Raw genomic sequence first — 57,671 nt, 5'->3', positions numbered from 1 at the left:
TATACTTGTAAATCCTCTAAAGTTATTTGTTAAAATTACCCACTTAATTTAGAGGAGGATTCATTCTATATGATGGATTCGCTAAAATAAGAAAGAAATAGAAAAAGACGCCTCTCGGCGTCCCTGCACACGCTATTTCATACCTCACTCATTACGTTCATCCTTTGGGTTTTACAAACAAAGCAGCCAGAAAAGAGAAAATAATGGCTGCGGATATACCCGCGCTGGTTACCTTGAAAATCCCGGTAATGATGCCTATATAGCCATCCTTTTGGAGCTCCTCTAATGCGCCGTGAACAAGCGCGTTCCCGAAGCTTGTAATGGGCACCGTTGCACCTGCTCCAGCAAATTCAATTAGCGGTTCATATATATTACACCCATCAGCAATGGCACCAAGGACAACAAGCGTGCTCATCGTATGCGCTGGCGTTAATTTGCCAACGTCCATCATGAGCTGCCCGAGTACACAAATGGCACCTCCGACAACAAACGCCCAAAAAAAGCTCATACGTACAACCCTCCAGACTCTATGGAAACAGCATGTGCGATACATGGAATACTCTCTCCTTGTTGAAATGAAAGCGGTGAATGCAAGGCTCCTGTTGCAACAACGAGAATTCTCTTCAATTCCCCTTTGGCCATACGCTTCAGAAGATGCCCATAGGTTACTGTTGCTGAGCATCCACAACCGCTGCCTCCTGCCTGAACCGTTTGTGTTTCACGATCAAAGATCATCAATCCGCAATCGCTATAGGTTGTTTGTTCAATCGGGAAATTATGCTTCTGAAAAAGTTCACGCGCAATGCTCGACCCTACCGTCGCCAAATCACCGGTCACGATAAGGTCGTAATAAGAGGGGTCGCGATTCAATTCGCGGCAATGGGTTTGGATCGTATCGACGGCCGCAGGCGCCATAGCGGCACCCATATTGAACGGATCCGTGATCCCCATATCCACGATTCGACCGATCGTGGCGGACGTGACGACGGGGCCGTCACCCGTTTTACCAAGCACGGCCACACCCGCGCCTGTGACCGTGTACTGCGCCGTCGGCGGCTTCTGTGAACCGTATTCCGTTGGATAACGGAACTGCTTCTCCGCCGTGCAATTATGGCTGCAAGTACCGGCCATAACGTAGTTGGCCGCGCCTGAATCCAGCAGCTGCGCGGCTAGCGCCAGCCCTTCCATCGAAGTGGAGCAAGCGCCGAATATACCGAGATACGGTATATTTAGCGTGCGAGCAGAGAAGGTGTTGGAGATGATCTGATTCATCAAATCGCCTCCAATATAGAACTGGATTTGGCCGTCAGTCAGGCCTGCTTTGGCCAGCGCACGCTGCGCAGCCTCCTCCAGCAAGGCCTTTTCTGCTTTCTCCCACGTTTTTTGACCAAGTGTCAAATCACCGTGAACGATATCAAAATCTTCATTGAGCGGCCCTTTTCCTTCATCAGGGCCCACGACAGTCCCCGTTGAAAGAATCACAGGGCGATTTTCAAAAAGCCAGCTTTGATGTCCCTTCAGCATATTGTCAGCTCCCGCCCATGAAAATAAGATGTGCAATGCCTACGAAAAAGGCCGCAACTGTTCCGAAAACGATAACTGAACCTGCTAATTTGAACATATTGCCGCCAACACCTAGCACAAGACCTTCAGCTCGATGTTCAATCGCCGCTGAACAAAGTGAATTCGCGAATCCTGTAACGGGGACCGAGCTTCCTCCTCCAGCCCACTGTGCAATTTTGTCGTAGATACCAAAGCTGGTTAAGATAACCGAGATGATAATCATGACAGCAACCGTTGGATTACCTGCTGTTTTTTCCGTAAATCCAAACCATTTAATGAAAATATGCATAAAGCATTCACCAATCAGGCAAATTGTGCCTCCCACTAAAAAGGCTCTGCAGCAATTCAATACAACAGGTCTTTTGGGTTCTTGCTTCTTGGCTAATTTTTGGTACTCCTGCTGCGTCATTGTTAAGTTTTTCTTCTTGTTGTTAGCCATGTTGAACTCCTATTCTCTCAAAACCTAAGCTCTGAGAATCGTATGTACTTGCTGAATAATTCTGGTTAATTGAAGGGAGCAATTTTCATACATCTGTTTGGCTGCTGCATTTTGAGTCGTTAATGAGAACAGTTCCAGATCGGCTTCGCATTTTTTGAGTGTAGCTAGTACGGCAGGACGTTCGCTTGGTACTGGTACTTGTAAGTTGTCATCAAAGAGGTCTACGGTTAATTCCCCATTCGTGTCAACCTGGCCGAGGAATACATTTTCTTTGGCAACCCCCAGCTTTTCCAGTTCCGTTTGCAGCCATCCTCTACTTCTTCCAGCGGCAGCCAACGGCTCATTTTGAATGACACCATCCATCATGACAGCTTGCGTTGGCTTCTCAATGGCCAACTTCATCCCCATATGCTTAGGTGTTAGCGGCTGATGCTCGCTCTTCAACAGAACACTCAAATCACCGCTAGATTCCAGCATCGCGAACTCCACATCAGCTATCCGAAATATACCTTTCGTTCGCAGCTGTTCAAGTAATTCATCACCTGTATAGCGTTCCTTTTTCAAATTACCCTCAAGTATCTTGCCATCTTTTATGAGAATTCGACCATTCCCCTCAAACCAACCTCGAAGAGTCTTGCTCTTCAACGTCAATATTTCCAACACCAACGGTACAAAAACCCACACCAAAATCGCAATTACACCGTGATAGTAATTCGCCTCAACATCGGTCGAGATGTTCCCCGCCAGATCCCCTAGCGTAATCCCGATCACATATTCAAAAAAAGTAAGCTGAGATATTTGTTTTTTGCCTAGAATCCGTGTTAGGACAAACAGAAACATTAAGGTGCTTAAGGCTCTAATCGCAATAAGTAAACCGTCTGGCACATCCCTCACCCTCCTACTCTCAGCTTTCGTTACCTACATTATGTGCCATTTGGGCACTAACTATTATTGCTCTAAATTGGATTTATTTGTTTACATGATCGGCTAATTATGCGGGCATATTAACAACCGCAACCGGAGAGCGCATGTTGATTTAATTTGTTCTCATCCATAATCAAACTTGAGGAGTGTATACAACATGACAGTAGCAGCACAAGTTAAAACAACCCTAGCTTCCTTAAAAAGCGCCCAGGCCAGTCTTGAAACCTTTGCCCTCAGTACGCAGAATCAAGAGGCCAAGCAATTATTTGAGACTGCAGCCCAATCAACACAGCAAATCGTCGATCAAGTTTCCTCGCGCGTACAGCAATTAGAGAATGAAGAGCCGCAATACAAAGGATTCTAGATGAAAAAACAGCCGCTTGCGCGAAATCGCAAACGGCTGTTTTTTTCACCATAATAAACATAGAAACAAGATTAACAAAACATAAAGGATGAGAATAAGTAATCTTAACCGGTCCTTTGGCATGAGAGCCGCCCCTCGTTTCGTTGAAATTCCTACCCGTTTGTTCATTCTAATGGTTGTCCTGATGCCTTCCTCACTTCGTTAGCAAGACGGTTGAATTCCTTCCTCGCTTCCTCATCTTCGGTTGCAAAATAAGCTGCCGATAAAAAAGCTATAATTTTGTTTGCATCAACCACAGTTAACATCGCACAAGACCTCCTTATATATCCGGTTTTATTTGCCAGTCCAGTAATCAAAGGTCAATGTATTGTTTCTGAAAAAGGAATAGGGGATATAACAGTACCCTGCATCGCCCCAGCCAACTCCCCATGAGTTCCGAACAATAACGACACCTTGACCCTTTACCTTGCCATCCTTGTAGCCAACAGCCAGTAGAGCATGCCCCCCAAGGAGCTTTTCCTTTTTCCGATTTGGATATGGTATTTTGCCTGTTTTAGAGGCCGTCTTACTTTCAAAGGAAGAATAGATCCAAATACCGAAAACGACAGGAGATCCGTCCGCCAATGCAGACTTTATGCCTGCCAAATCATGAATGCGATGGTAACCCTCAATCCGATAATATCTAGCCATGGACTCTGCCTCATAATTAGGTGTATTACGGAAGTTTGCAATCTCATAGGGCCATATTTCCTCTGGGCAAACGCCCGTTTTCTGAAGAACTTTTAGCCCATCACGAATGGTAGCACCTGCATCACGCTCCACCGTATTCTCAAGTTCTCGTTCATGCCAATAGTGAAATAGTCGTGATAACCGTGTGGGATTCTGATTCTCGGATCTAAGCCAGAACTCTCGTAATCCGCTTACGATCGCATTCGAGGTACACGATCCTAGGGCTCCTTGGTTCACTACGGGAGATAGCTGATTGCGTAAATCGGTGTGACTCGGCAATTGGGATTCCCGAATGTAATTAACGCTCCTGTATGTGAAATCACGAAAATCGCGAGGGTCCTGTTTCACTGTATATTTCCGCATACCTGTACCTCCTAAGATGCTCCACCGCAGAGTACTCCAGTGTATTCACCCATGGGCAAGAGCGTGCAAAAAAGCCCTGACGTCAACAGATTGCTGAGGTCAGGGCTTTTGGATTCTAGTCGGAGACATGAAAAAAGGATGCTAGATTGGCTCCAGTCATCCTTCATCTCGTAGAAATCTGATAGATCCATTATTTCAGGTAAAAAACTTCACGCATCGGTTGAATCGGCACAGCTTCACGGAAATCGAATGAACCCACGACCATTTTGGAAGTAATGGCGTTCCAACGATTACAAGCTTCGCTCTCCGCTAGATAGGCAAAAGCCTTCTCTAAATCATCACACAAGAACACATAGAAGAATTGAGAACCATTTTGAAAAATAGAATAATCCCTAATCCCAGCTTTACTGTGCTCTTCCATGATCTCTGGCCAAGGAGCCAAATGCATCTGAACATATTCCTCCAGAACTTCTTCACGAATTGTCCATGTCCAAGCGAATTTTCCACTGTTTTGCAAGAGAATCATCCTTTCCTTATTGGAATGTGTGTTGCATATTTATTATTTGTATGAGGTCAGCCAACGTGCGCTGTTTAGAATGAGTTTTCGATATGTCTCCAATAGTCGATGCTCTTCAAGGGATCGAACATAGTCTTGCTGCTTAATCCCCATGCGATCATGGATACGATTGGTGTCATCGGAACCAATTCCACCCAGTATGTAGGCAGTGAGAAATGGTCGTTCACGATCTGCGTCATTCTGGTTTCTTGGATTTGGTTTTTTGGTTTATATGGGTGTGCATCTCGTGAATCTCTAATATAAAATGAGAAATATGGTGACAAGAACCTTCTTGCCACCTTTTTAAATAGTAACGCCTAGCGTTTCACCAAATCTTCACGAATGGGTGTGAACACGTCAAGGAGAGCAGAGTCTTCCAAAGCCGTAACCCCATGCTTGGCTCCACTAGGTATATAAACCGTTTGGCCTTGCTCAATTACGGTTACAACGCCATCGATTGTAAATTCAATTTTCCCCTTCAAGCAATAGGACATTTGCTCATGAACATGACTGTGCTGGTATCCGATGGCGCCTGGCTCGAAGTGAACCTCCATCATCATTAAACCAACCTCAGCTTTCAAAATGCAGCGCGTCACGCCTGGCTCGGCTGCTTCCCATACCCCAATATTAGACATCTGACTTTCCCCTCTCATCATTAAACACTTCCATGGTAAACGAAAAAAAGACCGCAAGCGGCCCTTCACTTACCCTCTAATTATATCTGAAAAGAACCCAAATGAACATACTTGAAAATAAACGAACCATCAGGCTGTTGTTGTTGCACGATCCTTGCCTTTGTCAGCTTCCCCTGCGTTCTTGTTTGCTGCTTCACGATCCTGCTGCATATCCGCTACCGTTTTCACCTTCACCCGCGCTGCACCTTCATATTCACGCGTAGGAAGCAGATTGCCAGCGGCAAGACGTTGTTTGGCTTCTGCAATAGCTGCACCATATTGCGGCAACCAAGCCTCTTGGGCAACCAACATTTCATCCACCATTTGCCAAATTTCTTTCGGATTGCAGACCGCTCCAACAAGCGGATCCATCATAAAGGCTTGGCGCAGCAGCTTATCATCCCCATGAACAGCGGCTTCTACAGCTAAGCGCTGAACAGAGATGCTCACGTTACAAACGGCTGCCGGTCCTAAAGGCAGATCACCCACATGCGGCATGGAGATCCCGTTTCGATCGACATAGCCTGGCGCTTCAATGATCGCATCATCCGGTAAATTTGAGATAATACCTTTGTTCACAAGGTTAAAATGTCCGCGATAGACACGACCTGTTTCCAGTCCTTCGATGATATAAGATCCGTGCTCTTCACTGCGCTTTTCGCTGTCATAAACGAATGCCGGATCCTTCATCCAGTTCGGGAAATCTGTTTCAAACCAACGGCGTCCCTCCGTGCACACACGTAAGTATCCACCCGTTTCACCATTAATCCAGGAGCCCATGTCAATCCAATCCTGAATTTCACTTGCCCGCTTCCGATACCAAGGTACATATTCACTCAGATGTCCATTGGACTCCGTGCTGTAGTAGCCAAAGCGGCGAAGCATATCGATCCGAACTTTCTCTGTTCGCGCATACTCGGCATGATTTTCGAAAGCCTCCAGCAGCCCTGCAGTCAAATCCTTACCCTCATGCGAAGCTTGAATATACCAAGTTTGATGATTAATGCCTGCGCAAATAATGTCCACGTCTTTCTTATCCAATCCGTAAACATCCGCAATTTGATGATGTCCATGCTGAACACCGTGACATAGGCCAATCGTTCGCACACCACCGTACTTATTACAAGCCCAAGTCAACATAGCCATTGGATTCGCATAATTCAACAGCGTAACATCAGGCGCAGCGACCTCGCGAATATCTTGGCAAATGCGAAGCATTTCAGAGATCCCACGTTGTCCATACATAATTCCGCCAGCACATAACGTATCACCAACACACTGATCAACACCGTATTTCAATGGAATATCGACATCCGTGGCAAAAGCCTCCAAACCACCCACACGAATCGTACATAGGACGTATTTCGCGCCTACTAAAGCTTCTCTTCGATTCGTCGTCGCTTGTATTTGTATGGATAACCCATTCTCACGAATATCTCGTTGGCAGAGCTCAGTTACCATATCAAGGTTGTGTTGATTGATGTCTGTAAAAGCTACTTGAATGTTATGAAACTCAGGAACAGCTAGTAAATCTCTTAGAAGTCCACGTGTGAAACCAATGCTTCCTGCGCCTATAAATACTACCTTAAATGCCATATTTATCGCCCTCTCTATCACTTCGTCTATGCTTCACATTGTACCAAGCAGATGAGAGAAAACGTTATCAAATTTCTAACTTAATCGCTTTCCATTTGTCAAAAATTCTAACTTCCTTCTGGATAGTCTAACTTATGTTTATTCATCGATTTCCGATAATCCATGGGAGTTAAATTCGTATGGGCTTTGAATAGCATGTGGAAATACTGCCTGCTGCCAATCCCGATATACTCCGAAATATCTGCAATAGGAATGTCGGTTTCGAGCAGCAGCATTTGTGCTTTTTCCATACGAATATCGGTAAGATAAGCCATCAGAGTTTGTCCTGTGATCGCTTTAAATACCCGTTGCAAATAACCAGGATGCAGATTTACCGCACCAGCAATATCCTTCACTTGAATCTCGCGATCGTAGTTTTGATGCAAGTAATCCATACTTTGCTTCGCATACCATTCACTTTGCACCAAAGAATTACTTACACTTTCACGACGCAAACGAGCAATACGCAACAGCAGCTGGGCGATGAGTAATTGAATCATCGTTTCACTCTTCTCAGCTACCTTATCTAATTCTAGCACCAAGCTTTTCATCACATGATAGACTTCGTCAGAATCACGCAGCACCAAATAAGAGGTCGGGGCCTCCAATAAGGAGGAAAGCTGCTTCTCATCCGCCGCAAGCTGTTGGATCGATGGCATCACACCTTGATGCGCCGCGAAGCGGAACTCCACATTAAGCATGCGACACGGCTCCTCGTCATCAACGATAAGCCGGTGGGCGATATTTGCATCCAAGAGGATGAATTCCCCTTTTTTCAATCTCATCCTCTCAGTTCGTGTGGGGGAGAGTTGGATCTCAACCTCGCAAAAACCTTGAATCGTATACATAATCTCAGTCGCATCATGACGATGAAAGGGCATCTGAAAGCCTTGCCATTGTTTAAAATAATACGCAACCACTTGAGGATGGCAGGGTTGATCCATCAATATAGCAGGAAATAGACGCATAATTTGAGGCATGTGGAGCTCCTTTCCATCCGTTCTTAAGGACATTGTACTCTTCAGTTGTTAAAAAGAAAATCCCTTCGCTCTGAAGGGATTTTGGTCGCTTTTATTCTTATGTAAACCGTAACCGCATAAATCTTTAGTCCCGATCTGTTGACTCATTGTCTGAAAATGGGTGACTTAACTTATCCATAATCTCTTCAACAGCCTCACTCAACATGTCGGTTGGGGTTGTATCTTCCTCATCAGGTTGGGTTGGAATTGTATCATTGCATACACGATCAAAATAGTGACTTTTGTCCATTGGAATACGCCTCCTAAAATCTAAATTTACTATTAAAACTTTGCTCGTTTGCTTGTTTTGTACACATTTCGCTATCTTTATTCACAACAACCAACTTTTCTCGCATAGTACACAAGATCTCCTTGCCTAAATCGAAGATATGAAGTAAATTAAACCTATATGAACGTATATCAACACAAATAAACCAACTCTAAGGAGAGATTATCCGATGGATATCCGCTATGCCTCACACCCGAATGAAGTTAAACAATTTGACACTGAACGCTTACAAGCTGAATTTCAAATTGAATCCTTATTTACACCGAACCAAGTGACCTTAGTTTACTCGCATGTTGACCGTTTTATTATTGGTGGTGTTCTGCCAACAACTGAAACGCTTCAATTACAAGCTGACCGCAAAGAAATGGCTGCTGATTATTTCTTAGAGCGCCGCGAAATCGGCATTATTAATGTTGGTGCAAGAGGTACAATCACCGTTGATGGAACTGAGTACACCATGGATTCCAAAGATTGCATTTACATCGGTCTTGGCTCCAAAGAAATTTCTTTCGCAAGCGATGATGCAGCAAACCCAGCTAAGTTCTACTTCAACTCCACACCAGCGCACACAACGTACCCAACGGTTAAAGTTGCCATCAGTGAAGCGACCCCAGCTCACCTAGGCAGCATCAATACGTCCAATGAGCGTACGATTTATAAATACATCCACTTAGACGGCATTCAAAGCTGTCAACTCGTCATGGGGATGACACTATTGAAACCAGGCAACATGTGGAACACCATGCCAACACATACGCACAACCGTCGTTCTGAGGTTTACTTCTATTTTGACATGCCAGAAGATGCTGTTGTCTTCCACATGATGGGTGAACCGCAACAAACTCGTCACATTGTAATGCGTAATGAACAAGCTGTCATTTCACCAAGCTGGTCCATTCACAGCGGTGTAGGCACGAACAACTATACATTCATTTGGGGCATGGCTGGCGAAAATCAAATGTTCAATGATATGGACGCCGTGGCCATGCAAGATTTAAAATAATCGGTAATCCCATTTAAAGAACGGATGAAACTAGGGTGAATCCTTTACGTAGATATGAAACGATTATGGAAGTTCTCTTAGCTCAGAAGGAAGTTACCGTGAACGAGTTGAGTGAACGTCTTGAAGTAACAGGTAAAACCATTCGCGAGGATTTAGCCAAGCTGGAGGAAAAAGGGTTGCTTATCCGCATTCATGGCGGTGCTATGCTTGCTCAAAGCGATCAACTAGGCATTCTTTCTGCGAAAGAACCGAATATCAAGCATACTGATAAAAAATCGGAGATTGCGTCCCTCGCACTCCGATACATACAGCCTCGCGATATCATCGCACTGGATGGCGGCTCTACAACACTTGAAATCGCTAGGCGGCTGGATAATCAGCCGCTTACCGTTGTAACTAACGATCTTTACATTATCTCTGAGCTTGTCCATAAGGATGAAATTCGTCTTGTCGTTCCAGGCGGCTATCGTTTGCGCAACATGCTTGCAGGCCCTGAAGCCGTCCACTATGTACGAGGTCTGAACATTCAGAAATCGTTCATTTCCGCTACAGGCGTGCATTTGCAGCATGGCTTTACAATTTATACGAATGATCTTGTCGAGTATAAGCGTGCTTTGATCGGCTCCAGTGCAACTGTCTATGGGGTTATCGATCATTTCAAATTCGGACAATGTGCCCTGCGTACATTCGCTTCGTTATCCGAGGTGAGCATGATTTTAACCGATAGCGGCTTGTCTGCAGAAACGGCTCAGCAATTCCGCGACAAAGGCATTCTGATTGAAACTCATTAGGTGGAAAGAGCAGCTACACAAATAAAACCTACAATCGCTTATTTTGAAAAGGAGTACGTTATGACACTTTTTAATCTTTCAGGTAAAACAGCATTCGTTACGGGTGCTTCCGGCGGTCTTGGTCAAGCTATGGCAATTGGACTAGCAGAAGCAGGCGCGAATGTCATCGCAGTCTCCTCGTCCGAAAGCGTACAAACGGTTGAAGCGATTCGCGCATTGGGCGGCAAAGCAGAACTTATCGCGGCTGATCTTAGTAATGAAGACATCCTCGAGGATGTTGTTACAAGAGCGATCGGCATTTATGGCAGCATTGATATTCTCGTGAATAATGCAGGTATTATTCGTCGGACACCAGCAGTTGATCACGCACGTCAAGATTGGCACGATGTGATTGATCTGAACCTCAACTCGGCTTTCTTCCTATGCCAATTGATCGGGCGCCATATGATTGAACGCGGAAGCGGCAAAATCGTTAATATCGCATCCATGCTGACGTATCAAGGCGGTATTAACGTCCCTGGCTACACAGCGAGTAAACATGCCATTGCAGGTGTAACGAAGGCATTAGCTAACGAGTGGGCTGGAAAAGGCATCCAAATCAATGCCATTGCCCCAGGTTATATGACGACAAATAACACAGCTCCAATTCTCAAGGATGAGAATCGTACCAAATCAATCACCGATCGTATTCCAGCAGGTCGTTGGGGTTCACCTGAGGACTTGAAAGGTCCTGTAGTGTTCTTGTCTTCGAACGCTTCCGACTATATGAACGGACACGTGCTTTGCGTGGACGGCGGATGGATGGCGAGATAGATGGGTATTGGGACGCTTGCTCATACGGTCGGACATCTACCACTTACGGAACTGACTGCCAAGCTTAGCGGTCGTGACATCGATTTCGTCCAGCTAGCACTTAGTAAAGCAATCAGCGATTATGATTTGTCTCTTGGAAAATTAAGCCCTGCACTCGCCAATCACATTGGCGAGCAGTTTCATCGCGCGGGCGTACGGATTGGCGTTCTTGGATGCTACATCAACCCTATTCATCCCGATCCGCAGCAGCGACGCTATGAAATCGATAGATTCAAGGAACATTTGCGATACGCCCGCGATTTCGGTACATCCATCGTGGCAACTGAAACGGGCGAACTAACGACGTATCTCTCGGAAGATGCTGATGGGTTTGAAGATAGAGGTTGGACCATCCTCCAGCTAACAGTTGAAGAATTAGCCGAAGAAGCCGAGCGTTGGGGCGTTCATATCGGATTAGAGCCTGTTTTCACTCATACGCTGTCCAGTATAGAGAAAATGGCAAGAATCCTTGAGATAGTTCCTTCTAGCACGTTAGGTGTTGTGTTTGATCCTGTGAATTTACTTCCACCGACGGCTGTTGAGCCCCGTGATCAGCTTGCTTTTTTGGACCATGCCTTTGAAACGTTCGGCAATCGCATTGTGCTTACTCACTTGAAGGATTATGTAGTGAAAAATGGTCAAAAGAATGAAATTGAGTCAGGCAAAGGAATATTCGAGACAGCCGCGTTTTTGAAAAAGCTTCACCATTACAAGCCAGGCGTTGATATTTCCTTGGAGCGTCTCGAAGATCATACGATCGAAGAAACGTTCAAGTATGTCAGGAGCTTGTTATAAGCCCACATAGCAAATGAAAACGCACCCCCGACTTCTCTCTAAAGTGAGAGGTGTCAGTGGTGCGTTTTCATTTTTTAATATCCGCATCGGTGAGAACCTCGTATTGTTCGCCCAAATAACGCTGCAGCGCCTTCAAGATTGCCACACCAACTGCAATATCCTCCTCGCCTGCCCCACCGCTAACGCCTACCCCGCCAATGACCTGACCGTTCACCACGATGGGAAATCCGCCTACGAAAATGGCAAACTTCCCCGGCATCATCGCATGAATCCCAAAGGCTTCGCCGTGGATCGTCGCCGACCCGCCAGGCTGATTGAACAGATGTGTCGAACGTCTATGCCCGCTTGCCGTAAAAGCCTTCGCCATCGCGAGCTCAGGACTCGTGTTGCGTGCCCCATTCATTCGTTCTAATGCCAGCAAATAGCCGCCATCGTCCACAATACAAATCGTCTCTGCTGCCTGAGCTTCCTCTGCAGCTTGGATACCCGCAGCAATCATCACCCTCGCTTCCTCAATTTCTAGCTTGATTACGGATCTCATGTTGAATATCCTCCTTTGTCGAAACCTTACACGCACATTTTCCATTTATATGGGGAAGATCGCGAAAAAAGTCATGGTAATCCGTGTCTACCACATGCAAAAAAAGCCTAACCCGTCCCCTTCAGAGAGACAAATTAGGCTTTTGACTTTTGGTTTCTTCTGGCTAAGTTACTTATTGGGCTGCTGTTCGCGTGCCGGTCTTGTAGGCCGCTCCACCCAATTCTCACGGCTCATGCGTTTCACCTGATTAATCGGATTTGAAAGATCAATGACTTCCGCTTTAAACGGTTGCTCCGCCGCAAGCTTCTCTTTATACCCTGTGCCAGGTGCAGGTCCGCCTCCACCATTTCGTTTTCCCTTGTTCCACACACGATTCTTGCTCATGACACCACTCCACCATTTTTGTTTAAGTGTAATGGCAGACGCTCAAAAACGCAAATATAGGTTTCATCGAAGGTGAGAATAGATGTTACATACCGTTACAGGCAGCGAATCCAACATAATATCGCGCTCTTAGCAGACGATGTCAACATTAACTGGAAAACATCCAGTTATTTGCAAATCGGGGCAGCATTACAACTCGAACGCCTTCGCCAACAATCGATAAGAATGCAGACGTGCCTCGATGTTGTGAATCGGCGAGACTACCATGATTTCATCGGCTTGATACGCCTCATTGAGCTTCAAAATCTGTTCTTTCACTTGCTTTGGCGTACCAACAATCCGTTTGTGGCGAGCACTTCGGATCATTGCGTAGTCATTCTCCGTATACGGATAATTGAGTGCTGTATTCACCGAAGGGAATGAAGGCAACAGCATGCCTCGACCTAATGAAAGGAAGAATAAGTCTGTGCTCAGCGCAAGCTGATTCGCCTCTTCTTCCGTATCTGCGCATATAACCAACACGGCGGCTAGCGAATGCGGTTTCTCATTCAAAATCGAAGGCGTGAAATGCTCACGATAAATGCGCAGCGCCTGCTCACAATCCGCGTTTCCAAAAAACTGCGCGAACCCGAAAGCGGCCCCCTGATCAGCAGCAATCCTTGCACTGTCATAGGAAGATCCGAGCAGCCAAATTTCTGGTGCCGTCGGAATAATCGGCGAAGCATGCAGCGCGGCGAACCGATGGTTAGCCGGCAATGAATCATATAAATAACCCGTCAAATCAGCAATCTGCTGCGGGTATTGATCAACACCTGTATATTTTCCCTCTTGCAGGGCGCGGGTGGATATCGGCATCCCACCAGGTGCACGACCAAGTCCAACGTCGATACGCCCCGGATGCAGTGCCTCCAGCAAGCGGAAGTTTTCTGCTACTTTATATGCGCTATAGTGAGGCATCATAATGCCTCCTGACCCAAGGCGGATGCGCTCAGTTTTTGCTGCTAAATGTGCAATCAGCACCTCAGGACTTGAGTGCGCTAGTGCTTGGGATGCATGATGCTCAGACACCCAGAATCGGCTATATCCAATTCGATCTGCTTCTTGTGCGAGTTCTGTTGTTTCAGCCAACGTCTGCGCGGCATTACGCCCTTCTCCAATTTGCGATTGATCCAAAATACTTAATTTCAACATATGCGATCACCTCCTCCTAACTGTAACATAAAAAAGCACAGAATAGCAAAAAACACGAATCATTCTCCTACTATCGTCCCCAATCCCTTTTTTAATATAATAATCACGCAAACATTCATTTTCTGACAGAATCTCTCAATTTACACCTCTACCAAACTTATCCAATTGATGATATTTTATTATATACATCCTAGTGAGGGAGAGATTGCCATGAAAACTATTTACGAGAATTACAGAGGATTCAAAATTAACAAAGATGACAGCACCTATAACGCTATTCACGCGGATCGCATTATGTTTGCTCAGACGCCGCTCAGTCAAGTTCTGGATTCGATCGACCATTATATCGACGTCACGGAAAGTTCCGATTCACCTGAAGATCTGTCCTCATTTCCGCAAAATTAACTAGCAACACCTTGGATATAAGAAAAAGCCCGCCAATCAGCGGGCTTTTCACGTTCTATATACATTCTATTTGCTTCCTACAAAATGTGAATTTCACCGGCGTCTGGGTGTTGCCGATCTTCATGATCGGCCCGTTCGCGGACTCCCCAACGCATGACATCAGCTTGAGCTTGCCATCGCCGGTCTGCGTTACGTTCAGCGTCGTGATGGCTCCCGTCTTCACCTTCGCCTCGACGGAGACCAACCGAGTATAACCCGATTCGTGGTTTCATGCTTGCTTTAATGGCCGGTTATAAGGACATAGATGCATCATCATTCATAAATAAAGGAGCGAGAGCCTTCCCAGTTCGCAAAGCGCTGTCCCTTCTCTTCCTTCTCCTTGAGCAGCTTCCGAACCAAATGAGATGCGGCGGCGTAATCGGCTTAACCAGATATTCCTTGGCTCCAAAACGGATCGCTTTCTGAGCATACTCAAACTCACCATGCGCCGACAATATCACGATCGGAATGGAAGAATCCTCTAAGAAAATGTTCTCGATCAGTTCGATCCCATTCATTTTCTCCATTTGCATATCCGTAAAAACGGTTAAAAAAGAGCCATCTTCATAATGAAGAGACTCCGTTTGGTTCCTAACACGATTTCGAAATCAATTTAAAGTCGTCATAATGGAAACCTGGCGCTACCACACAGGAAACCAAAACTGGGTCATCGCCAAGAGGCCTCGCCATCTGCCAAACATTTGCTGGCACAAGCGCCTGTGGATGCTGACCTTTCAGCACGTCTGGACCCAGAATAAATTCCTTTGCGGCTTGAGGTTGCTCACCGGTTCCACCTAACGTTAGCAATATTGGGCTGCCAGAATGCCACAGCCACAACTCATCAGACAAGACGGTGTGCCACTCTGAGAATTCATCGGGATGAAGTAAGAAATATATTGAAGTTGCTGCATAGCGTGAACCGGAATACGCTTCATGTAAAATCTCTTTCGGGATTTCGAATGAGGCCTTCCAGAGTTCCTTGTACCATCCGCCCTCTGGATGAGGCTTTAAATCCAACGTTTGAACCAGTGGTGAAAGTTGTTTAGTAATCATATGATTTCTCCCATTTCTCTCTCTAATTTTACTAGCTATCTCTATCTAATCTAGCAAGCCGAAACTTGCAAAGTATGTATTATACCATAGCTAGCTCACATTTTGTATGTGGATTTGACTGATTTCTGAAACCACCAACGCTTACCAACGTAATGAAAAAAGTAAATCTTCTAACAAATGCTGGAAAACGAGGGATTTCGATGGACTCATTACAGACTGGATTGTCCAAGGACGCATCAACAACTCTCAAAGCCAAACTCTTACAGCAATAAATAAAATTAGCCCTGTCGTTGCTCAGCTGCAAAAAGAGGTTTCTGTAGCGGAAATGTCACTTTCTGTCATGATGACAAAGCGATTAAATTGGATCGAAGAATCTAGCTTAGATACCTAATAAAACAACAAACACCCACTCCAAGAACCCAATTGAGAGTGGGTGTTTCCATACAGACAGACTCTACTTCATCTGTTGCAACAAATTCACACGATAGCTTCGCACAGGTTCTTGCCTGTTGTCACGAGCCCGTGGTTGTGGAGCAGAATCGAGCTGTATCGACCCGCTTTCTCTGCCACGAGTTTAGCCAGCTTATCGGTTGTCGGCACGACATACGGGACGAAAGCAACATCGCCAACCAACTCAAATAGAAATGAAAATCACAACGAAACACCCAAGAAGCCACGTGTTAATTGGAAATCAACATTACCCTGCTGGTAGAGACGAGGTGTATAGGTATGCTCAATGATTTGCTTGACGCGCTCGAGAATCCTGTTCGTCCAAGCATTCGGATCTCCAATGAGCAGCAAATCCAGATCATTGTCATAGTTTTGCAGCATACCCGGTTCCGATGCTATTTGCAGCATAGGAACGAACGGATGCGTCTGCATCGGACGATTACCGACTAGCGCGATGATTAACTCTACACCCGTGGCAGCTAAGCCCGTAACCGTCTCCACCCAATGCTCGGTCGGAGTCTCCATAATGTGGAAACCATTGCGGCGGACATGCTCACCATAGGCAATTGACGGCAGGACATTGGATGAAGTAAATATATTTTGGCTATAAGAAGCAGTGGAAAGTAGACCGCTGTTCTCAGGAACAACCACTAAGCCGCCTGCGCCCACAACCATTTTGGTCAGCTTCATCAGCTGCTCTCCTTCATCGTCCGAGATGGAACCATCGCTTACGATGCCAATACGCAGTCCTGCCAGACCGACTGTCTCCTTCTCAGCTGCTCCAGCTGCTGCCAATTGATCGGCAAACCATGCTTCTACCTTCTGCGTCACCTTCGTAATTCCGCCGTCAAGCTGAATGCTGGCAAAACCAAGATGGCTCGTTTCAACACCCATCTCTTCCATCAGATGGCGCATATAGTCGTTGTGGGTTTTCTCGCAGCCATGCTCCAGCAGCAGACAATGTTTTACCATCGGATGTGTGATGTAACCTATCATCGTTCGGGCATACAACTGTTCTGCTTGGCCCCCCGAATTACCGCAGCCTTCCGTATGCGCCAAAGCCACAAAACGTGAGAGCTCGGGTTGCCCAGCCTCCTGTTTATTCAGCTGCTGCGTAATCAAATTTGCTACCTGTCCAGCACAGAGACTGGTCGGCAGGATCAAGCCGATGTTATCGCTGGCCCGGCGGTTTTGATGACGTGTGAAGGAGAATTGGATCGGGCTAGCTATCGCTTCTGCATCCTCTAGAATTTCAATAGGCTCTCCTGTTGGCGTATAGGGATGGAGCAATAGCTCCAGCTGACTTGCATCATTTTGCTGCCAATTGCGCCAGATCTGCACCTGGGCATGGCCCGCCTTCTCACCAACACTGCGCTGACCGGAAGCAGTTTGGATTGTCAGTTCGAAGGCCTCTTTGCCGAGCTCATCCATAGTCGTTCCTTCCAAAAATTTACCAGCGTTGACATCCATATCATTAGTCAGCAATTGGAAGCGGCGCGTCGTCGTGACAACCTTGACCGTCGGCACATAAGGGAAATTGGTGATCGAGCCGTTACCCGTCGTAAAGAAAATCATGTTGCAGCCTGCAGCCACCTGTCCGGCGATGCTCTCGAGGTCATTGCCGGGGCTATCCATGAAATAGAATCCGCCATCTTTCATGAGCTCCCCATATTCTGTGGCATAATCGAGGCGAGTGATCGGATCTTTCTTTCGGGCAGCACCAATGGATTTGAGATAAATGTTATAAAGGCCGCGATATATATTACCACCAGATGGATTTCCCTCCGCGCTAGCACCATGCCAAGACGTGCGCTCTTTGAAACGGTTCACAAGTTCCAAGAATTTGCGGGCGGTTTCAATGTTACGCACCTTCGACAGGACATAGGGTTCCGCGCCAATTAATTCATCGGTTTCAGCCAGGCTGGCAGCGCCGCCGTAGCGTACCAATTCTTCTGAAATCCAGCCAAGCAGCGGGTTCGCTGAAATGCCGGAAAAAGCGTCCGAGCCGCCACACTGCAGTCCGATCTTCAGGTGGCTAATGGATTCACCCGTCCGTTGCATCGCATTAACGGTAGGCAGCCACTCGCGTATAATCGCTTCGCCTAGGGCCAGATTCTGTTCAAAGCCGCCTTGGAGCGACACAAACTTGTGCAACACATCATCGATCGGGTAGCTGTGTTCGCGTAAATACGCTTCCACCATCTTGTTGGTTACCGGTTCATTGCCATAATCAACAACCAAGACTGCACCCACGTTGGGGTTCACGATAAATCCGGCGAGCGTCCGCAGTAGTAAATCCAGGTTATTAAGCTTTTCCGTGCCGCCCTCCGTATGCGCCACAGGGACAATCCCATCGACATTGGGATAGTTCTTCAGTTCACCTTGTAGTCGAGCGGCAAGCTGCTTCGAATAGCTGCCCGTACGAGAGGTGGTACCTAACAGAACTACGTGGTTACGGGTACCAACGCCACGGGCTTCACTGCGGCGATAACCCATAAAAGTACGAGTTTCCGAGTAAACGGGTGATGCCGGGGCGGGCTTAAAGTTCGCCTCGGCAAGAACATACGGATGAATTTGATCCGTAAAATTGGGCTTAGCAGGCAGAGTAAATTTCAGCTGACGCACTCTAAGTGCGTCCAATACCGCCTCATTTATCACATAGTGACCGGGCTGAATCGCTTCCAGAGCCACGCCAAACGGCATTTCCCAAGAAAGCAGCTCTACACCGGGATCAATTGTCTTCACAGCAAAACGATGGCCTTCCATAACAGTATAATCTATGATCAAGGTTTGGCCTTCATAATTAATGATGGTGCCGGCGTCCAAATTGCGAGTCGCAACGGCGCAGTTATCCCCAGGTAATGGAAGTCTGGCAATTTCATCAAATTGGTAAATTTCGTTCATCGATATCTATCTCCTTTTTGAAAATTACTCATGAAATACTAATCGTCGGAAGAGAGAAAAATTAAGAATGTTTTTCGAATCCAAGAATGATAAGAGAAAAAATCGAAAGTAATTAACGGCCTTTTGAGCATACGCTCAACAATTTTATGAAAATCTATCTGATTCAGGATCCACAGTAGAATATCCAATGTCGTCCAGTGCAGGCCAAAGCTCTGAAGGAATTGGATAATTGGCAAGCTCCAACGTCTGTGCTACTCGTTCCGGCTTGCTCATGCCAACAACAGTACTCGAGACGCGGGGGTCACGCATAGAGAATTGGAGTGCAGCAGCGGCTAGGGGGACATCATATTCCTGGCAGACTTTCATTAAGGATCGTGCACGTTCAAGCAACACAGGAGGTGCATCACTATACGCATAACGTGCGTAGGCATCCGGACCTTTTGCCAATATGCCGCTGCCATATGGTGCTGCATTAATTACGGCAACTTCCAATTGATTGGCGATATCAAGCAAAGGTTCAGCTGATCGATTGAGCAGTGTATAGCGGTTATGGGTCTCAACGGCGCTAAACTCCCCTGTCTTTACATAACGAATAAGCAAGTCGATGGGCCCACCAGATATTCCAATGTGATCTATGACCCCCTGATCCTTGAAATTTTTCAGCACCTCAAGCGGCCCACCTGCTCCCATAACATTTTCAAAGGTGGAATGTTCCGGGTCATGGATATAGACATATTGCAGACGATCTAGCCCTAACCGGATTAGACTTCCTTCAATGGATCGTTTTATTTGATCCCCGCTGAAGTCGCCAGTCCGTAAACACCGGTCTGCTTTGGTGGCGAGCACAAAACCCGATGGGAGTCCGCCGTTCTCTTTAATTACCTTGCCAATGCGGCGCTCACTCTCGCCTTCACCATAGGCCGCAGCAGTATCGAGGAAGTTAATCGGGCTTGCGAAGGCAGCGCGAATTGTTTCCAGCGCGGTTTCTTCTGGTGCACTAAAATTAAACGTTTCCGGCATATCACCGAGTGGAGCTCCACCAACACAAAGCGGAGAGACAAGCAGGCCAGTTCTACCAATTGACCGATTCGAGTAAAGGGATGAAGTTGACATAAAGTATCCTCGCTTCTTATTGAGTATTAATAAGGTTTTAATAAATAATCTGCACTTAAATATCTAATTACTTGTCTTGTGGTTCCAATCTAGTGATGGTTTCAATGTAACATGATTCCTTGATTTTCCATGAAAAGAATTGCACATTCCCATCCTTTTGTACTGTAAGGCGGTCATTCAAAATCATACTGCGAACGAAATCACTGTTTGTCATAATCGTTCATCCTCCTCATTATGAAAAGCTCAGAATTACAACTTCATACTCGCTATTCATTAGAGTTACCGATAAATCAATTACTCGCTAATTACGCCTTTTCTTAAAATAATATTGGCATAAAGCGCCTTTTCGCTCGTCGCTACAATGGCATAAACTTTCTTCGCCCGCTCATAAAAAGCGAATCGTTCTACATATTCAATGGCCGGTGTCACATGTTCACTAATAATTGCTTCATATTCACCCCAAATAGGTGTCTCAACAGGATCCCCTGGAACGACAGCCATGAGCGCAACAGGCTTTTCGCTATACGTATCTAGTGGAAATAAAGATAAAACCGCTTTCAATAATTCGGGTACGCCGTGTCCATCACAACGCAATAGTCGGTTCGTATGACTGGCTGCTGGGAAATTCCCGTCTGCCAAGATGATTTCGTCCCCATGTCCCATCTCCATAAGAACTTTGAGAAGCTCGGGCGAGAGGATCGAAGGTATCCCTTTTAACATGATTAGCATCTCCTAAATAAGAGTATGTTACCGATAACTCAAAATTAACAACTTTATGTCTTGCTGTCAATCATTTATTTCTATACAATATGAAATAAACGGCAACGACGTCCTCTTAGGACAAGTGCGTTTATCTAAAAATGTGTGAAACATTGCTTTCTACTATTTCAAAATAGACGACTACTAGGCTCGTAAAGGAGATTACGAAATGATAACAATCTATGACATCGCCGAGAAGGCCGGTGTTTCCGCTATGACGGTTTCAAGAGTGATCAACAACACAGGCCGGATCAGCGAAGAGACGCGTAAGCGAGTGCGGAAAGTGATGGAGGAGCTCCACTACATTCCGAATGCACTGGCGCGCAGCCTGGTGTCCCAGAAGACGAACTTGTTATCCCTACTTATTACGGATATTACCAATCCGTTCTATACGACATTAGCCCGCGGCGCTGAAGATGCAGCGAAAAAGGCAGGCTATCGCTTGCTTTTTGCCAATAGTGATGAGGATTATGCAAAAGAAAAGGATTATGTCGATATGATCCTCTCCACCCGTGTGGATGGCGTTTTATTCGCACCTGCTGGGGATCGTTCACTTGAAAATTTGCAACAGCTACAAAAGCATCAGATTCCTTTTGTCGTCTTGGATCGCGAAATTCCGGGGATTGATGCGGATGTCGTGCTTGGTGACAGTAAAGAAGGTGCACGCAATCTCGTTGAACACTTGATTACACGAGGTCATCGACGCATCGCGTTAGTGAACGGCTCACAGGACGTTTCAACGGCCCGGCTGCGTTACACCGGCTATAGCGAAGCACATCGCCTACATGGACTAGCCGTAGACGATTCGCTCGTTGTATATCTGAGCTATCGCGATTTCAACGATGATTCCGCCCTAGATGATCTACTCCAGCTTGAAGAGATGCCAACAGCAATTTTCGCTGCCAATAATATGTTGGCCGTTGGGGTTATTCAATCTTTGCGCAAGCGCGGCTTACAGGTACCTGGTGACATGTCAGTTGTCTGCTTCGACGACTTCGGACCCGCAGGTGCAATCAATCCGTTCCTTACTGTGGCTTCACAGCCCGCCTATCAATTTGGCCAGCTTGGGATGCAGCTTCTTATAGAACGCATAGAAGGAGACATTGATTATGAGTCTCGCAGAATTATGCTTCCCTCAGAGCTTATTGTTCGTTCATCCACGCAGTCTATCTCGCAACCTATCTCGTAGATCACGTAGAGCGTAAGCAGGCTATTGTTCCTCCCATTTGTGAACAATAGCCGCAACGATCTCTTCCTTCGTCTCCTCGGTCAACCCATTCCGAAGCTCAGTAATAAACTCTATAAAGAGCAGCGATAAGAGCTCATTTATTTCCATATTCAGTGGATGATGATGCTTCCAATTCATATCATCGAAAAAGACACGCATCCGATTGACCTCGGCTGGGTGTAATCTTACGTTCAGTGTTAAATAAGAAGCTCTTTCTAAATTGTTGGCTTGAAAAGATAGCCCCCACTGAAAACCAGGCACACTTCCTGTAGATGGCCGTTCATTGGTATTTGAACTCGCAGCAATGCCTCCAAATTTACTTCTCAGTTGCAAAATATAGGTGTATAGATCCTTGCCTTTTCGGACATGATCCATGAAATTATCAAATAACAGCTTAACGAGGAACGTTTTATTGATTCCTTCAAGTTCCTCTTGCGACGTATACACAATATCCTCTAAGAACGCATCGGCACGATCAAAATAATCACGAGGCGCACGCACTTTCATTGTGTGGTAGATATCAGCAGCTCCCTTGTTAAATAAACCTGTCCATGATTTTAGTGTGAGCATCACCGCAGCCCCCTTCTTCTCCCTCCTAAACTACTATTCCGAATCTAGCAGAAAAATGACTGCAAATCGTGTCTACGAAAAAAAAGATGGATTCTCATAAGCGGGCTCTCTCCTTCATGCATATATTGGCTAGCAAAGGGCTATTAATGAACACACTTCAAAGCAGTGAAGCCGATACGCTTTAAAGTCCATATTTGCACCATTCTTAGAGCTGCTTTACAATACGTCTAATGCATTATCTGCTCTACGCTGAGTTAACACACATAGAAGCGATGAAGGAAAGAGTAAGCGGAAATCATTCTTTACCAGGGACGCTGTGCCATTGACTGGAAGCACGCGATCGAATATTTCGCCCAAGTTCACTCCTGAGCTGGTACCTGAACAACACTGGACTGACTAGTGCTCATAAGGTTACCCGTATCCCCTGCGATAAAGGGCTAAAAGTGAGAAGTGACTCATTCCTTCCGGAAAAGAGGCTTCTAATAAGGGTGGTACCACGGCTCCTCGTCCCTTGCGACGGGGGGCTTTTTGCTGTTGTTATCAACTAATTTGAAGGAGTGAAAGATGGATGGAAAACACGAAGCTGGACGATTTGAGAGGTCGTATCGATGAAATTAACGCGGGATTGTTGGCATTGCTCTCCGAAAGAGCACATATCGCCCAAGAAATCGGGATCGAGAAAGAAAAACAAGGCGTGCCGAAATTCGACCCGCTTCGCGAGAAAAGAATGCTAGAGTCATTGGTTGCACGGAATACAGGCCCTTTTGAGGATGATACCATTCGTCACCTTTTCAAACAAATTTTCCAAGCATCGCTCTCCTTACAACAAACGGATCATAAGAAACAGCTGCTTGTTAGTCGTAAGAAGCAGCAAGAAGATACCATAATCCCGCTTGGTCCCGTTAGCATCGGCGGGACTAAACCAATCATGATTGCAGGCCCCTGCTCCGTCGAGAGCTACGAGCAAGTACGCACGGTTGCTGCTGCATTGAAAAGCGCTGGCGTGACCGTGATGCGCGGCGGCGCCTTCAAGCCTCGAACATCCCCCTATGATTTTCAAGGGTTAGGTCTAGAAGGCTTGAAGATCCTCAAAGAAGTGGCCGATGAATTCGGACTCCAGACAATCAGTGAAATCGTGGATCCCGCACATATCGAAATTGCAGGTCAGTACATCGATGTGATTCAAATTGGCGCAAGAAACATGCACAATTTTGAGCTTCTGAAAGCAGCTGGCGAGGTTCGCATGCCTATTCTTTTGAAACGCGGCTTGTCCGCTACGATCGATGAATTCCTGCATGCTGCTGAGTACATCCTATCTCGGGGTAATACACAGGTTATGTTGATCGAACGCGGAATTCGGACCTATGAGAAGGCCACACGGAATACACTCGACATCTCCGCTGTTCCGATCCTGAAGCAAGAAAGTCATTTGCCCGTTCTGGTCGACGTCACTCACTCGACAGGACGCAAGGATATCTTCGCCCCTTGCGCCAAAGCAGCCTTGGCCGCGGGAGCGGATGGGATTATGGTCGAAGTCCATCCCAATCCGGCTACAGCCCTCTCAGATGCGCAGCAGCAGCTAACTATCGAGGAGTTCAACCAATTTTATGCGGTTATCCAAAGCTCGGGATTATTCTAATTCACACGAGGTTAAGCACCGCTTCCACATAAAAGCCTCCAACACCACGAGTATAACGTGGGTAGGAGGCTTTTAATGTATGCTGGATAACCTTTATACAGTTTTATCTACAAAAGCAATTCGATTCTGCTCAGCAAACTTCTTCAGCTTGTCCGCCATCGCCGTGATATCAAAGCGGTTCAACGTTTTGTTATATACCCAACGCGGAGACTTGCCGGTAAGCTCAATGATGATTTGACCTGGTGCATGAACGATCTCTTTTATGTTTTCGGAACCAAGCACTAATTCTCTGGCTAGACCTCTCTTCGAAAGATTCGTTTTGGTGACTCGCAAGTACGGTCTCCGCACAAAATAAATGAGTACACCGACAACTAGATAACTAAGTGTCGTATACCAGTACATCTTGTCCCCTTCGGTTTTGGTCAACGTAATCAATAAGAAGATCGACACCACAATGAAAAATGCAGCTAACAGGATGCTTCTTCCTTTAAAAACGACCGGACGATCCGGATCCGTCGAAATCGGTGCCTTTCCTTGCTTGGAACGGGTCAGGTTTGCCTTTTTCGTATTTTTACTTACCATTCTTTCCCACTTGCGTGACATGCCTTTCACTCCCTGCGTAATAGTTACCATACTCCTCTTCTCATAATCCCACACTTACGGCAGAATGTCGATATTTAGCTTATCCAGCATACAAAAAGGAGCCCCTTCAGGGAATTATTCATGCCCGTGGCATAATCCGTTCCATGTGTACGGACTTGAAAGGCATCTACGACAATGGCATTGCCATTCCTATCCCCTTGATTAATTGGACGCTCCGAGCGTGAGCACACTTTATCACCATTCACATCATTGCTTGTATGAAATCTAGGCTCTCCTGTGTTTTCTATGGGTCCATCATTTCTAGATAATCAGGCTCGAGCAAGATAATTTTGTCGAAATTAGACTAACATTATTTAGGGCTTTTCCCTCATTGTTCCTCGAATTTCTTTCAGCTATAGTTACATCATAACAAACTTCTAGTCATAATCACTTCTTAAATCGCATAACTTGTATAGTTGCTTATTTCTGAAAACCCAAATGTAATTTTGCAGAAAACTAAGTTCAAACTTGAAGGGATGTTGATTTCTTATTCTTACTCTAGAGAAAATCCAGTTCATCGAGACGCAATGTATCAATCCGCAAGACGCCATCATTATTCGCCTGCTCATTGAGGGTGTCGCCCCTCACGAAATTGTGTACTTAAAAAGTAATTCCTTAGATGAAAAAAACCAAATACTTACCGTGTCTGATGCTTATGGGGCTAAAAGACACATGCAAGTTACAAGAACCTGTGTGGAACGGTTTCAGTCCGCGTTGAAGCAAACCAAGTATGTTACAAGCTTTGGTGACCGTCTTCAGCAACGGAAACTGACCGATTTAAGAGAAAGTCCTTTTTTAATCAAAATGAGCATGTCGGACTATATCGCAAATCAAGCAATGATTACAGAATTGGATTCAGTCATTTTACGAACGATTTATATGCGACTACGCCGATTGGCTGAATATTTCTCCTTGCCGGAGCTCACTCATTTAACAACCGTTAAGTTCGAACTGAAGCAACTCGCGGTTGTATAACCTTAGATCACCAAAGGCCATTCGGCCTTTTTTTGTGCAAAAAAGCTACCCCGACATCGATTTCTCCATGCTTGGGGTAGCTCTCACCTCATTACTGAACTTTAAGCAGACGCCATTGCTGATTCTTCCCGCCATTGTCGGTCCATTGGATGGCCGCTCCTCCGTTGGCTTTGGAAGCACCCGAAATATCGATAAGCTTACCCGTTGCGCGATTTTTCAACTTGAAATTACCCGCTCCGTTATCGATAATTTGCCAATGTTGACTCGTCCAGCCACCATCTGTCCACTGTTCGATGATCGCCCCGTCTGAGGTACTTCCATTTTCAACACCTATGATTTTGCCGCTCGCCTTGTTTTGAATTTTATAATAACCACTTCCTGCACTCACAAACTTCCACTGTTGGCTGTCCCAACCGCTATCGATATATTGCTCTAAGTTATCGCCATTCGCGGTACCTTGACCTACGACATTCAAGTCTTTTCCGCCATTTCGATTCTCAAGTAAATAATATGCACTCGTATCGATTGCAGGCGAGGATGCTGACAAGCTACCTGTACTCGCATCGATCGTTACATTGCTTCCCCAGCTCATGGAGAGTGACGTCGTCGTTGGGAATGCCAAGGGAAGCCACACATAACGTGATTCCATCACTTTGCCGCTCCAAGCGCCAGCCCAGCGATCTCCCATGTACAGAAAGCTTGTTGAACTTGATCCTTCAATTGGCAGCACATAAGCGCTCTGTGAGTCATAGGTCGTTCCATCCCCAAAGTTAGTAAGGCCGCTCCACGTACCTGTTATACTGCTAGCTGTTGCATATTTACCTTGGTTAGGATCCCAACCTGTTGCTCCAGAGGTAACAAGGAAATACACGCCATTGCGTTTGAACATAGCTGGTGCTTCACGATATTGCCCTGACCACAAAGTGGTGACCAGAGAGTCCACACTTCGGAAGTCAGCAGAAAGCTTATAAATATTCAAATTAGCGTTTACACTAGTCGCACTAATCAAATAAGCCGTACCGTTATCGTTATAAACGGTCATGTCTCTGGAGTCATACCCAAGGGGACGGAAGCTTCCTTGATACGTGTAGTTGCCATCTACAGTGCTGGAATAGGCTACGGCTGTTCGAGCTTGCCCGTAATCGACTCCATTTTCCCAATGCATCCATAATACGAATTGACCCGTCGAACTGTTATAAATGACTTTGGGTCTTTCAATATTGGAAACATTCAGCTCGGCAGAGGAATTTAGCGTTAATACATCGTTGCGGAATTCCCATGTTTTCAGATCGGTGGACCGATAACAGGAGACAGCTTTAAATGTGCCGTCCGCATTGCGATTTTCACCAAACCAATAATAGTAGCTCCCTACTTTAATAACCCCACCGCCATGCGCGTGAATCACATTCCCGCTTGTATCCTTGAATTGTATGCCATTTTGAATCGTGACCGCAGCCGCTTGCGCAACATTGTTGAATAAACTGCTGCTCAACACACCAAGTCCACATACTGCTACAAGCAAGAAACTAAGCAAACGCGATATCGATTTTCTCATCAAATGAATCCGTCCTCTCTTGAATTTCGTTTTTGGATCCCATACTTCACGCCTAATACGGAAATATAAAACGCTTTCAAATCTGGTTGACTGCCTCACCTCCTCTACTTCAAGATAGTCGTTTTAGCCCCCGCTTTACTACTGAATATTCCAGAACAACTATGAACTTTTACAACTTTGCTCGAAATTTCTTATCTGTACATGCTACAGCAAAAAAGGTGAATCCCCCTACGTTAGGGAAATTCACCTTGATTTACTCGGTTTGCAAACGAGGAAGTCGTTGTCTTCGTTTCATTAGTTCTGGCAATGCGATACCCAACATGGTGATAATAACGCCTAACCATTGCAGTCCGTTAACGGATTCATGCAAGACGATAAACGACATGATCACTGCCGTTGGCAGCTCCGCGGCGCTCATGATCGTGGCCATTCCGCCGCCAATTCGCGGCACACCAATCGCAAAGAACAACGGCGGGATTACAACCCCAAACAATGCTAGCAGTAAAGCCCACGGCAGCAACGATTCATGCAGTGATCCGTTCCACAGAAAGTGAGGCGGGAAAATCAGCATGACGATGATGAACGAGCCAGTTTGCATGACAGCACCTCGTGTGATTGGCGCAACTGCCTTGGCAACCTTCCCATTCATAGCAATAAACAATGCATATGTCAGTGCAGATAGGAGTCCTAAGCTAACCCCAACCCAGGAGGGGGCTTCGAGATTTCCTTTTAAATAACCACTTGCCATAATAATACCTACGAATAAGAAAATAAGTGCAATTAGTTTATCCTTGCTTGGACGTTTCCGATCTATAATGGCTTCCAGAACAATGCCGATCCACGTAAATTGAAACAATAAAAGGATGGCAAAGGATGCTGACACATATTGCAAAGCTGCATAATAAAATATCCCAGTTAAACCAGAGCTTGTTCCCACTAACATGAGCAGAAGTGCTTGACGCGGCGATACGCGAAACGTTTTGGCCTCAGCCGACCCCTGTCTTGCAGATTTGGCTGTCACAAAAGCCATGAGCCACATCATGATTAAACCAAAGAAGATTTGACTGCCAACAACCTCGCCAACATGAAAACCAGATTCATAAGCTTTCTTCACGAAAGTCGATAAGAGTCCGAAGCTGATCGCTCCAGCTAGCACGTATATATAATATTTCATGCTAACGATCTCATTAGAATATCTCTGACGGTGTCTCTTGTCATGATTTTATATTGCCCAATGCTAGGCTTCATAAATGATTTATGCACCAATAACTCAATGCGTTGATCATCAATGCCATAATACCCAAGTCGACTCGGCGCTCCAAGAGAATCCCAGAATTGACGCAGGGCTTGAATACCTTCTACCGCAATCTCATGATCGGTTTTTCCAAAAGCATCGATTCCGAAAACAGCCATCGCCAATTTCTTCATTCGCGAAGGATCGTCCTCTGCACAATGTGTCATCCAGTTAGGGAATACGATGGCAAGCCCACCCCCATGCGGGATATCGTAAACAGCGGATAAGCCATGTTCAATTTGATGCGATGCCCAGTCTCCCCCGTCTGTGCCACATGAAAGCAAGCCGTTAAATGCGGTTGTTCCAGCATACATAATCGTTGCCCGATGCTCTACATCTTGGAGATTTGCCAGAAGCTTCGGTGCAGCCTCCATAACAGTAAGCAGAACCCCTTCCATGAAGCGATCCATCATCGGTGTATACTCAGTGCGATGGAAGTATTGCTCCAGCACATGGGACATCATGTCCACAATCCCGTAAACCGTTTGATCCAAGGGTACGGAAGTTGTGTAGGCAGGGTCCAAAATAGAAAAAACTGGATAAGCCAACGGACTGCTCCAGCCGCGCTTTTCATTACTGTCCCAATTCGTAATGACAGAGATATTATTCATCTCCGAGCCAGTCGCGGCAAGCGTTAGTACGGTACCCAATGGAAGTGCCTTCTGTGGCTCTGCTTTTCTCGTGATGATGTCCCAGACATCGCCTTCGTAGTAAACGCCAACGGAGATCGCCTTGGCACAATCAATGACGCTTCCTCCACCTACAGCAAGGATGAGATCGATTTGCTCCTTGCGGCATAGCTCAATACCCTTCTTAACGGTTGTCAGCCTAGGATTAGGCTCCACGCCAGACATTTCTACAACCGTGGCTTGCATATCTTGAAGCTGCTTTATTACAGCATCGTATACACCATTTTGGAGAATGCTGCCTCCGCCATAAACAAGCAGCACTCGTTTACCGGTTTGACCTAGCTCCTGTTGCAATTGCTTAATCTGACCTTCGCCAAACCATAATTTTGTTGGATTCCATTGAATAAATGATTGCATATGTGTGTAAACTCCTTCGATGACTAATATCTACAGAAGTATATCACAAGTCGAATTCAATAGCATTGGTAACAGCTTGCGTATAGACACGTCCTTTCTGCGGTAAAAAAACCGCACATCTACTAGTAAGATGTACGGTTTGCAGTCCTTATATGCGGTGTAAAGGCAGTGAGAATGAAATGCTACAGCCTTTGCCTAGGCGGCTTTCCGCCCAAATTTGACCACCATGGTATTGCACAATTTCTTTCGCGATGGCAAGCCCCAAGCCACTTCCGCCTGAATTACTGCGCGATTTGGAAACCTTATAGAAGCGTTCGAAAATGTGCGGAAGATCCTCTTCACTAATCCCAACCCCCGTATCCGACACCCGAATAACGAGTTCGCAAGGCTCATCACGGATTTCAACCCGAACATCGATGGAACAGCCTGAGGTGGAAAACTTAATGGCATTGTAAATAATATTGGCATACACTTGTTCGATCCGATCCGTATCTACAGTTAGCAGCAACTCTTGACCATCCTTGGGCTCTACGTTGAGCGTATAAGCAATACCTGCATTTAACGCATCTAATTCATACTTGGCAAAAAGCTGACGAATCATCGTCCCCCACGAGGTTGGCGCAAGTTGGAAATGGAACTGCTTGGTTTCCAGTCGGCTCAATTGATATAAATCTGTGATTAATCTTTGGATACCGACAATTCGCATATGCACGACGGACAAGTATTTCTTCTGCTCCTCCGGCTCCTGGATCACCCCGTCCAAAATCGCTTCCACATAGCCCTGGATCGATGTAAGCGGCGTTCCAAGATCATGGGAAATATTCGATAAGAGATCTCGCCGCGAAGTTTCCATCAAAATCAATTCGTTCGTCCGTTCTTTCACCTTGGATTCGAGATCGTTATACAGCCTAGCATTCTCAATGGAAATGGCGGCTTGAGCAGATAATAGCTTGATCACATCTAACCGATCCGAGGTGAACGCCTTCCGAATCAAATTATTTTCCAAATAAAAGACACCGACTAAGTTGCCCTGATGTAGTATGGGCTCACAGAAGATCGACTTACTCTCTGCTTGTCGTATATATGGATCGTTCGTGAAAAACCCTGTTTTCTCCGCATCGTCCAGCACAACGCCTTCCTTCATGCGTGCAACATACTGAATGACGGCCTGTGGGAGATTATCGCGTGATTCAAGCAAAACAGAGCTGACCTTACAGGAATCCTTCCCCTCACTAGCCAGCATTTCCGCTTCAACGTACAAGCTATCCTTGTCCTTCAGAACGAGGATACTTCTCTCCGCACCTGAAGAATACGTAACAATCTCCATAAGCCGCTTGATCAATTGCTCCAAATTCACTTCACTTGAAAGGGATCGGGATGTGTTCATGATGGTCTTGAAATCAATTGCCTGTAGGGAGTAGTCACTGATTTTGGTTGTTGCCAAATCTGTTGACTCATGCAAGGTGGATAGATAACCGGGATAACGCTTGATCAGATCGTCCGCTTTCGCTTTTGCTCCCCAACTGACATAGCCGTAGTACGCATCCATGAGGTATGTTTTAGCAATTTTCTCACGTTTAAGCTGTTTATAATACTTTCCTGCAATTTCGCTAGCGATGGCTTCATGATGAATAAACCCATGTTCTCGTGCTTGGCGTATGGCATCTTCATACCCCTGCTCTGCCCGTTGCGTTTGGCCTGTCACACGGTTCCACTCTGCGTGCATGAGCAGACTGAGGTGCTGAAAGTTTTCCGGACTATATTTAGCCCATTTATCCATCTTCTTCAACATTTTCTTCACCTGCTTAGTGCAAACCTTCTGCTCGCTCAGGGACAATTCACTATATCTGGCAGCGATTGATAAGACAAAGTAAAAATAATTCTCTGGCATGTGAAACAAACCGAACGATGCGGTTTGTCTGGGCTCAGCGGCTCTCCCCATGTTCACTGCATCCTCGTAATGCCCAAATAAATAATACAACATCATTTTCTTCACGGTGTATACGTGGAGAATAACCTGATTCGGATGAACTTCCAATTTACGAACAAACTGTTCATCTTCATCCTCATGATTTCCGATTAACAATGGATTAATGGTCTTGCCTTCTAAATTCATGATCACCATGCGAAGCAATTCCATCATTAGGAGCGTATCATGATGATTCGTCTGCTCCAGAATCCGATAATTCTTCGTTAAATCCTCGAGTACTTCCGTGAGCGTAACCCCTTGGAAATCTTTGATCAACACCTGGTAGGTCAGAGCATAGCCTGCAAATACCAAATCACCGTCTTCAATTCCGCTCCGGAAAGAATCTTTTAAATGCACAAGGCAGTTTTGAAGCGGCTTCACCCAAGGTGTAACGAACAATCCGAAGGAGAAATAGCTTCTACTACGATATTGATGAGATTGAAATCTTTCATTGATGCGGTTGCTAAGCTGTCCATATTGATAGCCTGTCTGGTAATCGCCGAACCCAGAGCCCAGAATTAAGCCATACGCACCATACACATAAGCCATCACGGGCGAGTTCCCGTATTTCAAAGCCAGCTTCGTCATGTTAAGCATAAACAGAACAAATAAGTTCGTATTCACGAAATAAGCAGATATCGCGACACTCATCATGAAACTCATTAATTTGGATCGATACGCGTCTTCCATGATCGGCAATTCATAGAGTTGGAGTGTATTTCTGCGTCCAATCATTCGCTTCACATCTAAGTAAGCAAGGAAAATGTGAGCACTTGTAGGTGCTTCTACTAACCGAATGCCATGCTCAGCCAAAACTTGCAAGCCAACCTTAACGCTTTTATGCTGCTTCCCAATGTTGGTGTACAGCACCACTTGCAGGTTATACAGTTCCAGCTTCTGCTGGGCGGATGTCGTTTCTTTCAGGAGTTTTTCATACGAGATCTCAGCTTCATCCGCTTGACCGTTCAAATAAAGTACTTCTGACTCCTCTAGACGGATGGTGTAGCATAACTCTTCTAAGTCCATCTCCTTGATCTGACTCAATATTCGCAGTGCTTTATGATAATATTGAAGCGCTGATCGGTAGGCATTAGAAGCCTTGGCTTTGCGCCCTGCACTAAGATTATATTCAAGAAGTTGAATAAATGCTGTCCGTTCGGTGATCAAATCAGAGCCAATATTCAAATGGTTTACAATTTCAAAAATCCGCCGTTCGATTTCAACTTCCGACAATTCCGAGAGTAGCAATTGGGCAATGTTCAGATGCATCTCCGTAAGCTTCGCCTCACCAACGGAACCATAGATGGCCTCTTGAATAGAGTCATGAACGAACATAAATCGGATTTCCCGTGCTGTAGAATCACCTTCTGTATAAAATTTATAGTCCATGCCTACCGGGATAATTAATCCGCTTTGAATGGAAACTTCAAGCTCCTGCAGTGCATCCACGAAGGAACAACGCATAATAATACCCAAAGCCTCCAAGTCGAAGAAAACGCCTAAACAGGATGCCAAGCGCAAGACATGCTGCGTTCTCGAAGGCATGCGCTCTAGTTTCTCGGCCAGAAGGAACATTAGATTATCTGTTATTCGCAGCCTTTGAATCTCGTTCATATCCCAAATCCAACGATTAACTTCATAATTGAACGAAAGCAATTTCTGTTCATGTAAAGCGGTCAGGAATTGTTTGACGAAAAAGGGGTTACCCCCTGTTTTTTGCACAACTAACTCAGCCAGCTGAGCGACTTGCTCTTGCCCCGTTTTCAGTGACTCTGCAATCAATTGCTTGACATCATGAATCTCCAGCGCTTTGAGCGTTATTCTCTCCTCAATGAGTCGAGCAGGAAGCTTATTCAGCAACTGGATGTGCATGGACGACAGCCAATTGGTCTCATATTCACTGCGATAGGAACCAATGAACAAGAAATATTTCAGTTGCGAATCGTTCAGCAGTAGATCCAGTACTTGCAAGGAGGCCGTATCCGCCCATTGTAAATCATCCAGGAACAAGACAATTGGCCGATCCTTAGCACAGAAAATCAACAAAAATTGCTGCAGCAAAAAATGTAACCGATTCTGCGTTTCTTGTGGCGGGAGCTGCTTCACAGCTGGTTGTTCCCCGATCAGAAGTTCAAGTTCAGGAACAAGATCCGTTAAAACCTTGCCGTTCGTACCCAACACTTTGAGCAAACGAGTGCGATATTCGTCAAGCTGCTGATCTTTCCCCGTCAAAAGCTGCCTGACGAGTTCTTGCAATGCTTTGGCAATTGCATGATAGGAGACGTGCTGCTTATTAGGCTCGAAACGACCGGATAAAAACCAGCCGTTGTCTTTCATAATCGTCTTCCTCGTTTCAGCAATCAGAAAAGACTTGCCATAACCTGACTCCCCTGTGACCCAGACTGCCTCCAGAGAGCCATGCACCGCATTACAATAAACGTGCAGCAGCTTCGTGATCTCTTTGGATCGGCCATATAAGCCTTGCGGGATCTGGAACATATCCGTCATATCATATCGACCAACCGTGAAATCCTGGATACCTTCTTTGGAATCTACCATCAGTAAAACTTGCTCAAGATCTTGCATGATCCCATATGCACTTTGATAGCGGTCTTCCGCATCCTTAGAGAGCAGCTTCATGATAATATCAGACAACGGCTTCGGGATCTCCATTCTCAAGCTTTCAGGTGGTATCGGAGTGACGGCAAAATGACAATGCAGCAGCTCCAACGGTTCTTCCGTTTGGAATGGCAGGCGTCCCGTAATCATTTCATAAAATGTGACCCCTAGTGAGTAGTAATCCGAACGGTAGTCAATGATCCGATTCATGCGTCCCGTCTGCTCAGGCGACATGTAGCTGAGTGTCCCTTCTAGCAATAAGGGATTCAGCATTTCTTGACGTTCTCTCGTAAACGAAGAAATACTGAAATCTCCCAGTTTCATAATCTGCTTCTGCCGATTCATAATAATATTACTAGGCTTAATATCCTTATGTATGACATAGCGTTGATGAATCTCGCCTACAATTTTGACCAATTGAATGGCTGCTTGTAGAAATGCTTGAATCGATTGTCGAAACAATGGAAAATACGTTGTAAGAGTTTCCCCTTCAAAGTCCTCCATCACTAACGCTACGCTATTTTGATACTTGGGCAAAGCAAGGGGCTTAACAATGCCAGGGATGTCCAGCATCTTCCCAATTTCATATTCACGCTTTAATCTAGCGATATCCGAAGCAATCGGGAAGTCAGAGCGCAGCGTCTTAATGATCACCTTCTCGCCTGATTGCTTATGAATGGCGCGGTACAATACGTTTCGCTCACCCTGATAGATTTGTCTGATCATCTCATAATCCGGCAAAATTAACATCGTATCCTCCTAGTCATTCTCGCTGCTAGATAAAGGTGCTAGAGCATCTTACCATCCCATGGCAGCCCCTTCTCGAAACGTTTTTTATCGTGAATATGATAGATTTTCAAGACATCAATATGCCCTAATTCAAACGTATACATTTCCCAAATCTTACAAGGCTCTTCCTCTGAACCATCACGTGTCAAAATGGCATTAACCGCCCGGCGGGCTGCTTCATTCGCACCTTCCATGGTTGCTAGGTTCGTATTCGTCCGAACATAGTCCGAGGCAAGGAATAAATTCGGTATGCCGGTAAATGCTTCTGGGCGGTCATCCCACGTCCCTACGCGGTTAATGAGCAACGGCTCCATATTCGTGCAGGCACCTTCAGGATTGACGAATTGAATATCCGTATCCAAGAACCAAGAATGAAGAATGGAATCTTCCAGAATAACCGCGCCATCTACGTTTAGGCTTAGTTTCATTTGGGCCCAAACCTCTGCCTTAATTTCTTCTGCCGTACAATGTGTAGCCGTTTTCCCAAATAAAATTCCCGGCGTATCCCAATCCGAAATATCAACAGACAGAATGCCTTTCACTGTGCCATCGCCATAGTCGCTCAAATTGACGTCCGGCCAAAATTGTTTCTGCGAAACCGACGTTAGGGACCACGGGGCGTCCAAATAAATCACATGACCATGTGTAATCGGCACATCTTCCTTCAAGTAGTACTGAATCCCGTTCATCCAAGCAACAGAGTCAACGAGCTTCTGAACGCCATGAAGTGACGGATCTGCTACCAGCATGGCATCCGTGATCATTTTCCCCATGACCTCAACGGGGAAGGCCGCAATATAGTAATCCGCTTCAATATCAAATGTTTCCCCATTTTTTGTCACGGTCGCACTGCGGATGTTTCCATCAGCACAATTAATACTCTCAACTTTTACATCCAAATGATAGTCAAGGCCTTGATCCTGTAGAAATGATAACCAAGGGTATATCCATTTGTCATTCGTTGGACCATTCAGAAGACGCACAAAGCTCGTGCCTGGTGTCGTAATGTCTAATGTCATTTGAACAGCTACAGGACCTACGGTTTGTGTATTTGCGATCTTGGACTGACAAGCAACCAGCGTTTTCGTGAATCCGGCGAAAATTTTCTGAAAAGCAGGCGACTGCTGCTCCGCCTCAATGAATTCCCACCAATCAATTAAATTGTATTCTTCTCGGATCCGTTCCTCACAGCTTGTCATGACCTGCCATAGCTTACGTCCATATTGCTCCATGTCATCCAGCGTAAGTCCTAACCCATTATCAAAAAGATCTTTAATCAGTACTAATAAATTGTCCAAGCTAAATTCAATTTTAGCCAGCAACGGCAATAATGGCGCTGTATAGGTAGCAATATCTAAACGTGTGACTTCTGTTAAATTATCGTAAACCGTACCATTCTCATAGGGAATTCGCTTCAAGGTATCAATCACATGACGATAAAAACGAGGAAATAGTCGAAAGCCGTGCTCGCCTGGCAAGTCTCTTCTACCGCCTTTGCCGCTTCCCACAAAAGGCATACTTCTGGCTTTCCCACCTGGAATACTCTTAAACTCGTACACGGACACTTCATAACCTCTTACTACAAGTTCATGAGCAGCGCTTAAGCCTGCGACACCGCCACCCAAAATTGCGACCTTTTTCAACACGTTTCCCCCTTGTTTTGGTGTTTTTTGTAAAATTATCTGTTCTTCCTATCATATCATTTAGGTCCATTGAATCATAGAAAAATCCTGATAGAATCCTAGAGGAAAAAGAGAAGAACAACCCTTCTACAGCTGAGCATGTCAGCACAGAAAGGTTGCTACTTGAATCTCCTATGAATCTAGTTTGAAATGGGTTAACGAATGAAGTAATTCCTCCGAAATGTGATTTAACATTGTCGACGAACTCTCGACCTCCTTGGTTGATACAGCTTGCTTCTGTAACGACGTAGCTACATCTTGCGTGTAAGTTGTTGCCTTACGTGAAATCTGAACACTATCCTCCATGGAGGCTGATACTTGCTGCGTACTCGCAGAAATCTGCTCAGAAGCAGCTGACACTTCTTGGATTTGCTCAGCAACCTGATCGACCGCGTTCAAGATGGATTCAAAAACAACACCAACTTTGGCAATCAATAAACTTCCTTTTTCCACTTCGCTTATCTCCATTTGTGCTTTCTCAACAACTGATTTGGAGCTTGACTTCACCATCGCGATTAATTGTACAATTTGTTTGGCGGACTCACTCGACTGATCAGCCAACTTCCTTACCTCTGTCGCTACGACCTGAAAGCCGCGACCGTGTTCCCCAGCTCTTGCTGCTTCAATGGACGCATTCAGTGCGAGAAGCCTCGTTTGTTCCGAGATATCCGTAATCATTTCTAACATACGGTCAATTTTCGTGGATAGATCGACAAGCTCCGAGATGGTTGTTGCTGTTTCGGATACTTTCATTTTAATCGAGGACATTTGTTGCATGGCTAGATTCATATCATCAAAGCCTTGTCTCGCTTCAATCGCGGCCTCATTGGCTGCTTCAGCAACGGTAGATGACGTTTCGGCAATTCGCTGGACGCCGGCTGCGACCTCATTCATTGCAGATGATGTTTCTTCAGAGCCTTTCATTAACACTTGCGAGCCTTGCGCCATATCCCTCATAATGATCTGTATCGTGTTGGAATCCGCTGCTGTCTCCTGAACGCTGGATTGAAGCTGTACGGATGACTCAAAAGCTCTCTGAACAACAAGACGACTTTGCCGTATGACATGTGTGAAGCTATCTGCGATGTGATTAAAGGCGTTTACAACACCGCTAAATTCATCTTTCGAATGCGATTGGGCACGAACCGTCATATCCCCTTGAACAAGAAGCTGTGAAGCTCGCGCAAGCTCATCAATCCCTTTTTTCACCGCCACATAAAAAGCCATAAATAAATACGCAGCTACTAGCAAGACAACTAGCACGATAAGTGCATCGATCGTTAAACTCCTCGTGTACGTATCCACACGCTGCTGCAACAGCTCCGATAACAAGCTTAACTGATGTTTATATAGCGTTAAAGCGGCCGCTTTGGCTGAGCGCGCTGTAGCAGCAAATTCATTTGCAGAAATTTGAATGATGCCTGTGTTAACTAATTTTTCATTTAATGCATCAATGGTTTCTAGCGCAGCAGCTTGGTTTTTGTCATGAAGCTCTTGGAGATTCGCTCCGAGCTCAGGATCTTGCTCCTTCAGCTGTTCCTCAAACGATTGTATTTCGGTTAAAATGGATTGTGCTTCACCGCTTAAATGGATTAACTCCTCCTGTTCCTCTGGGTTTTTGATATGTCGACGAGCGGCAACTTCAATCCCTTTTTGCTCAATTTTCTCAAGATTATTCCAAAATGCAGGAAAAAGATGTACAGTAAAGTCTATGAAGGAGCTACTGCTTTCCTCCGGATCCAGATCGAGCTTCGTCCCCTTTTCCACGGCATGCATGAGATGGATCACATTTTGTTCTATCTGCTCATGCTGAAGCTCATAATACTTCTGACTCAACCCGTCTCCATTTGACGAAATCGATTGCCACTGCTCCTGGATCCCCGAAACAAGCTTAGCTTGAAGCAAAGGGTTCTCGGCTTGCTCGGCTTCCGTTTTCATCCGCACCAGGATGTCATCAATTTGCGCTTGTACTTTCTTCGTATCCATTTCAGAAGGTGCTTGAGTACCGTCTGGAGAAGGTAAACTTTGTCCGAATTGATCCAGTCTAACTAATAGATCACCGAGTTCACTCTGAACGGAAATCCCGGCCATTTCAAGTTTAGCCCCTCGCATACTTTGCGTTGTCCCGGCTAACAATTGTTCGGCTAACAAGATAATCGGAATCACGAATACACAGCCAATCATTAAAAATTTTTGCGGATACCGAAGCTTATTCAGTAGGTAGATTGCAGGGTTAAAAAATGTTGATACACTGGTTTTATTGAAACTAATGGCTTTCATCCTGATCCACTCCTCTTTCCACGTTAAGATTTCTAACACGAAGCACGATTATGGACACATCTTACAACGAATCCTAACAAAATACAGGCGAATCGAACTATTTTGATAAAATCTTACAAAATTTTCACGCATTTATGTTATTTTTAATAAGGAATGCTCCTAAATTCCTATCCGTCTTCGAATCATCTATAATAAAAGATAAAACGATCATACACGCCAGAGAGGATGGTTATTCCATGCCCGATCGAATAGGTACACGATACGTGCCAAGTACACAAATCGTCTCTTTCCCTCATGGAACTCTCCATTATGGTGATGATGTATTTCTGACTCGTAAGGTACTTCTGTATCGTAAAGCACTTCGTCACAATCAACTCGGTGTCGATTACATAAGCTCACTTCAGGATAAAGCTGCGTTTATACATGACGGATTTCATCATATGCTGGATACATCCATCGCTGAGGATGCCGTTACTATTATTTTGCAAGCGAAGAGTGGTTCGCTGTTTGCCGATCAAGTAAATAAACGCAAATGGTCGTACGCAGCCGTTGTCGCGATGATTAGTGACTTGGGTGTTTCCCTGCTGGATGCGATGGAGGAACGTATTACAGGCTTTTCCGTGCGTCCTGATAATTTATGGCTTTCTGATCAGAATAAACTCTCAGTCATCAACTACTGGGAGGAAGATGAGTCCCAGGAACAAGGGGCCATTGGTCTTTGCCGTTTAATGATTCAGTTACTTTCGGGGAGCGATTCGATTTCTGACACCTACGAGGTCATGCATACGAGTCTAGAACGAGCTTCCATTCCCAGTGCAACTATGGAGCAAAAATTGGCCTTAATTCGCCTCATCAAATTTATTTGCCATGGGCAATCTTCGCTCTCTTCGCTCGTATTTGGATTGCGGAGCTTACCACCATCGGTTCCAACTACCAAAAACGCGAAGACGGCTACCCCCGTCGTGGAACGAGACGTAGAGCCGCAGCTTGAAGTACAACCTGGAGCACATCTTTCACGTTTTGAAAATGAGAACCTCACCCGCTCGACGCGCTCAGCTAAATTGATTGCACTAGGCGCCGTTTCGGCGCTAGTTGTAGGGATCATCGCCGTATGGTCGCTTTGGCCCGAGCCAAAAGTCGTACAAACCGTCGTCATCATCTCTCCGACACCAACGATAAATCCTATAGCGACCGTTAGCCCGAGTAACACGGCCAATGCACAGCTAACGAGTACTAATCAGGCCTCCGAGAAAACCGTTGTCCCTAATCTAGTCGGTCAAACGCAAGAGGCCGCGGAGCAGATGGCCTTGGCCGCTGGACTCCATTATAATTTCCTGATCGAAGCCAGCACACAGCCTAAAGGCACAGTAACGAAGCAGGACCCTAAGGCTGGCACGAACGGCATGCAGGGGGATAATGTGACGTTCTGGGTGAGTAAGGGTGCTCAGTAGGACGTTGAGAGTATGAATGAGGAAGAACACGCGGTAGTGTATTCAGAGAAAAAAGAGCAGTCCAAGTAGACATCTACTTGAACTGCTCTTCCCTTTTTTAAGCGTGGAAATCTTGACCCGAACGAACTTCTTTCACATAGCCAGCGCGGATGACGAAGTCACCGAAGTGCTCTTCACCTTGACGCTCTTTTGCGTAGTGAGGGATGATCGTTTGCAGGGAATCCAAAATTTCGGATTCACCAATGTTTTCCTTGTACAGCTTATTCAAGCGGTTTCCTGCGAATCCGCCACCTAGATACATGTTGTACTTCCCAGCCGCTTTACCGATAAATGCGAGCTCAGCGAGCATAGGACGTGCACAACCATTCGGGCAACCTGTCATCCGAATCGTAATTTCTTGCTCACGAAGACCTACACCTTCCAAGATTGCCTCGACTTTATCGATCAAAGATGGCAAGTAACGCTCAGATTCCGCCATTGCAAGTCCGCAAGTTGGGAACGCCACGCAAGCCATCGAGTTTCTGCGCAATGCGGAGTAGTGAAGACCATCCGTAATGCCGTGCTCTTTGATCAGGTCTTCGATTTTCTTTTTCTTCTGAGAGGTTACGTTACCGATGATCAAGTTCTGATTCGACGTGAGTCGGAAATCGCCACTGTGAATTTTGGCAATTTCACGAAGTCCTGTCATCAAACGATAGTCGCCTTCGTCTTTCACGCGGCCGTTTTGAATGAACAGGGTGAAATGCCATTTCCCGTTGCTTCCCTTTACCCAACCATAACGATCTCCGTTGGACTCGAAATGGAACGAACGAGCTGGTTCAAGGCTCCAACCAAGACGCGTTTGCAGTTCGTTAACGAACCACTCAATTCCGCGATCATCGATCGTGTATTTGAAACGAGCATGTTTACGAACCGAACGGTCACCGTAATCACGTTGGATCATAACCGTTTTCTCAGCTAGATCAACAGCTTGCTCTGGCTTAATGAAACCGATCACTTGACCAACTTGCGGATACGTTTTGACATCGCCATGGGACATCCCCATACCGCCACCGACGGATACGTTAAAGCCTACCAAGCGACCTTCTTCAACAATCGCGATAAAACCAAGATCCTGCGAGTAGACGTCTACATCGTTGGATGGTGGAACTGCGATACCGATTTTGAACTTCCGCGGCAAATACACAGGTCCGTAAATCGGCTCTTGTTCTTCCGTGTCACGGCTATCGATCATTTTCTCGCCGTCGAGCCAAATTTCATGGTAGGCTCTCGTACGTGGATCCAAGTGATTGGAGATGCGATTCGCCCACTCATAAACCTCGCCATGAACCTCGGATTGGTACGGGTTCGGGTTACACATGACGTTACGATTCACGTCACCACAAGCAGCAAGTGTACTGAGCATGGATGCGTTAACTTCTTGAATCGTTTTCTTCATGTTCCATTTGATTACACCATGCAATTGAAAGGATTGACGCGTCGTAAGACGAATCGTCCCGTTCGCATACTTCTGAGCAACGCGATCCATCATCAACCATTGGTCAGATGTAACAATCCCGCCCGCAGCACGTACGCGCAGCATGAACTGATACGCAGGCTCTAGCTTCTGCTTCGCACGCTCGTTACGCAGGTCGCGGTCATCCTGCATGTAACTGCCGTGGAATTTCATCAAACGGTTATCATCCTCGGGTATGGAACCAGTGATGCGGTTTTCAAGCGTTTCTTCTAGACTGCCACGCAGATAGTTACTGCGAATTTTAATTTGTTCTACATCACTATGTGGTGCACTATTTTTCGATAGCAAATTATTTTCTGACATCTTGAGCTTTCTCCTCTCGCGATCGTGGGGATCCCGTTTTAATAAACATCCCGTTGATAACGTTTTTGCTGTTGCATGTTAGCCAAATATTGCACGGCTTCTTCGTTGCTTAAGCCACCCTCTTGCTCAAGAATCGTGAGCAGCGCAGCATTCACATCATGAGCCATTTTCTTCTCATCACCGCAAATATAAACAACAGCGCCTTCTTGCAGCCATTGATAAACCTCGCGGCTCTTCTCTAGCATGCGGTTCTGAACGTACACTTTCTGATCCGTATCACGGGAGAAAGCCACATCCAATTGTGTAAGTACGCCATCTTTCAACCAACGCTGCCATTCAACCTGATACAAGAAGTCTGTCGCGAAGTGTTGGTCACCATAGAATAACCACGTTTTGCCTTCTGCACCCGTTTCTTCTCTTTCTGCAAGGAAAGCACGGAAAGGCGCTACGCCAGTTCCAGGTCCGATCATGATGATTGGCGTTTCTGGGTTCTCAGGCAGCTTGAAATTCGGGTTGCTTTGAATGTATACCGGCAATGCGGAACCTGCTTGTACGCGCTCTGCAAGGTGAACCGAGCAAACGCCGTAACGGTTGCGTCCATTTGCTTCATAGCGAACAGCACGAACCGTAATATGCACTTCATCCGGTGAAGCTTTGGATGAGCTTGCAATGGAGTACAAACGTGCTGGCAATTTACGAAGTACAGCTGCGAACTGGTTGGCAGACACACCTTGTAGGGAGAAGTCTTGCACCAAATCAAGTAGGTCGCGGCCTGCAATGTAAGATTTCAACTCGGACTCATTGCCTACAGCTACTAGCGCTTGTAACTTTTCGTTAGATGTAAGCTTTGCTACTTGCTCAAGCAACGGTTTGGTCAGTACAGAGATTTCATAATAACGAAGAAGTGCTTCTTGTAAAGGACGCTCTTCCCCATTTTTGTTGACAGCAACTGGCGTACTTGCATTCCAGTCCATCGCTTGGATCAGTTCATTAACAAGACGCGGATGATTTTCTGGGAATACACCCAAGCTATCACCTGGTTCGTATTGCAGATTGGAGCCCTCCAAAGAGATTTCCACATGGCGCGTTTCACGATCGGAGCCGCGTCCATTTAAATTCAAGTTCTCAAGCACTTCTGCTTGGAACGGGTTCGTTCTGGAGTATTCAGACTCGGAGGAAGCAGCACTTCCAACCACTGCTGCAGCGCCACCTACGGAGACACTAGCCGATGCAGCGTTCAAAGCGTTAAGTACGCTATTGACCCAAGCCGCAGCTGGTTCATCAAAATCAACATCACAATCTACACGTTCTGTTAAAGACTTCGCGCCAAGCTCTTGCAGACGCTTATCGAAATCTTTGCCCGTTTGACAGAAGAATTCGTAAGACGTATCTCCCAAGGAAAGAACAGCGTAACGAAGCTCTTCTAGTTGAGGCGCTCTTTTGCTGTGAAGAAATTCGTAGAATGAGATCGCATTATCAGGCGGATCTCCTTCGCCGTGCGTGCTAACAACCATGAGTAGGTTTTGTACCTTTTTCAGATTGTTCGGTTTGAAGTCGCTCATCGAGGAAAGCGTTACTTGGAACGCTTGCTCTTCTAGCTTTTTGGCAAGCTTTTTAGCTAAGCCATGGGAATTGCCTGTTTGTGATCCGAAAAGCACAGTAACTTCTTTGGAAATGACCGGTTGACTAGCAACAGCCGTTGGTACTGAAGCAACTGGAGCTGCCGCAGAATTTGTCGAGCCTTGTTGAGCTGTTAGATATCCACTCAGCCAAATACGTTGGGTATCCGTTAACGTTGGTAGGACACGGTTGAGCAATTCAACTTGCTCTTGGTTAAAAGGACTGTTTAAGACTTGAAGTTCCAACAAAATCCACCTCATCAGCATGTATTGATAAGCTTTGCTATTTTTCGCACTTTTTTTACTCTCCATTGAAACCTATCATAGTGCGCACCTTAGGTCAATTAGATTCATCTTATGAGACTTATAAGGGGAATTGATATATGGTTAAATGAGCACTTTTCATGCAAAAAATGACCCCATTTTGAGGTCATTTCATCGTTTCGAAGGTATTTTAGCCTTTCACAGCTGACCCTACGGTCATTGCCTTTTCAACTTGCTCACTAAAGAGGACATAAACCAAGACCGTTGGCAAACTTGCAATCGTCATCGCCGCCCCCATGGCACCCCAGTTCGTTGTAAACTGACCTTGGAAGAACAGCAATCCGAGCGGTAAGGTTTTCAGTGAATCCTTGGTAATTAAGATCAGAGCCATCGTAAATTCATTCCACGAGGCTAAGAAGACGAAAATGACCATAGTCGCCATTGCAGGTTTAATAATTGGTAAAATAATGGTATAGAACGTCCGATAAATACTAGCGCCATCCATACAAGCCGATTCTTCAAGCTCGACAGGGATACTTCGGAAAAAGCCGTAGAACACCATGCTGGAGAACGAAATATTGAAAGCAATATAAGGAACAATGAGTGCGCCATACGTGTTAGCTAAGTGGAAATCGCGAACAAGAATAGCAAGAGGAATCATGATGACTTGGACGGGAATGAACATGCCAATGACCACATAGATTCTCGCCGCTTCCTTGAAACGCCATTGCATCCGGGCAACCGCATAGGAAAACGTCACGGATAGAACGATCGTTCCTACGACGGTGCAAGCTGCCACGAGCAAGCTGTTACTAAAGTACTGCGGCACATTAAATTTGGACCATGCATCCACATAATTTTCGAAGCGAAAATGTGTGGGGATCCCAAATGGATTCGTAACGAAAATTTCATTGTTATTTTTTAATGAATAGAAGATCATCCACAAAAGTGGATACACCGACAACCCCGCATACACCCATAAAAGGATGCCAAGGAGCGGATTTTTTTTGCGTAATTTCAATAGGCCGTTCATTTGTCATCCTCCTTTAAAAGGTAATTCGTTCACGTGCGATGAGTTTGTTGATGGCTAACGTTACGATCAAACATTCAATCACGAGGAACGCCGCAGCCGCGCTGCCATAGCCAAATTCGCCGACACGGAAAGCTGAACGGTACATGAGATAAGTCAGCGTGTACGTGGCGTTTCCTGGCCCACCGCCGGTCATGATAAACATGTTAGCAAAGGCGTTCAGACCACCTGTAATGGCGAGGACTAAGCAAAATTTGTACGTTTCAGCCAGCATGGGGATCGTAATCTTCATATGTGCTTTGAATTTCGAAGCGCCATCGATTCGCGCAGCCTCTAAATACTGTTCAGGTACAGACTTCACAGCGGCTAAAAGCAATGCGAATTGATAACCCATGTACTGCCAAGCATTGACGAAGGCAATGGCGAAAATTGCAGTTTTACTGTTCGTCAGCCAGTCTTGTCGGTAGGAGATGCCCAGTGCCTCAAACACCTTGTTGATTAAACCATACTCACTGTTATACATCGCCAACCAGAGTTGACAGACGACAGTGATCGAAAGCACCACGGGAATGAAATAGGAAATGCGAAGAATCTTACTCCCTTTGAAGCCCTCTGCTACTGCGAAGGCGAGCACGGTTCCGATCCCAATTTGAACGAAGGCTAAGATGGCTGCAAATACGAGACCGTTATAGAGTGACGTGTAGAAAATGCTGTCTTGAAACAATCGCGTGTAGTTATCTAGAAAAATAAACGTGCCCGCACTCAAGCCATCCCATTCGAAAGTACTGCGGTAAAAGGTTTGTAAAATCGGATAAAACACGATCACTGTATACAAAAGGAGTGCCGGCAGCGTGAACAGCATAATCGCTACTTTATTTCCCATGAATTTGCGCATGTCATCACTTCCCTTGTAGAGTAGAAGACTCACACTGGGCTCCATCGTTCCAGTGTGAGTCTCCTTTTCATAGAATCAAATTTATTTCGCTGTTACTGCTGCTTTATTCAGATCTTTAACGAATTGATCAGACGTGTAGTTACCTGTCATTAGGTTTTGTGTCGCGTCTTCAAGCGCTGCTTTGAACTTCGGATTGGACAAGCCCCATGAGAAAGCGGTTGTGCTTGTGATTTTCGGAATATCTTTGGACAGCTGATCCATCATTGGAGGGAACTGCTTCACAATCGGTTTGTCAACTTTTGTAGCTACAATTGGGTTGCTGCGGTTCGTATATTTGTACTCGGCATATTTCAAGGAGATGAACGAAGCTACTTTCGCAGCAAGCTCTTTGTCCTTCGTATTCGCGGAAACGGCATATCCACCTGGACCACCGCTGCCACTGAACGCTGTTTTACCTTTTTCATAAGCGGCTGTATCAGCTGCTGGCAAGTACATGTAGCCGGCTTTGTCGCCTAGTGCTTTCGTTGCTGCTTCAATTTCCCATTGACCGTTGATAAACATCGCTGCTTTACCTTCGTGGTAAAGTGCCGCGGCTTGGTCATAGTTCAAGTTGGTTGCGCCTTTTGGCAGCATGCCTGCTTTAACTAGCTCGATGATGTTATCAGCAGCTGTTTTGTACGCTGCATCATCTGCTTTCGCTGTACCTTTATCCAGTTTGTTGATACCGCCTGGTTCAGCACGTGTAACGAACATGTCGTACAGCGCTACGCAAGGCCATTTCTCTTTGGCGAAAATGGATAGCGGTGTAATTCCCTTCGTATTGAATGCTTTAACAGCCGTCATCATTTCAGCATAGGTTGTCGGTACTTTCACTCCGTTTTGTGCGAATAAGTCTTTGTTGTAGTACAACAATGCAACTTCATTCCCAGCATAAGGGAACGCATACGTGTGACCATCATCAGTCACGAGTGTGTTCATTGCACTTGGTTGCATTTTGTCCTTAAAACCAAATTTCGTTACATACTCATCCAACATCAGAATGTTATTGGACTTTTTGAATGTATCAATGATGTCTAGACCCGCTTGGAAAATATCAGGAAGATTGCCTGTCGCTGCATACGTCTTCAACTTCTGACCGTCATCTTGTGCCTGAATATCCAGCTCAAGCTCTACGTTCGGCATTTCCTTTTTCAATTCAGCCACAGCGTAATCGTAAGGTGTTTTGGTATCTTCATCTGCATACTGGGCATAAATTCTTAGTTTAACTGGTTTCGCATCAGCCTTAGCTGGCGCTGTCGTTGCTGCAGCTGTTGCTGCTGGCGTTGTGCTGCTCGTTTCTTTCGATGTGTTTGTGGATCCGCAAGCTGCTAGGCTAGTCGCCGCGAGTAAGCTTACGAGAGTAACTGCCATCTTTTTCATGTGTAGACCTCCCAGAAATTCTTGTGCGTTTCTCCTCTTTACATCCTCAGTATAGAAGGAAAAACCCCCAGTGATAATGGAATAACTGAGGGCTTCTTGTAAAATCCGCACTATTTACGATGATTCGTTATACACGATGATTCTCATACTCACTGGGCGAATAACCGAAGTACTTTTTGAAGCTTTTGCTAAAATAACTTGGATCATTAATACCAATTTGCTCCGCAATATCAGCTAAGCGAATATTCCCTTTACCTAGCAATTCCCTTGCTTTATGCATGCGCACATGGGTCACATAATCCGTTACGGTCATCCCGATTTCTTTTTTAAATACCGCTCGGAGATAGCTTGGATTAATAAACACCTGCTGTGCAATCTGATCGAGCTGCAGGTCGGAATCAACATAATGCCCCTCTATATATTCTTTCGCTGATTGGGCAATTTTCGAGGATCGGGTCTTTTTGTGCTTATTCGTATATTGTATGGCTTTCGCAAAGAGTTCTTTGATCCATGCAGATGTACTCTCTATAGAACCTAAGCGCTTGATTTCACTATAGGGGTAAAAGGCTTCGCCAAAGCAGTCTTCGATGGGATGCCCCATCTCCGTGACATAAGACAAGCAAACCGAAATGAGACCCATGGAAATCACATAAGTATACTCCAAAGACAGTCTCTGCTCCCGAATCGATTGGAAAACTTCCTCTAGCTTAACTTCAACCTTTTCCTCATTATGCATCCTTAGGAACACTAATAATTCCTCGTTAACTTCCGTCGGATAGAGCGCTTGTTTGCCGGAATCCAGCACACTTGAACCGTATGCAATGACGCGATCATTCCCTAGTACGAACTTATTTTGCAGCGCCTCTAATGCCTCCAAATAGGAGGTTCGAATGCCTGTATAGCCGGATTGACTCCGACCTACACCTATCGTGATCGTGAATTTCAGGTATTTCTTAATTAGGAAAATAAGTTTTTCATACCCGTCTAATGCCGGAACTTCAAGTTCCTTGCCTCCCTGATGCTCGACCAAGCATATAATACGCCCCTCTGGCCCATTGAAAATGAGATGATGCCCCGTTTCCTCCAGCGCTTCATTCAGAATGTTGGTCACGGCATATTTCCACAGTAAGCGTTCGCTCACTTGATTCCATTTGACATCCATATGATCAATCTCAATGCAGGCAACAACGAACCGTGAAGATGCGAACGATTCCCCTAATTGCTGTAACTTCAGGGACGTTTCCTCCGGGGAATGATGATATTCGCTGCTCAGCAAATGGTTCAAGTAACTTTCCTTCATCAATTGCTGATTTTCTTTCAGAGTGGACCTTTCTTCGCGCGCTTTTTCGTGCTCCTTCTGTAACTTCAGCAGGGTTAAGACGAGTTCGTCCTTCGAAAACGGCTTTAAAATATAATCCTCAACGCCGAGTTTGAGCGCCTTACGCGCATAATCGAATTCATTGTGTCCTGTGATAAGGACAACACTTGTAGCTGGGTATCGTTCTTTCAACTGCTCTGTCAGAGTAAGCCCGTCCATAAACGGCATAGTAATATCGACTAATGCAATATCCGGACGATGTAACTGGACCTGCTCCAGTGCTTCGATCCCATTCTTCGCTTCCGCGCAAATATCAAAGCCGTAAGCCTCCCAATCCAACGCAGTGCGCAAATATTCACGAAAAATCGATTCATCATCGACGATCAAAATTTTCTGCATAGCCTAACCTTCCTCACTTTGAAAAGGGAGCCATAGCGTAACTTCTGTGCCATGCCCCTGCTCGCTTTTAATTTGCAAGCCATATTCTTCGCCATAGTAGAGCTGAATACGGTCATTTACGTTCCTTAAGCCATAGCCAACGGCATCCTGCGGAGAGTCTGTCTTTTTGATAATAGCTTCAAGCCGATCTGGCTCCATACCGACACCGTCATCGGCGACCACGATTTTAATACGATGATCCACAATTTCACCTGTCACGGTCAGAAGTCCTAGGCTTCCTTTGGTCTTGAGACCATGATAAATGGCATTCTCAATTAGCGGTTGAATCGTAAGCTTGGGGATTTGACCAGCAAGTACATCATTATAGATGTCGAACTCAAACGTAAATACATCGGAATATCGAATGCGTTGGATGGATAAATAGTCTTTCACATTGCGGATTTCTTCTTCAATCGTAATTGTTTCACGGCCTTTACTGAGTGCCGCGCGATAGAAATCGGCCAACGCTTTCGTTGTCCGCTGCACGTCGCGGGTTCGTCCCATTTCAGACAACGTATATATAACGTCCAGCGTATTATAGAGAAAATGGGGCTTAATCTGCGCTTGAATGAGCGCGAGCTCGTATTCCCGCTTCTTCTTTTGCTCCCAATTAATATTAGTCAGTAGCTCTTGAATCCGCCGAATCATCGCATTAAAACCAGATGACAGCATCCCGATCTCATCCTCCGAATTCACTTGGAATTCGATGTCTAAACTGCCCTCTTTGACCTTCTTCATATATTTCGTGAGCCCCATAATAGGCTTGGCAATAAGCTGTGAGAGCATGCCCGCTCCGAGCAAGGCAAAAAATAAACAAACAATGCCAAGCAACACGATGAGGAATGTAATTTTACGCGTATCCGCTGTTAACGATTCAAGAGGTGCCATCGAAATTAATTTCCAGCCGAAACTAGGTACGTCTGAGCTTACGACGAGTGTTTTCTCGTATTCAAAAGAAGTAGGCTCCAATGAATGCTTGCTGGATGTGATCCATCCCTTCATATCAAGATTAGTGACTTCCAGAAGAACATCCTCTGGATGCTGGGATGAGATAACAACGCCTTCATCATCCACGATAAAGTAGCTTCCGTCTTGGATCGAGCCGATCTTCTGGTAAATCGCGGATAACGAGCTCTCCTTAATATTAAGAACGAGTAAGCCGAGCTTCTGTCCGGTATAAATATTTACGATCCGCTTACCCAGCGTCATCACGGTCTCATCTGAGCCATTGGTCAAATAATCCCTACGCTGCATGGGAAACCAAATATTATTCCCGCTTGATGTGTCAATCTGCTTTAGCATAGGGCTGCTCGTGATCCAATCCCGATTTCGCTCCATGAGTACATTAGAGCCATAAATCCTATTATTCGTATCGATGAATGCCGCGGATTGCACATCAGGAAATACGAGCAGGGCAAAGCTAAGCTGATTCGTGATCTGCGTATACATTTGTAAGCTAGTTTCTGGTGCGGTTAAGGACTGAGGGTCCTCCACGATCATCTTGTTGAGATTAATGGTCAGCATATTCGCACAGCTCTCCACATTCGTTAACATGCCCGTGATGCGGGTTATGATTAAGGAAGAGTTGTCCGACACGTTTTTGATTGTTTTTTTGACGATAGCATTCGTATACACTTGATTCGAAACGAAGCCTAACACAAACAAGGGAATGAAGATAAGCGGAAAATAGATGAGAATGATTTTATATCGAATGCGTTGATTTCGAAACCAATGCGTTGGTATCCATTTCTGAAGTATGTGCATATTAGCCCCCTTTGCTAAAAAACAAAAAATCCCCTACCGTGCAACGTCAGGAGCTTCCTGTCCGTTACATTGTAAAGGATTCATGCCTATTTATAAACTCACCAAACGCGGTGAACATTAACTTGTACTTTCTAAGCTATTATCTTGAAAAAAAATGATCTGTCTCGCCTGTATTTCGACTAGCAAGAACGTCAGAAATTCCTTACTTAATTTCATCCGACTTGCATTTATATAAGCATCAACAAGAGTGTCATTGGAAATAGCTTTCAAATTATCACGATCATTCATTGTGCAACAACCATTTCGGGTTTTCTTCAAGCATCGACATCATTTTCTTCATCGATTGTTGGATTTGTTCATCGGAGGGCAAGCATATATTGCCATAAGATTGCTGTACAACATCCGTTAACACCGAATCAAAAATGCCATTAAATTGCTCTGAATTCACACGAACCCCTCCTAATTTTCATTTATTTGGAAATTCCTCCTTCTATTTTATCTTGAAGCGCGCAAGAAAACAGCGCATTTTTTTTTGCATCTGTTCCTTCATTTTTTTCTATATTATGTAATTTTATTTGCATGCATAGGTGTGTGGAAGAACCAGTAATGGGTCAACTCCTGCGAAAAATGGCGAAAATTCGTTGATTTTTGGAGAATAGGTTGTATCTACAATAATCATTTCCCACAGTGTTGTTGGATTGCAGGTTCATGAGCACAAACGGTTCCATAAAAACACCGGCAGCTTCGAAAGAAGCTGCCGGCATTCCCTGCCAATTATTCACGGTGACGCTGATGATGTTCTACAAAACTCGATGCTTCCATTAATTCTCGCATAACATCGGATTTCAGCTGTTGATTCGTAAATTCACCTTTTACAAATAGCTGCCCCTTCTCACTGGAGGTATACCGCGGCGGAACCCGATTCAGAACTAAAGCCAATATATCTTCTTGGCACGTCATACAGTCGCATTTCAATTCATAGTTTTTCTTAAACTCTTCGAATAAATGAGTAACCACGGTTTCCATTGCGTTGATGACAGCCATCTTGTAACTCTCCCTCTATGAACTTCATTAGGTCTATTATACTCAATAAACCTAGAATGACAAAGATCAGGAGTTTATTGCCTCTACTCGCAACTCATAAATACCTGACCCGAGCTCGAATGTAACTTGACTTTCCGTTTCAATAACAGCAGCAATGCCTACTACGTCTACGAGCTTCTGACCATTGCAAGTCACTCCCGAAAGCGTTGTACCACACAAGACGGCATCTCCTGTTGTATTCGGAGGGAGTTGGAACGTGTAGCTGACGGCGCCATCCGTTTCTAATGTCCACTCACTGCGGACCTCACCATAACTCGTAACTAGGGTTGCCTTTGCAAAAGTTAGTTCAGAATCTGGACGTGGTCGGAATTGTACCCTTTTATATCCAGGCTGACGATCATCTGAGTCCAATCCAGCCACTTTGCGATACAGCCAATCGCCGATCGCTCCGTACGCATAGTGATTATAAGAGTTCATATCAGCGCTCCAGAATGTACCATCCGGCTTGATGCCGTCCCAATGCTCCCAAATCGTCGTAGCCCCTTGATGGATCGGATAAAGCCATGATGGGTAATCCTCTTGCATGACAAGCTTCACAGCCACATCATGATAGCCATTTTCAGAAAGTACGTGGCACAAATACGGTGTTCCTACAAAGCCCGTTGTTAAATGGTAATTCTGCTCCTTCACATATTCGGCTAGGGTTGCTGCTAAACGTTCACGTGTGCTTCCCGTTACAAGTCCGAACATCAATGGAAGCACATGCGCCGTCTGCGTATGCCCAGCCAATCTGCCGCTTGGGGTCACGAATTCCGCTGTAAAAGCCTCCACGATGCGCTCATAGAGCGCTGAGAACTCCGCAACATCCTCTTGGCGTCCAAGGACTTCAGCAGTTTTCACAACAAGCGAAGTCGAATACGCATAGAAGCAAGTTGCTATTAAATCTCGCGGCGTAGCGCCAATATAACTGCCCTCCTTGGCATCAAGCCCCAGCCAATCCCCGAAATGGAAGCCCGTTTGCCACAAGTATTCATTCTCGCCTTGTTGACGGATATAGGAAATCCATCCCTTCATACTGTCGTACTGCTCTTCCAGTACACGTTTATCCCCATAAACTTGGTAGAGGGTCCAAGGACAAATGACAGCCGCATCACCCCACGCAGCAGAGGAATGATCATTCGGACCAAGAACATTCGGGATTACAAAAGGTACGCCCCCATCCTCGCGTTGATCTGCTTTCAGATCTCGCAGCCATTTACTGAAAAAGAGTGCCACATCATAGTTGAATGCCGCTGTACGAATGAACACCTGCGCATCCCCGGTCCAACCCAGCCGCTCGTCACGCTGCGGGCAATCTGTCGGCACATCGAGGAAATTGCCTCGCTGCCCCCAAACGATATTACGCTGCAGCTGATTCAGCAGTGGATGCGAGCATTCAAACGCCCCTTTAGCCACCATATCGGTATGAATAACTAGACCCGTGAAACACGTTGAATCGAAGGCTACGTCTTGCGGCCAGCCAACAACTTTGACATAGCGAAAGCCTTGGAAGGAGAAATGCGGCGCATACACCTCTTCTCTACGCCCTTTACACACATAGGTAACCGTTTGTTTCGCCGAACGCAGATTTCCAATATAGAAATTCCCTTGTGCGTCGAGCACCTCAGCATGGAGCAGCTCAATACGTGTTCCCGCAGGTAACCTTACTTGCATCTGCACTTTGCCTACCATATTTTGCCCAAAATCAAGGACAGTCTCGCCAAGTGGCGTTTCAATTACAGCGACGGGCTTCAGCACCTCGGTCACACGTGAAGGCTCATTCTCCTGCATGACGAGGGTTCCCTTCCCAACATTCCATACAGCCACAGGCGCCCATGATTCATCCTCATAATTCGGCAGACTCCAACCCGTTAGCTCTAATTCCGCATGATAGAACTCACCATGGTACAACTCTGACATTCTGACAGGACCCAGTGAAGCTCGCCAGGAGGAATCACTGATGACAACCTCTTCTGTTCCATTTTCGTAAATGAGGTGCATTTGTAAGAGAAGCGCTCTTTCACTTCCGAAAATATTTCGTTGGTTCGCCCAGCCCAGGTTACCTTTGTACCAACCATTTGCCAGTACGACGCCGATTGCCTGACTAGCCCCTGATTCCAGCATGTGTGTAACATCATAAGCTTGAACCTGCAAACGATGCGTGTAGCTGGTCCAGCCTGGGGTGAGCTCCCAATCCCCAACACGAGAGCCATTGAGCTCCAGTTCGTATACGCCGTGACATGTTGCATAGATCGTCGCCTTGCGAATCTGACCGCTTACGTTGAAGGTTTTCCGAAGATAGTAGGCTTCTTCCGCGTCTGGATCAATCCTTGATGGGTCAGGTGTGATCCATTCAGCTTGCCAATCCGAGGCCTGAAGCTGCCCCATTTCCCAGTAAGCGATTTCACTCCATGGCGACGCAGCACCAGATTGATCCCATACACAAACCCGATAGAAATAACGGGTCCGTGGCAGCAACGCTTGCCCTTCATACAAGATAAGGGCGGATTGATCGGAAGCAACTCGAGCCGTATCCCAAATCAAGCTAGCTGGCTCGAAATCACTCGATTGCATGCTCACTTGAATGTGATACGCAGCTTGCAAGGTAGCGCTGGCTTCGGCTTCAATTTGCCACGTAAATCGTGGCTGCGGTGTGTCCAATCCAACTGGATTGACGCGGTATTCACATTGTAAGGATGTAATTCGAATGGTACTCATGAGATTATCCTCCTAGATTGACGGATTGTCGTGTGTGATGTGCATGTATTTTTTGCACCTTTACGTCCTATTGTAGAGGATTTGATGTCCTAATTTTGCGGTGTATCACGACATCTATATGGGGTGAATGCGACAATTTCTAATTTATTATGAGATACCCTTAATTTCCTTATCTAAGTCGAATAGTATAAAGTTATAGTTCACTCATAGATAGGAAGGCGTTTATCATGCTGCAAAAAACACATAGCGTAGCTGGAATGATTGCTGCTGAGATCGTTCTCATTCATGGCGATATCAGCTTTTTCACCTGGAATGCCGCTGGCGCAATATTACTTGGCTGCGTGGCGGGCACGTTAGCCGATGTCGATAAGCCTGGTTCCACCATGGCCAAGGTGCTATTCCCCCTCTCTGCTCTTCTTCGTGTTCTCCAAGTAAAGCATCGTACGCTGACGCACTCATTACTTGTTGTATTACTGCTCGGTATGATCAGTCTACAGCTGAACCCTTTATTTTTCTGGGTCTTCATTCTGGCCTATAGCTCGCATCCACTCATCGATCTGTTGAATGAGAGGGGCGTTCAACTGTTCTGGCCACTCCCATTCAAAATCAGACTGCTACCGAAATGGATCGCAATCGACACGGGGTCAGCAAGTGAAACTGTGTTTCGTTGGTTTCTATTAGTAGCGTGTCTAGCGCTGCCCTTTTGGAACTACGTAATGCCCTATCTCGGAGAAAGCGCATAACGATCTGTATGCCCAAAAAAATCGCTATTTGGCAGCCCAAATAGCGATTTTTCCTACTTTTATCCCCTGCCCTAATTAAATCGGTATCGAAAGTTGGAAGCAAATAATGCCATCTTCCACCTTCACCTCAATTGTTCCACGGTAGTATTCAACGCGTTCCTTAACAACAGGCAGACCTAGCCCCTGATGTTCGCCATCCTCTTTGGTGCTATAGCCTATTTGGAACAATTGTGTATAATCCTCGATATTAAAAGCGGGATCTACCGGATTCTTCACGGAAATCTTCACATCGTTCGATTCCTTCCACCCTTGAACGGAAACTTCACGCTCTTCAATTGGAAATTTATTAGCTTCGTCAAATGCATTATCAATGAGATTTCCGATAATTTTCACCAGATCTACTGATTTTACCCCCAGAGATAACCCGTCAAGTCCTGAGAATTCATAGGTAAAGGTAACTTTGGTTCGCATGGCTAATGTAATTTTCGATTGAATCAATGCTGCGATGGCTGGCTGACCGATTCGAATGATATCGTTGACTTCGTCAATTTCCTCAATCAATTCCTCCATGTATCGCATTTGATCTTCAACGTTCCCTTTCGACATTAGCGCGTACATCGTTTGCACATGATTAAGGAAATCATGACGTTGACTACGAACCGTAGCAAACATGAGATCAACATTTTGAATATACATCTCTTGTGTAGTCTGAACGGCTGTCTCGCGAGATTTTGTGATGATTCGGAATACGAAATAGATGAATAAACAACTAAAAAAAGTAAAGAGAACAATGATCAACGCGACTCGAATAAGCTGTTTGTTTAACGTCTTTTCGATGGATTGGTAGTCCGAAACAATGGAGATCACATAAGGGATTTCGCGCTGAACCTCGGTCAATTTTTCTTTAATAGGAACATACACAAATGTCTTCAGAATCTGCTTTCCGTTATAGCTTTCAACCATACTAACTGGCCTTTTCTCTTCAATGGACTGCTTATAGTAGATCAGATCGTCCGAATTCGTCATGTTATAGGTACCAAATAAAACAGGACGGTCATAGATGGAAATGAAGGTTTCGCCATTAGAGCCCTTATACTCCTTAGGTTTTGTTCCAAAAGTTAACCCATTCAGGCCTGAAATTTCCATAATATCGGGATTGGCCGCGAGTGTTTTCTTCACTATCGTATCCGCACCGACAATGTCCTTGAATTTCTGAATTTTATCCGCATTCACGAATACACAAATGATATAATTCGTTGTTCCATCGTAAAAATAACCAAATTTACTGACATTACTGGAACCCGAAGCAGGCACTTCATAAATCCCTGTCCAGAAATTAGGAAGCTTTCGGCCTTCAGGAATGGTTACTTGATGGTATTTCATCAGTTGATCAAAAGCCGTAAACCAATACCCAAATGAAATCGTGCTCGTGATGTTAAGTTCTTTGGGTTCCGATGATTTTCCGACCATGATATCCTCGCCAAAGCCGCTGCGCTTCATTAGCGAGAATCCGTCTACATCAGCTTCTTCAGCAAGCGAGACTAATTGCTCATTCGTTACCTTGTCGATATCAGGGTCAAGCGAGTTTTTGGCAATGATGGCAGCGGAACGCAATTGTTCTCCGATCATATCCTCTACGAAGAAGGAACCTGCTTCTGATTGCTCAATGGACGTTCGAATTTGATTCGCTGTAGCCGCCATTCGTTCAGACAACGCTTGTGATAACAGCGATTTCGTATACAAATAATAAGACGTATTGTTCGTAATGAGTAACAAAATAACAATAATAAAAGTGATATAAATGACCCTTGTGTTAATTCTCATGAAGTTTTCACACTTTCCTTATATGTATGTTGAATATTACAAATGAGATCTGAAAAAAAACTACGACGGCAAGATTAGCAAACGCACTGTGCGTCCCATAGGTTTTCCAGGCTTTCTAGGTACTTTTCTGGGTCTCGTCTAAATCGTTTACGTTTTACGCTAT

The 57,671-nt window shown here is 45.5% G+C and carries 51 protein-coding genes and 3 pseudogenes; 12 read left to right on the top strand and 42 right to left on the bottom strand.

Features of this window, described 5'->3' with window-relative positions; translation table 11 throughout:
* Positions 1–157: 157 nt before the first annotated feature.
* From spoVAE to AC58P7_RS06490, 4 genes are read right to left on the bottom strand one after another with little or no spacing between them, the layout of a single operon-like run.
* On the bottom strand, positions 158–508 hold the full coding sequence (gene spoVAE / locus AC58P7_RS06505; RefSeq protein ID WP_497341027.1) for a stage V sporulation protein AE: 351 nt from the start codon (positions 506–508) through the stop codon (positions 158–160).
* Positions 505–1,524 carry a stage V sporulation protein AD gene (gene spoVAD / locus AC58P7_RS06500; RefSeq protein WP_497341025.1) on the bottom strand — a complete coding sequence of 340 codons (1,020 nt, stop codon included), beginning with the start codon at positions 1,522–1,524 and terminating at the stop codon, positions 505–507. Before spoVAD ends, spoVAE begins: the two co-directional genes overlap by 4 nt.
* Positions 1,525–1,528: 4 nt before the next feature.
* Positions 1,529–2,002, bottom strand: coding sequence for a stage V sporulation protein AC (gene spoVAC / locus AC58P7_RS06495; RefSeq protein WP_497341023.1), 474 nt, complete (start codon positions 2,000–2,002; stop codon positions 1,529–1,531).
* Positions 2,003–2,026: 24 nt separating this feature from the next.
* The gene (locus AC58P7_RS06490; protein WP_497341021.1) at positions 2,027–2,896 is read right to left on the bottom strand and encodes a DUF421 domain-containing protein; all 870 of its coding nucleotides are present in this window, start codon (positions 2,894–2,896) and stop codon (positions 2,027–2,029) included.
* A 187-nt stretch (positions 2,897–3,083) separates the two neighbouring features.
* Here AC58P7_RS06490 and AC58P7_RS06485 point away from each other — a divergent pair, with 187 nt between their 5' ends.
* Positions 3,084–3,290 carry a DUF1657 domain-containing protein gene (locus AC58P7_RS06485; RefSeq protein WP_497341019.1) on the top strand — a complete coding sequence of 69 codons (207 nt, stop codon included), beginning with the start codon at positions 3,084–3,086 and terminating at the stop codon, positions 3,288–3,290.
* Between the two features lie 164 nt (positions 3,291–3,454).
* Here the strand turns inward: AC58P7_RS06485 and AC58P7_RS06480 are convergent, their stop codons facing one another.
* The 3 genes from AC58P7_RS06480 to AC58P7_RS06470 all read right to left on the bottom strand — a co-directional run bounded on the left by AC58P7_RS06480 (position 3,455) and on the right by AC58P7_RS06470 (position 4,908).
* A complete protein-coding gene (locus tag AC58P7_RS06480; protein ID WP_497341017.1) occupies positions 3,455–3,595 on the bottom strand; it encodes an N-acetylmuramoyl-L-alanine amidase in 141 nt (46 codons plus the stop codon).
* Positions 3,596–3,623: 28 nt separating this feature from the next.
* Positions 3,624–4,382 carry a C1 family peptidase gene (locus AC58P7_RS06475; RefSeq protein WP_497341015.1) on the bottom strand — a complete coding sequence of 253 codons (759 nt, stop codon included), beginning with the start codon at positions 4,380–4,382 and terminating at the stop codon, positions 3,624–3,626.
* 190 nt (positions 4,383–4,572) lie between these two features.
* Positions 4,573–4,908: an L-rhamnose mutarotase gene (locus AC58P7_RS06470; RefSeq protein WP_497341013.1), complete on the bottom strand. Its 336-nt coding sequence runs from the start codon at positions 4,906–4,908 to the stop codon at positions 4,573–4,575.
* Between the two features lie 123 nt (positions 4,909–5,031).
* Here AC58P7_RS06470 and AC58P7_RS06465 point away from each other — a divergent pair.
* A pseudogene (locus AC58P7_RS06465) lies at positions 5,032–5,169 on the top strand (LysE/ArgO family amino acid transporter); the annotation flags it as partial.
* Between the two features lie 86 nt (positions 5,170–5,255).
* On the opposite strand, the gene AC58P7_RS06460 reads toward AC58P7_RS06465, so the two are convergent.
* From AC58P7_RS06460 to AC58P7_RS06445, 4 genes are all read right to left on the bottom strand, one after another.
* On the bottom strand, positions 5,256–5,573 hold the full coding sequence (locus AC58P7_RS06460; RefSeq protein WP_056609861.1) for a cupin domain-containing protein: 318 nt from the start codon (positions 5,571–5,573) through the stop codon (positions 5,256–5,258).
* Positions 5,574–5,702: 129 nt separating this feature from the next.
* Entirely contained in the window at positions 5,703–7,208 is a 1,506-nt protein-coding gene (locus AC58P7_RS06455; RefSeq protein ID WP_497341011.1) for an alpha-glucosidase/alpha-galactosidase, read from the bottom strand.
* A gap of 107 nt (positions 7,209–7,315) precedes the next feature.
* Complete coding sequence (locus AC58P7_RS06450) at positions 7,316–8,260, bottom strand: AraC family transcriptional regulator (RefSeq protein WP_497341009.1); 945 nt, start codon at positions 8,258–8,260, stop codon at positions 7,316–7,318.
* Between the two features lie 91 nt (positions 8,261–8,351).
* Positions 8,352–8,516 carry a hypothetical protein gene (locus tag AC58P7_RS06445; protein ID WP_497341007.1) on the bottom strand — a complete coding sequence of 55 codons (165 nt, stop codon included), beginning with the start codon at positions 8,514–8,516 and terminating at the stop codon, positions 8,352–8,354.
* Positions 8,517–8,724: 208 nt separating this feature from the next.
* Between AC58P7_RS06445 and kduI the strand changes: the two genes are divergently transcribed.
* From kduI to AC58P7_RS06425, 4 genes are read left to right on the top strand one after another with little or no spacing between them, the layout of a single operon-like run.
* Positions 8,725–9,558: a 5-dehydro-4-deoxy-D-glucuronate isomerase gene (kduI, locus tag AC58P7_RS06440; RefSeq protein ID WP_497341005.1), complete on the top strand. Its 834-nt coding sequence runs from the start codon at positions 8,725–8,727 to the stop codon at positions 9,556–9,558.
* Positions 9,559–9,593: 35 nt separating this feature from the next.
* The gene (locus AC58P7_RS06435; RefSeq protein ID WP_497341003.1) at positions 9,594–10,349 is read left to right on the top strand and encodes a DeoR/GlpR family DNA-binding transcription regulator; all 756 of its coding nucleotides are present in this window, start codon (positions 9,594–9,596) and stop codon (positions 10,347–10,349) included.
* Positions 10,350–10,409: 60 nt separating this feature from the next.
* Entirely contained in the window at positions 10,410–11,162 is a 753-nt protein-coding gene (gene kduD, locus AC58P7_RS06430) for a 2-dehydro-3-deoxy-D-gluconate 5-dehydrogenase KduD (protein ID WP_497341001.1), read from the top strand.
* Positions 11,163–11,996 (top strand): sugar phosphate isomerase/epimerase family protein, encoded by an 834-nt coding sequence (locus AC58P7_RS06425; RefSeq protein ID WP_497341000.1) that lies wholly within the window; start codon positions 11,163–11,165, stop codon positions 11,994–11,996. It abuts the gene before it with no gap.
* A 67-nt stretch (positions 11,997–12,063) separates the two neighbouring features.
* Here the strand turns inward: AC58P7_RS06425 and AC58P7_RS06420 are convergent, their stop codons facing one another.
* From AC58P7_RS06420 to AC58P7_RS06410, 3 genes are all read right to left on the bottom strand, one after another.
* Positions 12,064–12,537 carry a GlcG/HbpS family heme-binding protein gene (locus AC58P7_RS06420; protein WP_497340998.1) on the bottom strand — a complete coding sequence of 158 codons (474 nt, stop codon included), beginning with the start codon at positions 12,535–12,537 and terminating at the stop codon, positions 12,064–12,066.
* A 168-nt stretch (positions 12,538–12,705) separates the two neighbouring features.
* Positions 12,706–12,921 (bottom strand): hypothetical protein, encoded by a 216-nt coding sequence (locus tag AC58P7_RS06415; protein WP_497340996.1) that lies wholly within the window; start codon positions 12,919–12,921, stop codon positions 12,706–12,708.
* 189 nt (positions 12,922–13,110) lie between these two features.
* Entirely contained in the window at positions 13,111–14,112 is a 1,002-nt protein-coding gene (locus AC58P7_RS06410; protein ID WP_497340994.1) for an LLM class flavin-dependent oxidoreductase, read from the bottom strand.
* 210 nt (positions 14,113–14,322) lie between these two features.
* On the opposite strand from AC58P7_RS06410, the gene AC58P7_RS06405 reads away from it, so the two are divergent.
* Positions 14,323–14,517 (top strand): hypothetical protein, encoded by a 195-nt coding sequence (locus AC58P7_RS06405; protein WP_497340992.1) that lies wholly within the window; start codon positions 14,323–14,325, stop codon positions 14,515–14,517.
* Positions 14,518–14,594: 77 nt separating this feature from the next.
* Here AC58P7_RS06405 and AC58P7_RS06400 read toward each other — a convergent pair whose 3' ends face one another.
* From AC58P7_RS06400 to fucU, 8 genes and pseudogenes are all read right to left on the bottom strand, one after another.
* Entirely contained in the window at positions 14,595–14,789 is a 195-nt protein-coding gene (locus tag AC58P7_RS06400) for a hypothetical protein (protein WP_497340990.1), read from the bottom strand.
* An 18-nt stretch (positions 14,790–14,807) separates the two neighbouring features.
* Positions 14,808–15,092: pseudogene (locus AC58P7_RS06395) on the bottom strand (response regulator); the annotation flags it as partial.
* Between the two features lie 55 nt (positions 15,093–15,147).
* Complete coding sequence (locus AC58P7_RS06390) at positions 15,148–15,606, bottom strand: cupin domain-containing protein (protein WP_497341552.1); 459 nt, start codon at positions 15,604–15,606, stop codon at positions 15,148–15,150.
* 489 nt (positions 15,607–16,095) lie between these two features.
* Positions 16,096–16,242: pseudogene (locus AC58P7_RS06385) on the bottom strand (class II aldolase/adducin family protein); the annotation flags it as partial.
* Positions 16,243–16,260: 18 nt separating this feature from the next.
* Positions 16,261–18,963, bottom strand: coding sequence for a UxaA family hydrolase (locus AC58P7_RS06380; protein WP_497340988.1), 2,703 nt, complete (start codon positions 18,961–18,963; stop codon positions 16,261–16,263).
* A gap of 144 nt (positions 18,964–19,107) precedes the next feature.
* The gene (locus AC58P7_RS06375; RefSeq protein WP_497340986.1) at positions 19,108–20,076 is read right to left on the bottom strand and encodes an aldo/keto reductase; all 969 of its coding nucleotides are present in this window, start codon (positions 20,074–20,076) and stop codon (positions 19,108–19,110) included.
* A gap of 67 nt (positions 20,077–20,143) precedes the next feature.
* A complete protein-coding gene (locus tag AC58P7_RS06370) occupies positions 20,144–20,290 on the bottom strand; it encodes a hypothetical protein (RefSeq protein WP_497340984.1) in 147 nt (48 codons plus the stop codon).
* 80 nt (positions 20,291–20,370) lie between these two features.
* Positions 20,371–20,796, bottom strand: coding sequence for an L-fucose mutarotase (gene fucU / locus AC58P7_RS06365; protein WP_497340982.1), 426 nt, complete (start codon positions 20,794–20,796; stop codon positions 20,371–20,373).
* 208 nt (positions 20,797–21,004) lie between these two features.
* Between fucU and AC58P7_RS06360 the strand changes: the two genes are divergently transcribed.
* Complete coding sequence (locus AC58P7_RS06360; RefSeq protein WP_497340980.1) at positions 21,005–22,024, top strand: LacI family DNA-binding transcriptional regulator; 1,020 nt, start codon at positions 21,005–21,007, stop codon at positions 22,022–22,024.
* Positions 22,025–22,045: 21 nt separating this feature from the next.
* Here the strand turns inward: AC58P7_RS06360 and AC58P7_RS06355 are convergent, their stop codons facing one another.
* A complete protein-coding gene (locus tag AC58P7_RS06355; protein WP_497340978.1) occupies positions 22,046–22,633 on the bottom strand; it encodes a hypothetical protein in 588 nt (195 codons plus the stop codon).
* A gap of 568 nt (positions 22,634–23,201) precedes the next feature.
* Between AC58P7_RS06355 and AC58P7_RS06350 the strand changes: the two genes are divergently transcribed.
* Entirely contained in the window at positions 23,202–24,272 is a 1,071-nt protein-coding gene (locus AC58P7_RS06350) for a bifunctional 3-deoxy-7-phosphoheptulonate synthase/chorismate mutase (protein WP_497340976.1), read from the top strand.
* Positions 24,273–24,365: 93 nt separating this feature from the next.
* On the opposite strand, the gene AC58P7_RS06345 is transcribed toward AC58P7_RS06350, so the two are convergent.
* Entirely contained in the window at positions 24,366–24,875 is a 510-nt protein-coding gene (locus tag AC58P7_RS06345; protein WP_497340974.1) for a hypothetical protein, read from the bottom strand.
* Between the two features lie 528 nt (positions 24,876–25,403).
* Here AC58P7_RS06345 and AC58P7_RS06340 point away from each other — a divergent pair.
* On the top strand, positions 25,404–25,889 hold the full coding sequence (locus AC58P7_RS06340; RefSeq protein ID WP_497341550.1) for a phage lytic cycle repressor MrpR family protein: 486 nt from the start codon (positions 25,404–25,406) through the stop codon (positions 25,887–25,889).
* 91 nt (positions 25,890–25,980) lie between these two features.
* Here AC58P7_RS06340 and AC58P7_RS06335 read toward each other — a convergent pair whose 3' ends face one another.
* The 6 genes from AC58P7_RS06335 to AC58P7_RS06310 all read right to left on the bottom strand — a co-directional run bounded on the left by AC58P7_RS06335 (position 25,981) and on the right by AC58P7_RS06310 (position 39,123).
* Positions 25,981–27,444 (bottom strand): RICIN domain-containing protein, encoded by a 1,464-nt coding sequence (locus AC58P7_RS06335; RefSeq protein ID WP_497340972.1) that lies wholly within the window; start codon positions 27,442–27,444, stop codon positions 25,981–25,983.
* Between the two features lie 253 nt (positions 27,445–27,697).
* A complete protein-coding gene (locus AC58P7_RS06330) occupies positions 27,698–28,618 on the bottom strand; it encodes an EamA family transporter (RefSeq protein ID WP_497340970.1) in 921 nt (306 codons plus the stop codon).
* Entirely contained in the window at positions 28,615–29,784 is a 1,170-nt protein-coding gene (locus AC58P7_RS06325) for an iron-containing alcohol dehydrogenase (protein ID WP_497340968.1), read from the bottom strand. Before AC58P7_RS06325 ends, AC58P7_RS06330 begins: the two co-directional genes overlap by 4 nt.
* 148 nt (positions 29,785–29,932) lie before the next feature.
* Entirely contained in the window at positions 29,933–35,122 is a 5,190-nt protein-coding gene (locus tag AC58P7_RS06320) for an AAA family ATPase (protein ID WP_497340966.1), read from the bottom strand.
* Positions 35,123–35,160: 38 nt separating this feature from the next.
* Entirely contained in the window at positions 35,161–36,807 is a 1,647-nt protein-coding gene (locus tag AC58P7_RS06315) for a hydroxysqualene dehydroxylase (protein ID WP_497340964.1), read from the bottom strand.
* Between the two features lie 168 nt (positions 36,808–36,975).
* Positions 36,976–39,123, bottom strand: a complete 2,148-nt coding sequence (locus tag AC58P7_RS06310; RefSeq protein ID WP_497340962.1) for a methyl-accepting chemotaxis protein — start codon at positions 39,121–39,123, stop codon at positions 36,976–36,978.
* 236 nt (positions 39,124–39,359) lie between these two features.
* On the opposite strand from AC58P7_RS06310, the gene AC58P7_RS06305 reads away from it, so the two are divergent.
* The gene (locus AC58P7_RS06305; RefSeq protein ID WP_497340960.1) at positions 39,360–40,574 is read left to right on the top strand and encodes a PASTA domain-containing protein; all 1,215 of its coding nucleotides are present in this window, start codon (positions 39,360–39,362) and stop codon (positions 40,572–40,574) included.
* A gap of 97 nt (positions 40,575–40,671) precedes the next feature.
* Here AC58P7_RS06305 and cysI read toward each other — a convergent pair whose 3' ends face one another.
* The 11 genes from cysI to AC58P7_RS06250 all read right to left on the bottom strand — a co-directional run bounded on the left by cysI (position 40,672) and on the right by AC58P7_RS06250 (position 54,941).
* On the bottom strand, positions 40,672–42,393 hold the full coding sequence (cysI, locus tag AC58P7_RS06300; RefSeq protein ID WP_497340958.1) for an assimilatory sulfite reductase (NADPH) hemoprotein subunit: 1,722 nt from the start codon (positions 42,391–42,393) through the stop codon (positions 40,672–40,674).
* A gap of 38 nt (positions 42,394–42,431) precedes the next feature.
* Complete coding sequence (locus AC58P7_RS06295; protein ID WP_497340956.1) at positions 42,432–44,258, bottom strand: assimilatory sulfite reductase (NADPH) flavoprotein subunit; 1,827 nt, start codon at positions 44,256–44,258, stop codon at positions 42,432–42,434.
* A 208-nt stretch (positions 44,259–44,466) separates the two neighbouring features.
* A complete protein-coding gene (locus AC58P7_RS06290) occupies positions 44,467–45,309 on the bottom strand; it encodes a carbohydrate ABC transporter permease (RefSeq protein WP_497340954.1) in 843 nt (280 codons plus the stop codon).
* 13 nt (positions 45,310–45,322) lie between these two features.
* Positions 45,323–46,201 (bottom strand): carbohydrate ABC transporter permease, encoded by an 879-nt coding sequence (locus AC58P7_RS06285; RefSeq protein ID WP_497340952.1) that lies wholly within the window; start codon positions 46,199–46,201, stop codon positions 45,323–45,325.
* An 81-nt stretch (positions 46,202–46,282) separates the two neighbouring features.
* Positions 46,283–47,620 carry an ABC transporter substrate-binding protein gene (locus AC58P7_RS06280; protein WP_497340950.1) on the bottom strand — a complete coding sequence of 446 codons (1,338 nt, stop codon included), beginning with the start codon at positions 47,618–47,620 and terminating at the stop codon, positions 46,283–46,285.
* Positions 47,621–47,747: 127 nt separating this feature from the next.
* Positions 47,748–49,337, bottom strand: coding sequence for a response regulator (locus AC58P7_RS06275; RefSeq protein ID WP_497340948.1), 1,590 nt, complete (start codon positions 49,335–49,337; stop codon positions 47,748–47,750).
* Positions 49,338–49,340: 3 nt separating this feature from the next.
* On the bottom strand, positions 49,341–51,140 hold the full coding sequence (locus tag AC58P7_RS06270) for a sensor histidine kinase (protein WP_497340946.1): 1,800 nt from the start codon (positions 51,138–51,140) through the stop codon (positions 49,341–49,343).
* Positions 51,141–51,257: 117 nt separating this feature from the next.
* Positions 51,258–51,428, bottom strand: a complete 171-nt coding sequence (gene sda / locus AC58P7_RS06265; protein ID WP_497340944.1) for a sporulation histidine kinase inhibitor Sda — start codon at positions 51,426–51,428, stop codon at positions 51,258–51,260.
* A complete protein-coding gene (locus AC58P7_RS06260) occupies positions 51,421–51,588 on the bottom strand; it encodes a hypothetical protein (RefSeq protein WP_497340943.1) in 168 nt (55 codons plus the stop codon). Before AC58P7_RS06260 ends, sda begins: the two co-directional genes overlap by 8 nt.
* 326 nt (positions 51,589–51,914) lie before the next feature.
* On the bottom strand, positions 51,915–52,184 hold the full coding sequence (locus tag AC58P7_RS06255; protein WP_497340941.1) for a late competence development ComFB family protein: 270 nt from the start codon (positions 52,182–52,184) through the stop codon (positions 51,915–51,917).
* 66 nt (positions 52,185–52,250) lie between these two features.
* Positions 52,251–54,941 carry an alpha-L-rhamnosidase gene (locus tag AC58P7_RS06250; protein ID WP_497340939.1) on the bottom strand — a complete coding sequence of 897 codons (2,691 nt, stop codon included), beginning with the start codon at positions 54,939–54,941 and terminating at the stop codon, positions 52,251–52,253.
* 227 nt (positions 54,942–55,168) lie between these two features.
* Here AC58P7_RS06250 and AC58P7_RS06245 point away from each other — a divergent pair, with 227 nt between their 5' ends.
* On the top strand, positions 55,169–55,684 hold the full coding sequence (locus AC58P7_RS06245; RefSeq protein WP_497340937.1) for a metal-dependent hydrolase: 516 nt from the start codon (positions 55,169–55,171) through the stop codon (positions 55,682–55,684).
* 75 nt (positions 55,685–55,759) lie between these two features.
* Here AC58P7_RS06245 and AC58P7_RS06240 read toward each other — a convergent pair whose 3' ends face one another.
* Positions 55,760–57,508 carry a sensor histidine kinase gene (locus AC58P7_RS06240; RefSeq protein WP_497340935.1) on the bottom strand — a complete coding sequence of 583 codons (1,749 nt, stop codon included), beginning with the start codon at positions 57,506–57,508 and terminating at the stop codon, positions 55,760–55,762.
* Positions 57,509–57,671 lie beyond the last annotated feature (163 nt).

It is taken from the genome of Paenibacillus sp. J22FR5 (assembly GCF_059691975.1).
The sequence above is the reverse complement of the archived record's forward strand: the minus strand, read 5'-3'. Positions and strand labels throughout refer to the sequence as shown.

Excerpts from the sequence above, each read along its gene's own strand:
- AC58P7_RS06240 (WP_497340935.1), bottom strand. The coding sequence starts at position 57,508 with ATGAGAATTAACACAAGGGTCATTTATATCACTTTTATTATTGTTATT.
- AC58P7_RS06245 (WP_497340937.1), top strand. The coding sequence starts at position 55,169 with ATGCTGCAAAAAACACATAGCGTAGCTGGAATGATTGCTGCTGAGATC.
- AC58P7_RS06485 (WP_497341019.1), top strand. The coding sequence starts at position 3,084 with ATGACAGTAGCAGCACAAGTTAAAACAACCCTAGCTTCCTTAAAAAGC.
- AC58P7_RS06480 (WP_497341017.1), bottom strand. The coding sequence starts at position 3,595 with ATGTTAACTGTGGTTGATGCAAACAAAATTATAGCTTTTTTATCGGCA.
- AC58P7_RS06255 (WP_497340941.1), bottom strand. The coding sequence starts at position 52,184 with ATGGCTGTCATCAACGCAATGGAAACCGTGGTTACTCATTTATTCGAA.
- spoVAD (WP_497341025.1), bottom strand. The coding sequence starts at position 1,524 with ATGCTGAAGGGACATCAAAGCTGGCTTTTTGAAAATCGCCCTGTGATT.
- AC58P7_RS06250 (WP_497340939.1), bottom strand. The coding sequence starts at position 54,941 with ATGAGTACCATTCGAATTACATCCTTACAATGTGAATACCGCGTCAAT.
- AC58P7_RS06330 (WP_497340970.1), bottom strand. The coding sequence starts at position 28,618 with ATGAAATATTATATATACGTGCTAGCTGGAGCGATCAGCTTCGGACTC.
- AC58P7_RS06270 (WP_497340946.1), bottom strand. The coding sequence starts at position 51,140 with ATGCACATACTTCAGAAATGGATACCAACGCATTGGTTTCGAAATCAA.
- AC58P7_RS06415 (WP_497340996.1), bottom strand. The coding sequence starts at position 12,921 with ATGAGCAAGAATCGTGTGTGGAACAAGGGAAAACGAAATGGTGGAGGC.
- AC58P7_RS06320 (WP_497340966.1), bottom strand. The coding sequence starts at position 35,122 with ATGTTAATTTTGCCGGATTATGAGATGATCAGACAAATCTATCAGGGT.
- AC58P7_RS06425 (WP_497341000.1), top strand. The coding sequence starts at position 11,163 with ATGGGTATTGGGACGCTTGCTCATACGGTCGGACATCTACCACTTACG.
- AC58P7_RS06305 (WP_497340960.1), top strand. The coding sequence starts at position 39,360 with ATGCCCGATCGAATAGGTACACGATACGTGCCAAGTACACAAATCGTC.
- AC58P7_RS06410 (WP_497340994.1), bottom strand. The coding sequence starts at position 14,112 with ATGTTGAAATTAAGTATTTTGGATCAATCGCAAATTGGAGAAGGGCGT.
- AC58P7_RS06475 (WP_497341015.1), bottom strand. The coding sequence starts at position 4,382 with ATGCGGAAATATACAGTGAAACAGGACCCTCGCGATTTTCGTGATTTC.
- AC58P7_RS06360 (WP_497340980.1), top strand. The coding sequence starts at position 21,005 with ATGATAACAATCTATGACATCGCCGAGAAGGCCGGTGTTTCCGCTATG.
- AC58P7_RS06375 (WP_497340986.1), bottom strand. The coding sequence starts at position 20,076 with ATGTCAACTTCATCCCTTTACTCGAATCGGTCAATTGGTAGAACTGGC.
- AC58P7_RS06290 (WP_497340954.1), bottom strand. The coding sequence starts at position 45,309 with ATGAACGGCCTATTGAAATTACGCAAAAAAAATCCGCTCCTTGGCATC.
- AC58P7_RS06470 (WP_497341013.1), bottom strand. The coding sequence starts at position 4,908 with ATGATTCTCTTGCAAAACAGTGGAAAATTCGCTTGGACATGGACAATT.
- AC58P7_RS06275 (WP_497340948.1), bottom strand. The coding sequence starts at position 49,337 with ATGCAGAAAATTTTGATCGTCGATGATGAATCGATTTTTCGTGAATAT.
- AC58P7_RS06335 (WP_497340972.1), bottom strand. The coding sequence starts at position 27,444 with ATGAGAAAATCGATATCGCGTTTGCTTAGTTTCTTGCTTGTAGCAGTA.
- AC58P7_RS06350 (WP_497340976.1), top strand. The coding sequence starts at position 23,202 with ATGGAAAACACGAAGCTGGACGATTTGAGAGGTCGTATCGATGAAATT.
- AC58P7_RS06405 (WP_497340992.1), top strand. The coding sequence starts at position 14,323 with ATGAAAACTATTTACGAGAATTACAGAGGATTCAAAATTAACAAAGAT.
- kduD (WP_497341001.1), top strand. The coding sequence starts at position 10,410 with ATGACACTTTTTAATCTTTCAGGTAAAACAGCATTCGTTACGGGTGCT.
- AC58P7_RS06370 (WP_497340984.1), bottom strand. The coding sequence starts at position 20,290 with ATGACAAACAGTGATTTCGTTCGCAGTATGATTTTGAATGACCGCCTT.
- AC58P7_RS06445 (WP_497341007.1), bottom strand. The coding sequence starts at position 8,516 with ATGGACAAAAGTCACTATTTTGATCGTGTATGCAATGATACAATTCCA.
- AC58P7_RS06400 (WP_497340990.1), bottom strand. The coding sequence starts at position 14,789 with ATGAAACCACGAATCGGGTTATACTCGGTTGGTCTCCGTCGAGGCGAA.
- AC58P7_RS06345 (WP_497340974.1), bottom strand. The coding sequence starts at position 24,875 with ATGTCACGCAAGTGGGAAAGAATGGTAAGTAAAAATACGAAAAAGGCA.
- cysI (WP_497340958.1), bottom strand. The coding sequence starts at position 42,393 with ATGTCAGAAAATAATTTGCTATCGAAAAATAGTGCACCACATAGTGAT.
- AC58P7_RS06460 (WP_056609861.1), bottom strand. The coding sequence starts at position 5,573 with ATGTCTAATATTGGGGTATGGGAAGCAGCCGAGCCAGGCGTGACGCGC.
- kduI (WP_497341005.1), top strand. The coding sequence starts at position 8,725 with ATGGATATCCGCTATGCCTCACACCCGAATGAAGTTAAACAATTTGAC.
- AC58P7_RS06420 (WP_497340998.1), bottom strand. The coding sequence starts at position 12,537 with ATGAGATCCGTAATCAAGCTAGAAATTGAGGAAGCGAGGGTGATGATT.
- AC58P7_RS06450 (WP_497341009.1), bottom strand. The coding sequence starts at position 8,260 with ATGTCCTTAAGAACGGATGGAAAGGAGCTCCACATGCCTCAAATTATG.
- AC58P7_RS06310 (WP_497340962.1), bottom strand. The coding sequence starts at position 39,123 with ATGAAAGCCATTAGTTTCAATAAAACCAGTGTATCAACATTTTTTAAC.
- AC58P7_RS06380 (WP_497340988.1), bottom strand. The coding sequence starts at position 18,963 with ATGAACGAAATTTACCAATTTGATGAAATTGCCAGACTTCCATTACCT.
- AC58P7_RS06280 (WP_497340950.1), bottom strand. The coding sequence starts at position 47,620 with ATGAAAAAGATGGCAGTTACTCTCGTAAGCTTACTCGCGGCGACTAGC.
- AC58P7_RS06285 (WP_497340952.1), bottom strand. The coding sequence starts at position 46,201 with ATGCGCAAATTCATGGGAAATAAAGTAGCGATTATGCTGTTCACGCTG.
- AC58P7_RS06455 (WP_497341011.1), bottom strand. The coding sequence starts at position 7,208 with ATGGCATTTAAGGTAGTATTTATAGGCGCAGGAAGCATTGGTTTCACA.
- AC58P7_RS06355 (WP_497340978.1), bottom strand. The coding sequence starts at position 22,633 with ATGCTCACACTAAAATCATGGACAGGTTTATTTAACAAGGGAGCTGCT.
- sda (WP_497340944.1), bottom strand. The coding sequence starts at position 51,428 with ATGAATGATCGTGATAATTTGAAAGCTATTTCCAATGACACTCTTGTT.
- AC58P7_RS06325 (WP_497340968.1), bottom strand. The coding sequence starts at position 29,784 with ATGCAATCATTTATTCAATGGAATCCAACAAAATTATGGTTTGGCGAA.
- spoVAC (WP_497341023.1), bottom strand. The coding sequence starts at position 2,002 with ATGGCTAACAACAAGAAGAAAAACTTAACAATGACGCAGCAGGAGTAC.
- fucU (WP_497340982.1), bottom strand. The coding sequence starts at position 20,796 with ATGTTAAAAGGGATACCTTCGATCCTCTCGCCCGAGCTTCTCAAAGTT.
- spoVAE (WP_497341027.1), bottom strand. The coding sequence starts at position 508 with ATGAGCTTTTTTTGGGCGTTTGTTGTCGGAGGTGCCATTTGTGTACTC.